Below are 51054 nucleotides of genomic sequence, written 5' to 3' on the forward strand. Positions count from 1 at the left end.
CCAACCCCGAAACCCTTCCCGACCGGGGGCGATAGCACGCGCCCAAACACTGAAACACCATCGAATTGACTTCGCCTTCATAGGCTGCTCAGAACAGGGTTATCACCAGCAACACCGCCACCACGATGAACAGAATCGCCAACGCCGCGGCCATGGCGATGAACCCGACTCCGGTAGGCGGGAAATGTCGGCTGGTGCGTGGTTCGGGCGCGGATAGACCGGAGGTCTGCGCCGTCTCGGGCGGGGTCGAGCCGGGCCGGACGCCGCCACCCGGCTCGAGATCGGGAGTGCGGTGGGGATCAGGATCCATCGACATGGCGATGCCCTTCGTTGCCGGTGATCATTTCCGGGTCCGTCGGCTTCCCGGCACGTTTACGTCGCAATACCACGATGGCGACGATCACCGGTATCACGACGAGTACCAATAGAAGTTCCATATCGGGCGCTTACCCGGACTCGCACCACTTAAAGGTCATCGTTCACTCGAAAATTGCCAAGGCTCCGGCCAGATTGCTGCGGGCGAGCGGCCGCATCCGCGCGATATCTCGAGCCGTCGCCATGGCATATGACGGCGGTACCGTGGAAGAAGACGCGGGGAGGCGACGATGGTGCAGATGGACCGGCCGCCCAGGGTGCAGACACCGGATGCGGATGCGCCGTGGAACGAGATCGTGCCAAAGCTGTGGATGGGTGGACATCATTACGGGAACACCGAGGGTGTGCGGGTGCCCGCGATCGTCGGGACCGAATTCGAGGTGGTGATCAGCCTGTACCAGGCCGAGGGGCACGGGCCGGGACCGGATGTCGAACACCATCACCTCGCGATTCCGGATGCGGCGCTGCACGCCGAGCAACTGGCGGCGGCGCGGGCCTTGGCCAGGATCGCCGCCGCTGCGGTTCGCGCCGACCGCAGCGTCATGGTGCGCTGCCAATACGGATACAACCGCTCGGGTTTGGTGGTCGCGCAGACGCTGCTCGATCTGGGGCATGCGGTCGATGACGCCATCGCACTGATCCGCCTGCGGCGCTCGCGTTATGCGCTGAACAACGAGTTCTTCGTGAAGTATCTGACGATTGGGCTCGACGGCGGCTGAAATGCTCTGTGCCCCAACCACACGGTTGGGGCACAGAGAGTTCGATATCAACGCGGCGCATTGGCCGGATCGGCGACCGTCGGATGCGTTCCTTCGCGATGCGCCCGGCGCACATCCTCGAAGAACTCCCGCGAGAACATGGCCGACAGCACGGCGGTACCCGCACGGTGCACCCGGAATTCGCTGCGGTTGCTGGTGCCGATGAGCCGGATGACGCGACCCGCGGCGTCCTGGGGCCGCGCGAAATCCTTCACCCGGCCGCGGCCGGTCCAGTGCAGTTCGGTCTGGTCGATGACGGCGTCGTCGGGGACGAGCAGTTTCACCATGGCGTGGTCGAGATCGGCGTGCACGACGATCTCGCCGTCGCCGGTGATCTGCGGCGAGCGCAGGTCGATCACCACGCTGCCGTAGCGGGCGGTGATGTCGAAGGTATCGGCATCGGTCCAGTTGCCGAGGCGCTTGGCGGTCTCGTGGTCGACGTGGATGCGGGTGGCGGTCTTGGCGGTCATTTTTCGATCCTTTCGGGTGGCTTCCGCTGGTGAACCAATAGTGGCATACAGACTAGTTTCTTCGCAACTAGTTTGTATGAACCTAGTTGTCGAAACACCATTAGAATGAGCGGTATGACGGCATCGACGCAGTTCAAGCGCTCGCCCCTGGCGATGGCGTTGCTCGGCATCCTGCATCTGGAACCAATGCACCCGTATGCGATCCAGCGGCGGATCAAGGAGTGGGGCAAGGACAAGGTCGTCAATGTCACCCAGCGCGCGGCGCTCTACAAGACGATCGGCAGGCTGCAGGAGGCCGGACTGGTCACGGTCCGCGAAACCGGCCGCGATCAGCAATATCCGGAGCGGACCATCTACGAAATCACCGATGCGGGTCGCACGGCCTGCGCGAATTGGCTCGCCGAGATGATCGGTGAATCGCGCAACGAGTATCCGGAATTCCCTGCGGCGCTGTCGTTCCTGATGTTGCTCGGGCCCGAAAGCGCCCGCACCGAACTAGAGCGGCGCGCAAAATCGGTGCGCGCCAAAGTCGCCGAGATGGACGCGGACGCGAAGCAGGCCGCCGCGATGCAGCTGCCCAGGGTGGTCATGCTGGAGGACGAGTACCAGCGCGCGGTCACCGAGGCCGAATTGCGTTGGCTCGACGCCGTTATCGCGGATTTGGCGGCGGGCACCCTCACCTGGTCCTGGGAATCCCTACTGCCGCATCAGCAGCCGTAGCTCACATCCCGCGCGGTGACACCGGAATACCGACTTGCGCCGCCGATGGATCCTGCCAGGATCTGGCGCGACCGTTACCGCGACAACGACGCCGCCCGGCGCAAGGTGAGTCTCGTCCGCCCCGGTGCGCGCACGCACTCGGCCGCGATCGATCTCGAATTTCCAGCACCGCACCGGATTAGGTAACCATCACACTGCCGTCGAATCCGGCACTCGCGCCGTCTGGCTGGTATCCGGTGAACGATCAGGGTGTGCCGTCGACCGGACAGTGGCTGCACCTGAGCTGATTGTGACCGATCACAGTCCCGGACCGCCACGGCGGTGGCGCCGACTGTCACCTGCTCCGTTGCCGCCATGGGCGCGAGCTCGGCCCGTAAGGTACCGATCATGGTTCCCACCGAGATATCCGAGCTGGTCGAGTCGGTCGTGGAGTCGTATCTGCTCGACGGGCCGCGCCGCTACAACCGCACCGAGGTCGCCGAAGAATCGGGGACCACCACCGATCTGACGAAGCGGCTGTGGATGGCACTCGGCTTCCCCGCCGGTATCGATGATGCCGCCGTCGACTACGCCGATGCCGATATCGCCGCGGTGCGCAATTTCCGCGCGCTCAATGTGCTCGCCTCGGCGGACTCCAAGCAGCAGGCCGCGACCGCGCGCACCCTCGGCCAGGGCATGGCGCGACTGGCCGAATGGCAGGTCGATGTGGTGCTCGCCGAAATCAGCGCTCGGATGGCCGCGACCGCGCCCGGCACCGACCCGGCCGAAACCGCGCGCGCAGCCACCGAGGCGGCCATCTCCACGCTCGAACAGCTCAATACCTACGCGTGGCGCCGCCACCTCGCCGCGGCCCTGGCCCGGTCCCTCGATCCTGGCACTACGGCGGGTGAGGCGGTGCGCGAGTTGGCGGTCGGCTTCGCCGATATGGTCGGCTACACCCGGCTCACCAGGCATCTGCACCCGGATGAACTCTCCATGCTGTTGGAGGCATTCGAATCCACCACCACCGCCGCGATCACCGAGAACGGCGGCTGGGTGATCAAAAATGTCGGCGACGAAGTCATGTTCGCGGCCGAGGATCCGGCCGATGCGGCCCGGATCGCGCTGGCCATCCAGGAGAGCACGATGATGGTCGGCGGCACGCCGGAGCTGCGGGTCGCGGTGGCATACGGGCCGGTGCTGCAGCGCTTCGGCGATCTGTACGGCTCGGTGGTGAATATCGCCTCCCGGCTCACCGGCGTCGCCCGACCCGGCACCGTTCTCGTCGATGACGACGCCGCCGCGGCCCTGGACGGCAATCCGGAGTTCGATATCCGCAATCTACGCAGCGTGCGCGTCCGCGGATTCAACCGCCTGCGTCCCCACACCCTGCGGCGCAACGGCAAGTACCGGTAACACACGAACCTGCCGCCCGGGCACCCCCAGCGCAGGGCCGCAACAGCAAACACCGGTAGGGCACACCCTAAGCTCGTCCGGTGGAGTTCGAGTGGGCCGAGTTGCGGGAGAGCTGCGTTATCGAGGAGGACGCGGCGGTGTTGGCGTTGAATAAGCCCGCTGGGATTTCGGTGACCGGGGAGCGACACGACAGCGATATCGTCGAGGCGGCGGCCGCTTCCGGGGAAACACTGTATCCGGTGCACCGGATCGACAAAGTGACCTCCGGGCTCGTGCTGCTAGCCAAGGAACTCGGCGCGCACGGGCAGCTGACCAGGCAGTTCAATAAGCAGACGGCCGAGAAGTCGTATCTGGCGATCGTCGAATCGACCGGCTTGCCAGATCGCGGCATCATCGAACTCCCGCTCAGTGTCGGCCGCAAGAACCGAGTGCGGATCGCCGCACCCCGCGAATCCATTCGCGAGCAGACGGGCCGCTGGTTCGTCGACGACGCGGATCTCTTGGCCACCAAGAACTACCCGTCGACCACCCAGTTCACAACCGTGCTGCGCACCGACGCCCATACCTTGCTGGCCGTGCGCCCGATCACCGGCCGCCGCCACCAGATCCGGGTACACCTGGCGTGGATCGGACACCCCATCGTCGGCGACCCGCTCTTCGACAAATCCGCCCGATACGACCGCACCTACCTCCACTCCTGGCAACTCGCCCTGACCGCCAGCTGGCGCACACCCCCAACCCTCACCCTCCAAGCAACCCCGACCCCCGACTTCTGGCGCCCCCTCCAACCCACCCCCGACGCCGAAGCCCTCCTCCAACACGCCGACAACCTGCTGCACACCACCGATTCCCCGCTCCCTCCACCCGAATAGCCCTACGCCCGCACGCAACAGACCAAGCCCTCGTGTCACATAGCCACCCCGTTACCTCTCAGCAGCCACCGAAGCCAACCTCCCCAGCCTGGTCCAACGGCTGCTCAGGTTCTCTCGTGCCGCGCGCTGAATAGCCGAAAATCCCTGCGCCGCACGCCCAAATCGCGCGCGGCGCGGCGAAGGTTGCGGTGTGCGACGAACGCTGGCATCGCGGAGTCCGGACGGTCGTCGCGGTTGCTGCGCGCACCGCGGAGCCGATGGGGCCGCGGCAGCTGCTCGAGCGATCTTTGCCAGCGCCGATCACCCGAGCGTCGTCTGAAAAGACACGCGCACGCCGTCTCATCGCCGCGCGCGCCTCAGCGCGAAACACGTAGCAATTGCCCCGGGCGTGGCACACGGTGATCGGGTTCGGGCGACGACTACTCGGGCCAACTCGGAGAACGTCCGAGGATGGCGACGATCTCGTCGAGCACGGAGTCACCGGACCAGTTGATGACCGGTCCGAAAGCCGCACCGGGTGCCAGGCGGGCCGAGCCGCCGGGGACGACTTCGGCCACCGAAAGTGCGACCGCGAGCAGGTCATTGTCGAAATGCACTGTGCGGCCGAGGGTTCGGGCGACGTCCCAGGAGTGCACGACGTAGTCGATGAAGTGGAAGCTGACCGCCTCGGCTCCGGAGAATTCGAAGGCGCGGGTGAACTCCGGCAGTGGAAAAGTTCGGTCGAGCACGCCGTCCTCGGCGAAGGATGCCAGGACATGTTCGGCGGCGGCACGGTAATCCGCGACCGGATCCGCACCCAGCGGACGCAGCCGCCACAGTGACAGGTCGCCCTCGCCGCGGGAGGCGGCCGCGAAACCGTAGTGCTGGGTGATCATGTGCGCCAGCAATCCGTGCAGCGTCCACCCGGCGCACGGCGTGGGTTTCGCCAGATCGGCGGCGGTCAGATGGGAGACGACTTCGATGCTGGTGCGCACGGCCTGTGCATTGAGGGCGATCAAATCGACCTGCGTACCCAGTGATTTGAGGGTCCGCAGTTCGGCGGAGGTATCGGAATCGGTGGTCATTGCGAGTCCTTTCGAAACACCCAATTAATACGCGCATGCTTATCGTAAGCTTATGCTTATCATAAGCCAAGCGGTATTTTCTACCCATGCCGGAAAAGCGCCCCGACCTCGCCGCGATGATCGCGCCGCTCGGCCGCGCCCTCGCCGCGGCGGAACTGCCCGTCCTGGAGCGGCACGGCCTGACCATGTGGGGCTATGTGGTCCTGCTCGGACTCGGTGACGAACCCGTCTACACCCAGGCCGCGCTGGCCAAGAAAATCCGCGCGGACAAGACACGCATCATCGGCACACTCGACGAACTCCAGCAGCGCGGCCTCATCCGCCGGGACCTCGATCCGACCGACCGGCGCGCACGCCTGATCTCGCTCACCCCGGCCGGTCGAACCACCCGCGACCAGGCACAACGCGATATCCAGGAGCAGGAGAACCAACTGCTGGCCCAGCTGCCCGCCGCCGATCGCAAGTCGTTCCTGCGGTCACTGCAGACGCTGTGGGCCTCGGTCGTCGACCCGTCGAGCTGACCCGGTGTGTGCGCGACCACTTCCGACCCTGCGGTCTGCTACCGGTGGTCAGCCTCATGACGACGCGGAACTCGCAGGTCATCTAGCCTGTAGACGTGCCAGCACACGATGCCGACACCCTCTGACGCAATGGAGCGATCCCCCAGAGAAAGCGAACGCCGATGATCCTGGTGGCTCAGGTCAGCGATACCCATTTCGATCTCGGCACCCGCAATGCCGAACGGGCCGAGCGGGTCATGGCCTATCTCGCCGAGCTGCGACGCAGGCCTGATGCCATTCTGGTGACCGGCGATATCACCGATTCGGGTAAACCCGAGCAGTACGCCGAAGCGCGCGTCGCACTCGACGCCGACATTCCGGTCTATGCCCTACCCGGCAATCACGACGACCGCGCCGCCTTCCGCACCGTTCTGCTCGGTGAACCCGCATCGACCGCGCCGATCAACCACGCGCACCGGGTCGGCGATCTGACCGTGGCCCTGCTGGATTCGAGCGTCCCCGGCGAATCCGGCGGCCGACTCAGCGAGGAAACCTACGACTGGTTGCGCGGCGTACTCGTCGCCGCACCTGCCGACGCGCCCATACTGCTCGCGCTGCACCATCCGCCCGCACATCTGTTCAGTCCGGTCATCGATGAGATCTCGCTGGCCGAACCCGAGAAATTCGCCGAGGTGGTCGCCGCTGACGAACGCATTGTCGGCGTGGTCACCGGACACGCACACTCCGCCGCCGCGACCACCTTCGCGGGCCGCCCACTGCTGATCGCCCCGAGCACCGCCTCCGTACTCGGCGGGGAGTGGGAACTCGAACTCCCGCACCGCGTCATGGATTATGCGCCGGATCCGGCCATCGCGATGCACGTCATCGACGAAAACAAGCGCATCACAACACATTTCCGCAATATCGCGATGGACGGCTGGATCAACGTGCCGCCGAATCAGCCCCGCACGGCGCGTTCACGGCGGTAGGCGGCCGGTGTCGCGCCGGTCCAGCGTTTGAAGGCGTAGATGAAGGTGGAGGATTCGGCATAGCCGAGTCGGATGGCCACATCGCTCACCGAAAGCGGCGTGGCGGTGAGCATTTCCTCGGCGAGCGCGCGGCGCACCTCGTCCAGCAGTGCGCGATAGCTGGTACCGGCGGCATCGAGATGGCGACGCAAGGTGCGGGTGCTCATATTGAGATCGCGTGCGATGGAGTCGATTCCACGCGGAGCGGCGAATCCGTCCGCACCGCCGGGCACCAGGAGTTCGCGCACCTCGGCCGCGATACCCGTGCGGGCGCGTCGTCGGTCCACCAGATCCCGGCATTGTGCCAGGCACATGGCCCAGGTGTGCTCATTCGCCTGTGGCAGTGGCTGTTCCAGCATTGCCGGATCGATGGTGAACAGATTGTGCGGCCGCCCGAAACGCGGTCGCACCTGGGTGACCTCCATGATCCGATCGATGTATCCGGGCTCAGGAAACCGGAATTCGGCCCTGGTGAGCGGCAGTTGTTTGCCGATCAGATCGCTCATGACCTGATGCATGGCGGTGACATCGCGTTCGACCAAGAACTGGCGCACATCGGCCGGAATCGATTCGTCGTGCACCCAGGCGATGAATTCGCCCTGCCCCCATTCCGCGACCGGTAGGCAGAAGGTGAAGCTCAGCTCCAGATAGCGCAGCGCGAACGAGATGGCCTCACCGAGCGTCGGACTGCTGACGCACGCGAAACCGAAAATGCCGAAGGTGGTGATCCGATACCGGCGGCCGATCTCGACACCGAGCGCGGGTGTCTCGGCGAGTTCCCGCACGAGATTGCGGATGACGGCGAGCTCGGTGCGCGCGTCGATCTGCGCATCCGGATCGTGCAGCACAGCCTCGGTCAGCCCGGTTCCGGTGAGCATGCGCGCGACAGGCACACCCTGCTCACCGCCATAGCCGACCATGAGTGCCACGCTGGCGATGCCGCGTGGAAAGTTCCAGTCGCGGATGCCCGGATCCTGTACCCGCTCCACAGCGGACATTATGGCCGAAAATCTCGATCTGCCGACCCGTACGACCGGCAGTCTTAGAGTGGAACTCATCTACAGCGCTGTGAGGAGTGCCACACATGACAGCTGGGAGGCGGCCCTCGGTCATCATCATCGGCGCCGGATTCGGCGGCATCGGGATGGCAATCGAATTGCGGCGCAATGGTTTCGACGATATCACCATCCTGGAGCGCGGCACCGACATCGGCGGGGTCTGGCGGGAGAACACCTATCCCGGCGCGGCCTGCGATGTGCCGTCGCCGCTGTACTCGTTCTCCTATGAGCCCAAGCCCGACTGGCCGCAGCGCTATTCCGGACAGGTGGCGATCCACGACTATCTGCGCGGGGTCGCCCAGCGGCACCAACTGCTGGAGACGATCCTTTTCGGCGCCGAGGTGACCGATGCCGAATTCGACTACGGCCGCTGGACCGTACGTACCAAGGACGGCGCGGCCCGCACCGCCGACGTGCTCATCTGCGCGGTCGGCCAATTGTCCCGGCCCGCCCTGCCGAACATTCCCGGCATCGATACCTTCACCGGCCAGGCCTTCCACTCCGCCGAATGGGATCACGGCGTCGAGTTGACCGGTAAGCGCGTCGCCTGCATCGGCACCGGCGCCAGCGCCATCCAGTACATCCCGCAGATCCAGCCGCAGGTCGAACACCTCACGCTGTTCCAGCGCACACCGGCCTGGGTGCTGCCCAAATTCGATACCGACTACACCCCCATCCAGCACAAACTCTTCGCCCGACTGCCCGGGGCCCTGCTCGTCGAGCGGTTCGGGTGGTGGGCCATCGCCGAATTCGTCGCGCTCGGTCTTGTCGAATTCCCCTGGATCGCACGGCTGGTCGGGCGGATCGCATCGAAGCATCTGGAAAAGCAGGTCCCGGATCCGCGGCTGCGCGCCGAACTCACCCCCAACTATCCGATCGGCTGTAAGCGCGGGCTGTTCTCCAACGACTACTACCCGGCGCTGCTCGAGCCGAATGTGCAGGTCGAGACCACCGCCATTACCGAAATCGTGCCGAATGGCGTGCGCACCGCCGATGGCACGGTGCACGAGGTCGAGGTGATCATCTACGGCACCGGGTTCAAGGGCACCGAATTCCTCTGGCCCATGAATATTTACGGCCGAGCGGGCCGCAAGCTCGCCGATGCGTGGCAGGGCGGCGCGCACGCCTACTACGGCATTACCGTGCCCGACTTCCCGAACCTGTTCCTGGTCTACGGACCGAATACCAACCTAGGTGTCGGCTCGATCATCTACATGATCGAATCGCAGGCCCGGTATATCCGCCAGGCCGTCCAACTGCTCGCCGAACGTCCCGGCCACGTGCTCGCGGTGCGTCCCGAGGCGGAGGCGCGATTCAATACCGCGGTCCAACAGCGTCTCGCGCGCACACCGTGGAACTTCTGCTCCAGCTGGTATCGCACCGCTTCGGGCCGGATCACCAATAACTGGCCGGGCCCGCAGCTCGCCTATCGCCGTCGCGTGCGCAAGCTGAAGGTCGCCGATTACGAGCTGACCCCGGTCGCCTGACACTCACAGTCTCCACAGAAACACCACACGAACTCTGCCACCGGATCCTGGCAGACTTGACCCGTGAGTGATCTGCCCGCCCGCCCCACCGAGCGCGGACCACTGCGCCCGATCGAATTGGCGGTGGGGGCGGTGCTCGGCGGTGCCACCGTCGGCCTTGTCACCGTCGGTGCGCTGATTCCGTTCGCCGCGGCGCTGCAGCTGGTCGCGGCGGTGCCGCTGGCCATGATCGCGCACCGCTATCGGCTGCGGGCCCTGATCACCGCGACCGGTTCGGCCGTGCTGGTCTGCTTCGTCGCGGCGGGCATCGTGCCGGCATTCGGCATTCTCAGTTCGGCCACCATCGCGGGCATTATCGGCACCGTCAAAAGACGACGCGGCGGCTTGCCCGCGGTGCTCGGATTATCGGTAATCGCCGGTCTCGGCTTCGCGGCCTTCGCCGTCGGAACGCTGTTCGTGCTGTCCCGGTCCCGGGATCTACTGTTCAACACCATTCGCAGCACCGCGGAAGGGCTGGAGCGGACGGCGGCGCGACAGCCCCACCTGGAACCGCTCGGGCGTGGCGTCGCCGATGCCGCGGATGCCGCGATCCGCTGGTGGTGGGTCCTGATCGGCGGTGGCGTGCTGGTGGGCATCCTCGCGACGGCGGTGTTCTCCTGGTTCGTACTCGGCTCGGTACTCGACCGGCTGGCCTGGCTACCGAGTCAGGACCGGCTCGACGCACCACCCGATGACCGGCCCATCGCGCCGCTGCCGGTGCGACTGCGCGAGGTCGGCTTCCGCTATCCGGGCGCGCCGGTGGATGCGCTGTCCGGTATCGACCTAACGGTCGCGATCGGCGAATTCGTGGCCATTGTCGGCCACAACGGATCCGGCAAATCGACATTGACCCGGGTGCTCGCAGGATATCCGCCGACCACCGGCAGCGTGGACCGCCCGGGCGCGGCAGGCCTCGGCCACCTGGGTGGCACCGCACTGGTACTGCAGCGGCCGGAGAGTCAAACGCTCGGTGTGCTGGTAGCCGATGATGTGGTGTGGGGTCTGTCCACCGAACTCGCCGCCGCGGTCGATATCGATGGCCTACTGCGCGAGGTAGGCCTGGACGGTATGGGTGATCGAGAGACCGCCACCCTGTCGGGCGGTCAGCAGCAGCGGCTGGCGGTTGCCGCGGCATTGGGCCGCCGCCCCGCGCTGCTCATCGCCGACGAGGCCACCTCGATGATCGATCCGGACGGCCGCCGCGATCTCGTCGCACTCCTGGCCGAACTGCCCAACCGCCATCCCATGGCGGTGGTACTGGTAACCCATCACGAAGCCGATGCCGCCGCCGCCGACCGGGTCGTGCACCTGGCAGATGGCCGGACCGTCGAGCGACTACCAGCCTGGCCGCAGCCGGTCGGCGAAATACGACGCCGCCCGATGGGGGAAACCGTCCTGCGGTTGAGCGACGTTCGCCACACCTATAACCACGGAACCCCCTGGGCCGCACCGGCTTTGCACGGCGTCGACCTGACCGTCCGGCGTGGCGAGGCGGTACTCGTAGTGGGCGGCAATGGATCCGGCAAGTCGACACTCGCCTGGATCATGGCCGGATTGATCGAACCCAGTTCCGGCCGTTGCGAATTGGTGGGTAAGCCGATCACGAAACAGATCGGCCGAGTCGAATTGGCGTTCCAGCACTCCCGGCTGCAACTGCAGAAACAGACGGTCGGCGACGAAATCGCGGACTGGGGTGGCCGAGCCGCCGGATCCGGCGCCGTCGGCCGCGCACTCGACGCGGTGGGCCTGGATCGCGCACTCGCCGCACGCTCCATCGAACAACTCAGCGGGGGCCAAGCCAAACGCGTGGTGCTCGCGGCCATTGTGGCAAGCCACGCGCCGGTAGTCGTGCTCGACGAGCCGCTGGCCGGGCTGGATCCGCAGGGCCGCGCCGAAATCGTGGAATTGCTTGCTCGCCTGCGTAACTCCGGGCTGACCCTGATCGTCATCTCCCATGACGTGCACGATATGGCCGCGGTCTGCGACCGGACCGTCCACCTCCAGGCCGGACGCATTCTGGAGACCGATCCGATCCGCGATACCGCGAATGCACCCGCGCACCAGCCCGATGCCCACACGATGCTGCCAGGAACCCACCCAGGGGATCCGGCATGGCGACTCGGGAACGGAGGTCGGTGATGAGTACGGTGCTGTTCCGCGAGGTGCCGGTTGCCAGTCCAGTGCACAGCCTCTGGGCCGGAACCAAGATCATCGGGGCGTTCCTGATCAGCCTGGTGCTGATGTTCCTACCGTCCTGGCCGGTACTGGGCTTGATGGTGGTTTTCGTAATCGTGATCGGGGTGGTGGCTCGACTGCCGCTGAGCACACTGCCGCGCCTCCCGTGGTGGTTCTGGGCCGCGATCGGCGTCGGTGCTCTGCTCAATGTGCCGGTAGGCAGTGCAGCCGTGCTGCGCTACACCAATGTCACCGTCTTCGGCCTGATCCTGCTGGCCTCCTCGTTCCTGATCGCCTGGACCACCCCGATGGCCGATATCGCCCCCGCATTGGCCAAACTCGGCTCCCCGCTGCGCAGATTCCGCGTGCCCGTGGACGAATGGGCTGTGGTCATCGCGCTGACACTGCGCGGGCTGCCACTACTGATGGACGAGATCCGGGTGCTGCGGGCGGCGCGCCGACTGCGCCCGAAGAACAATCTGCTCAATCGTGCCGCCGATAATCCGCTCGTCGATATCCTCACCGCCGCGATGGCGGTATCCAGCCGCCGGGCGACCGAACTGGGCGAGGCCATTACCGCGCGTGGCGGCACCGGCCAGCTCACTGCCCGACCGAGCGCCCCCGGCCGCAATGACGCGATCGCGCTGACCATTGTTGTCGCGGTCTGCCTCGGCGCGGTCGTCCTGGATCTGCTGACCTGATCGGCGATACTGGCCTCTGTGCGGGACCAAGACGAGGATGTACCTGCCTGGCAACGCAAGACGGAGGGTGAGTCGCGGTTGGCCGCGACACTCGCCGTGGTGGTGATCGTGGTGCTGCAGGTCGCGCCGAAGGAACTTCGCCAACAGCCCGCCTGGCTGGTGCTGCCCGTGCTCGAAGTCCTTTTGCTCGGTGTGTTGGTGGTGGCGAATCCGTTCCGGCTCAACCGGGAAGAGCGCTGGCTGCGCAGCGGCGGCCTGCTGCTGACCGGGTTGCTGAGTCTGGCCACAGCGGTCTCGGCGGGTCGACTGGTGTTCCAACTGCTCAATGGAACTCTCACCGATCCAGTGCAACTACTCGTCTCGGGCGGTGCGGTCTGGTTGACCAATGTGGTGGTGTTCGGACTCTGGTATTGGGAGTTCGATCGCGGCGGACCCGCGGCTCGTGCACATGCGCGAAAGCCGTTGCCGGACTTCCTGTTCGTGCAAATGCAGAGTCCGGACCTGGCCGGACCCGACTGGGAGCCACAGTTCCCCGACTATCTGTATCTGGCATTCACCAATGCGACGGCGTTCAGCCCGACCGATGTGATGCCGATGTCGCGATGGGCGAAGGCGACGATGATGCTGCAATCGGCGATCTCGCTGGTGCTGGTGATCTTGGTGATCGCCCGCGCGATCAACGTCTTGCAGCAGCCCGGATGACGACCGGATAGCGAAGAGCTATAACAAGACTCATCATGTGAGCATCATTGAATACCCCGAAAAGCATTCCTCTAAACCTTTTGTGCGCGGTACCGTGTCATCGGAGTGCGTTCTCTAGATCACATCGTGGCTCTGCACAGCGTCGGGGGAAGGATTTTTCGTGTGCGGAGCGTTGCTACGGCTTACCAGAACTGATGAAGATTGGACCACCGGAATGATTTTCCGCAAGATCACTGCGGCAGCCGTGCCGATCGTCGCCGCTGTCGCGGTCGGCGCGGGCACCTCGTACGCACAGCCGGATGCCGCGCCCGTACCGGACATCGGATACGAGGCGAAACTGGTGGGCGACAAGATCGTTACCACGCTGACCGACGGGTCCTTCCAGATGTCGGCGAACACCGTGGATATCAAGGACATCGCGGGCAATACCGTGGTCACGCTGCCGCTGTCGTTCCGGCAGGACGGCCTGGAGTTCACCATGCCGCACGAGATCCGCGACGCGGGCCGGGTGCTGGAGTTGACCGCGGTCAAGGACTTCACGACGGCGCGGCAGGCGGCTACGCCCGTCGCGTCGGCACGGGAGAATCTGCGCGCACAGGACAACTTCCTGTCCCAGTTCGGCATTGCCACCGCCATCGGCGGCTTTATCGGCACGGTGATCGGCGCGCTGGTCGGGCTCACCGGCATTGTCGGCGGACCGACCGTCATCGCCAGCGTCCTCGCGGGCGCGGGTATCGGCGGCATTATCGGCACACTCGTGGTCGGCGGTCCGGCACTGATCATCGCGGGCATCGATCTGCTCAACACCCTGTCCGCCCCGCCCGGCACCACCAAATGGCAGGACGGTCCGGTCAAGTAAGACCGCGCACTTCCATCGCCCGACGCGGCGCGCAACGAATCGTCTGAGCGCGCCGCATCTTTCGTTTATCGTCCGTGGCAACCAGGCGCTATCGGGACACCCGCGAAACGATCGGCGAGGAAGCCCATGGCACCGGCCGCCTCACCGATCGCGGTCGCATTGTGTCCGGGCAGCGCCGAATGCACCGAGGTGAGATCGGCACCCTGTGCGCAGTATCGCCCGACCAGATCGGTGAAACCGGCGACTGGGATCACATCGTCAGTTGCGCTGTGGTACAGGTACATCGGCATGATCGGTGCGTTGCCGCCGAGCTCCTGCCGGTCGGTCGCCGCCCGTAATACCGGATGAGACAACACATCCGGCACCGCCGCGAATTCATCCACATGCGCGTTGAAGTACTTCGAAAGGAGATCCGGACCACAGGCGGAGGCGTCCTCGATGAGGGCGGCCCGACCGCGCTCGTTGAGTAGTTCCGCCACACCGGAATTCGGCTCGTTCTTCACGATAGCGATCAATACCAGCATTGCCAGTCCCGCTTGCACGCCACCATCGACACCCTGCGCAATGGCTGTCCAATCTGCGGGCACCCCACCCGAGGTGATTCCGGCGAATTGGATATCGGGCGCGTACTCCGGTTGTATCTGCGCCGCCCACAGCGTCGCGAAGGCACCGCCCGAATAGCCCCACGCCCCAATGGGGCTCGCCGGGCCGACGCCGTCCGGTGCGAACTCCCGAGCGGCCCGGATGCCGTCGAGCACCGCGCGGCCAGCGTTGACGCCGTCCAGGAATCTGGAGTCCGGCCCCTCGTAATCGCTTGTCACCACCGCCCAGCCGCGGCGCAATGCCTCGGCGATGAACAGTGTGTCGATATAGGTGTTGGCGCCGCCGAGATCCCAGCCGCCTCGCAGCGCGTACGACGGCGCACACCGGGTATCGAGACTGTCCTCGGCAATCTGATACGACAGCAGCGGCCGCTGGCCGGGACCGAACCACGGCCAATTCGGCACCAGCATGGTGGCCATACCGGCGATCGGCGAGCCATTCGTATCGTTGGTCCGGTATTGCACCTGCCAGGCCGAAACCGGAAGCGGCAGACCGTATAAAGCGATCGAACGGGTTCGCAGCACAGCACCGTCGGGCTGCGAAGCCGGATCGACCGCTGCCACGTAGAAGAGGTCCTGATCCGGCGGCGGCACCGCCCTGGCAACGGGCACGCATGCGAACGCCGCGACCGCGAGAACGGTAAAGGTCGATATCGCACCGAATCTCCGGTTACCGCCGACGAATGGTGCAGACAAAATGTTCATCGCGGCCTCCAGTCTTTCGACGCGGCGCGACGCGGAGTGCGCCGGGAACGCGTCGGCGCCGACTTCGCCCGGCCTCTGATAAAACCACCGTACTGCCTGATCAGAGGGCCCGGCAACGGTCATCGGCGGGCATCGGCTACGCCGTAGGTGTCCGATTTCCGACATGGTTACAGTTGGGGCGGAGCACGCCTGGAGCGCGCTTCGAAAGTGGCTATCGCGCAATCGGATCACCGTCGGGGCGAACCCCGACCGTGACCGGTACCGAACAGGAGTGAGCTGACCATGCGGCATGGCAACGGACTGGACATTCCCGAAGAACTCGCCGATGTGTGTGCGCCGCACCGCATGGCGGTGATCGTCTACGACATGCAGGTCGGTGTGCTCTCGCAATTACCGGACGGTCCGGAGATCATCGAGCGGGTCGCGCGAGTGGTCGAAGCGGCACGGCGCGGCGGTTATCCGATCATCTTCCTGCGGCATTTCTTCCTGCCCCGCCGCCTGAGCGGCACCTTCGCGCTGCGCATGGCGATGAGCTGGCAGCAGGTCGACAGTGTCGATGACGTGAAATTCATTCTGCAGCGCGACACCCCGGCCTTCGAACTGGTTCCGGAGCTGCGGCCCACGGCCGATGAGGTGGTCTTCGACAAGACCTCCATGTCGGCCTTCGAGGGCACCCCATTGGCCGCGGTGCTGCGTGATCTCGGCATCGGCGCATATGCGATCACGGGTGTCGCGCTGGAGATCGGCATCGCGCCGACGGTCACCCATTCGACCGATCTGGGCTTCGTGCCGGTGATCATCAGCGATGCCGTCGGCGGCCGCGATAAGGAGGCGATGGCGCGCGCCTACGACGATTTCGAATTCCAGGGGCACGCGATGGTCACCGACAGCGCGACCATCATTGCGCTGCTCGCCCGCGAACCCAACTGACCGCGGGAATGGCGGATCGGTACTCCCGGTCCGCCATCGGCGGCTCAGTTGTCCTTGTGGATGGCCTTCTTGGCGGCATCCTGCGCGGCGTCGACCTGGCTGGCGAACTTGCCGTCGGTCTGCTTGTCGACGAGATCGCCCACCTTATCGATGGCGGTATCCACCTTGTCCGCATTCTGCTGGGCCAGGTCCAGCGCCTTATTCGCCAGGTTCTTGAAATCCACCGTGCACTCCTCGTTTTCGAGCCGACACAACCGCGAACAAACGATACCCAGCGAACTCACCGATGAACCGGCAAACCATCAGCGATCGCCATCACATCTCGCCGAGCCAGGCCGGATGCCAGAGACGGCCGGTCTCGGTCCAGTTCATGAAGCGCACGGTTCCACCCAGTTTCGGGGTGACCCACACCGCGTCCGCGCGCTCCTCGGCGGTGAGGTCATTGTCGAACGGCGTGGACTTGCGCTCCAATTTGACCAGCCTTTTGGCCAGATCCCGCATGACGGGCTCGCTGAACCCCGTGCCGACCCGTCCCACGTAATACAGCCTGCCCTCATGCGGAATGCCGACCAGCAGCGATTTGAAGTTGCGGGCATCGCTGCGCCGCCAGCCGCCGATCAGCACCCGCTGAGTGCGCCAGTTGCGCTGTTTGACCCACGAATGCCCGCGCTTACCTGGCAGATACACCGAATCCTTGCGCTTGGCGACCACACCCTCCAGCCCCTGCTCCTGGCTGTAGCGCAGCGCTTCGGCGCCGGTGCCATCCAGTCGCCGCGGCACCCGCAGTGACGGCGCGGTGGCTGCGATCGCTTCCAACACCCGACGCCGATCCGAATACCGTTTGCGGAGCAGTGAAGTGCCGTCCAGATACAACACATCGAAGGCGACGAAGACCGCGCGCGCCGCATCGGCCTGCAGCAGACCGACATTGGCGACGCCGTGATCGTCGAACACAACGGCCTCACCGTCGAGCACCACATTGTGACCGGACAGCTCCTCGGCCAGCACCGCCATGCCCGGATAGCGTGTGGTCACCACATTGCCCGCCCGGCTGCGCAGCGTCAGTGTTCCGGAATCTATTTCGGCGATGAGCCGGAAGCCGTCCCATTTGGTTTCGAAGCACCACTCGACGTCATCGAGATCGGCGACCTCACCGTGCGTGGCGAGCATCGGCCGCAGGCCGCGCGGAAAAGGGGCGGGCCCAGCTGGTCTCGGCACGATGAACGCGGACTCGGGGCCGACTGGACCACTGGAAAACCGGTCCGCGACCGCCTCGGCTGGATTCTGGTCGCGCATGAGATGCATCAGCCACTGGGTGCCATTGGTTCGGATCATCGCGTAGCGGCCGCGCAGTCGCTTACCGTGGAAGGTGACGATGACCTCGTCCTCGCGCCACTTCTCGGTCTCGTAGGTACCGGAATCCCAGATCGTCATCTCCCCCGCGCCGTACTGCCCCTTCGGAATGGCACCGTGGAAGGTCAAGTACTCCAATGGATGATCCTCGGTGTGCACGGCGAGCCGGTTCTGATCCGATGAGGTCGGCGGCCCCTTCGGCACGGCCCACGACACCAGCACACCGTCGCGTTCGAGCCGCACATCCCAATGCAACCGCCGCGCATGGTGTTCCTGGACGACGAACCGATTGTTCTCCCCCGGCACAGGTTCTTCGGAAGGCACCGGTTCCGGCGTCGCCGAGGCGTCGCGCATCGATCGGTATTTCGTCAGCGCATCGCTGTTCGAGCTCGGCGGATCCAATTCGGCGAGCAGATCCCCGTCATCGCGCCAGCGGGCGAGCACCTCATCGAACCGCAACTGCCGCAACTTCTTCCGGCTCTCCAACTCGGCCCAGGTGCGCGGTGCTGCCGCATTCGGTTCGGTGCGGCCGCGCAGTGAATACGGCGCGATGGTGGTCTTGGCGGGATTGTTCTGACTCCAGTCCAGGAAGACCTTCCCGCCGCGCGCCGATTTCGCCATCGTCGCGGTGACCAGATCCGGGTGCAGCTTCTCCAGATTCGTCGCCACCTGCTTGGCCACGGTGGACGCACCGCCCGGACTCAACTCCCGTTCCAGCGGCACATAGATGTGAATTCCCTTGCTACCGCTGGTAACCGGAAAGGCGTGCAGCCCGATGCCCTCGACCATCTCGCGCACTGCGAGCGCGACCCGCGCGCATTCGGCCAATCCCGCGCCAGGACCCGGATCCAAGTCGAAGACCAACCGGGTGGCGTAGCCGACCTTGTCACCGTCGAAACGCCATTGCGGCACATGGACTTCCAGCGCGGCCTGCTGTCCGATCCAGGCAAGTCCGGCCTCGGAATCGATGACGGGATAGACGACCGTGCGATCGGAATGTTCGATGGCGTGACGTTCCAGCCACGACGGCGCGTGTTCGGGGAGATTCTTTTCGAAGAAGGATGATTCGTCGACGCCGTTGGGCCAGCGCTTCCGGGTGACCGGTCGTCCGGCGATGTGTGGAAGCATCGCGGGCGCGATGGCCGAGTAGTAGGCGATGACCTCGCCTTTGGTGGTTCCTGTTGCCGGATACAGCACCTTGTCGAGGTTGCTCAACTCAACCTCGATGCCCGGCCGGCCCGGGCTGCCACCGAATTCCCGGCGGGTCACCATAAATGAAGTTTAGGGGTGGGGACCGACAGAAACCGGCCCCCACCGCATATCAGGCCTGCGGCTCTCCCGGCTCGGGGGCGGGCTTGGGAGCGGGCGGCACTGGCGGTTCCTCAGCCGCGGCCACCGGCGGCTCCGATGCGGACGGCTTCGGCGTGGGCGGCTCCGATGCGGACTGGTCTGTCGGGACCACCTTCTTGGCGGCCTCCTGCACCTTGCCGATCTTGTCGGAATATTTGTGGCCGGTCTTCTCGTCGATGAACCCGCCGGCCTTGTCGACCGCACCGTAAATTTTGTCGGCGTTCTCGGCCGCCGCTTCCTTCCCCTTGCCGACCAGGCCTTTCAGGGTGTCCACGAGACTCATGCCTGTATTCCTTCCTGTCGACGAACCTAGGTATTCACCCAATATCCTCCCACCAGGAATCCCGGCCCGGCAGGTCATTGGGGTCGATACGCTGGCCCGGCATCGGCACCGCCACGGCAGTACCGGCCGCACGCGCCGCCTCGACCATCCGACGCACCGGCTCCGACCACCCGTGGAAGGCCAGGTTGAAGGTCGCCCAGTGGATGGGCACCAGTAGTCCGTGTCCGGGATCGCCGACGCCGAGGTCGGCATGGGCCCGAACCGCCTCCTCCGGGTTCATATGCACGTCCGGCCAGGCCTCGTCGTAGGCCCCGATCGGCAACAGCGTCAGATCGAACGGTCCGAGTGCGGCACCGGCCTCCGCGAAAGCCTTGGTGTACCCGGTATCACCGCCGAAGTAGACCCGCCGGGTCGGGCCGATGATGGACCAGGACGCCCACAGTGTGGTGTTGCGCACCAGGCCGCGCCCGGAGAAGTGCCGCGCTTCGGTACAGGTGAGCACCAGATCGGTGCCATCGCGCTCGCGCCCCAGCGCGGCGAGGGAAACCGAACCGCCCCAATCCAATTCGATGATCCGATGTTCGGGCACACCCCAGTGTCGCAGATGTGCGCCGATGCCGATCGGCACCAGGAAGGGCGCGGCCTGTCCGACCACCAACTGACGGACCGTCGCCTTGTCCAGATGGTCGTAGTGATCGTGCGAGATCAGCACCGCGTCCACCGGCGGCAGCTCCGACAGCGGCGTCGGCACCGGATGCAGCCGCGCGGGACCGACCAACGCCGACGGCGAAACCCGTTCGCTCCACACCGGATCGGTGAGAATCCGATACCCGTCGACCTCGATGAGCGCCGATGCGTGCCCATACCAGGTGACCGCGAGGTCGGCGGCATCGGTCGGCACGTCGGGCGTCGCCAGCGGAACCGCGGTACGAGGACGACCGGCATTACGCCGGGTCAGCACCGAAAACAGCAGGGACGGAGTGGCACCGGAGACGAACTGTGTGCTCGGCTCGGAGTTGTGGAACTGCCGATTGCGATAGCTCACCGCACCGGTCGCGTATGGCTGAATGGCATTGATGGAGGCGCCGATCGCCGAGGGGATGTCCCACACCGCGCGCACCAGCCACGTGAGGCCGACTGCACCGGCGGCAATGCCGACTATCTTCTTCGGATTCATCTATCGCCCCACGAATTTCGCCGGGCGCTTCTCGGCCCTTGCCAGCCGCCCCTCCTGGGCGTCCTGACTGGTCCACGCCGCCTCCAGTGCCGCACGCTGCTGTGTGGTCTCCGGATCCCGGGTGCCGTCGTCGTTGAGCTCCAACTTCATATGCCGCAGCGACAGCGGAGCCAGTTGGGCGATCGATTTGGCCCAGGCCTGCGCATCGGCCAGGGTGCCGAGCCGGTTCGCGAAGCCGAAGGAGTAGGCGTCGGCGGCCGATACCGGTTCCGCGCCGAGCAGCATGGTCCGGGCGGGGCCGCCGCCGATCAGCGAGACCAACCGCCGCACGGTCCAGCGATCGACGCTGATGCCGAGCTTGGCAGCCGGAATGGCGATATATGAATCGGGTGCCATGACCCGCAGATCCGAGGCCAGCGCGATCTGCACGCCCGCGCCGAGTGCACCGCCGTTGATCGCCGCGATCACCGGGACCGGTACGGATTCGATGGTGTGCAGCATGTCGGGCAGGGCCGTCAAAAATTCCTCCGCGTGCACCCCGGACAGGTCCGCGCCCGCGCTGAACAGGGCGCCCCGACCGGTGAGCACTATCACCCTGGCATCCTCGGCCGCGGCCAACACCGCTTCACGGAGCCGAGTGATGAGTTCGATGTTCAGCGCATTACGCCGCTCCTCGCGCTGTAATTCGATGGTGACGACATCGCCATCGCGGCTAACGTCGAGCATGCATCCTCCGCAACTGACCGGTTCGACTGGTTACATCAACTGTGCCACAGGTGGCCGAACATACCGACCAAGCCGATACGATCTCGGTTTGTGCCGACAGACTTCCCCATCCTGGTGATCGGCGCTGGTCAGGCCGGGCTGTCGGCCGGTTATCACCTGCAGCGTCTCGGCCTGCGCCCGGAACGGGATTTCCGAATCCTCGATCACGCACCGGGACCCGGTGGTGCCTGGCAGTTCCGGTGGCCATCGCTCACACTGACCACCGTCAACCGGGTGCACGACCTTCCTGGCATGTCCTTCGCCGAGACACTGCCACCCGATTCCGACGCTGTGCCAGCGGCCACCGCGGTGCCGCGCTATTACGAGTTGTACGAGAAGCGATTCGATCTGCGGGTGCGCAGACCGGTCTCGGTGACCGTGGTCTGTGACCGCAACTCCGACGGAACCCCTTGTGCCGCAGGGCCGGATCTCGCGGCCGGACGAGGCACGACGCTGAATGTCGAGACCGATACCGCGGGCACGATCCGGGTGCGCGGCCTGATCAATGGCACCGGCACCTGGGAACATCCTTTCATTCCGCACTATCCGGGCGCGGAGACCTTCGCCGGACGCCAGTTGCACACACACGACTACCGCATAGCCGATGAGTTCGCGGGCAAACATGTCGTGGTGGTCGGCGGCGGAGTGTCCGCGGTTCAGTTGCTCGATGAGATCTCGCAGGTCACCACCACGACCTGGGTGACTCGACGCGAACCGGTATTCCGTGACGCACCGTTCGCCGAGGAGGACGGCCGGGCCGCCGTCACCATCGTGGAGGATCGTGTGCGCCGCGGACTTCCCCCGGGTTCTGTGGTTTCGGTCACCGGATTGCGGATCGACGATCGATTGCGCGCCGCGCAAGCTCGCGGCGCGCTACAGCGACATCCGATGTTCGCGAGCATCGAACCGGATGGGGTGCGCTGGGCCGACGGTTCGTTCCAGCACGCCGACGTGATCCTCTGGGCCACCGGATTCCGCAGTGCCCTGGATCATTTGGCCCCGCTACGCCTGCGCGGCCCAGGCGGCGGCATCACCATGACCGGTCGCCTCGCCACCCAGGTCGCTGTCGATCCGCGCATCCACCTGATCGGCTACGGCCCATCCGCGAGCACCATCGGCGCGAACCGAGCCGGGCGCGCCGCCGCTCGAGAACTGACGGCTTATCTCGGCCTCGGTTAGACGAGCCCTGCCGTGAAGGTCGCCGGATCGGGCCCGATGCGGGCGCCATTATCGAGTGCGTTGATAGCGTTCATCTGGTCGCGGGTGAGTTCGAAACCGAAGACGTCGAAATTGTCGGCGATGCGCGACGGGGTGACCGACTTCGGGATGACCACAATCCCCTGCTGAAGGTGCCAGCGGATGATCACCTGGGCCGGAGTGCGACCGACCTCGTCGGCAATGGAGACGATGGTGTGATCGCCGAGCAGCGTGCCCTGGCCCAGCGGACTCCATGCCTCGGTGGCAATGGCATTCGCATCGTGGAACGCACGGAGCTCGCGCTGCGCCAGCCGGGGATGCAGTTCTATCTGGTTGACAGCCGGGATCTCGCCGGTCTCACTGATGATCCGCTCCAGATCGGCGACGGTGAAATTCGATACCCCGATCGAACGCACCCGCCCCTGCGCCTTCAACGTCTGTAAGGCCTTGAAGGTCTCGACGAAGCGATCGGCCTGCGCCACCGGCCAGTGGATGAGATAGAGGTCGAGGTAGTCCAGGCCGAGCCGCGCCATACTGGCGTCGAATGCGCGCAGCGTGGCGTCGTAGCCCTGATCGGAATTCCACAGCTTGGTGGTGACATAGACCTCGTCACGCGGCAGCCCGGATTCCCGGATGGCACGGCCGGTGCCCTCCTCATTGCCGTAGATGGCGGCGGTATCGATGCTGCGATAGCCCACCTCCAGTGCGGCGGTGACGACCGGCTGGACGTCCTCCGGCGGTACTTGGAACACCCCGAAGCCGAGCTGCGGGATTACGTTCCCGTCGTTCAGCACGATCGAGGGAATGGCGCTGGTCTCGCTTCTGAAGGTCACATTCCGACCGTAGAAGTGCCGTGCCGAGTCGTCAACGAGAAGCCCTGGTGTGTTGACCACCGGTTTTCCGAATGGCATCGCGTTTGCGCTGGATACCAGGGCTCTTCAGGTTTGCCGAGGCGGCTCGACGCAGCCATCCGATCCGGGCACGACCCCGGGCCGGATCGTTCGACGCAGCGCCGCGAACCACCAGGACCCCCCGGTCGACCCGATCAGTGGCCGATGTAGACGGACTTGATGTTGAAGTAGGACTCGATACCCTTCTTGCCACGCTCGCCGCCCCACCCCGACTGCTTATGGCCGCAGATCGGCATCGAGGGGTCCGCGGCCAGCGCGGAGTTCACCCAGATCTGGCCGGCGCGGAGCTCGTTCACGACACGGTGGGCGCGGCCGAGGTTTTCGGTCCAGATGGAGCCGGCGAGGCCGTATTCCGTGTCGTTCGCGGCGGCGATCACCTCGTCCTCGTCGTCGAACGGGATCACCGAGCCCACCGGCCCGAAAATCTCCTCGCGGATGAGACGCATATCGGGCGTGGTGCCTGTGACGATCGTCGCTTCATAGAAGTAGCCGCGGCGGTCCATCACCTGGCCGCCGGTCACCACCTGCGCCCCGGCCGCCACGCCGTCGTTCACGATGCCTGCCACGCGCTGGCGCTGCTTCTCGCTGATCAGCGGGCCGAGGACCGAGTTGGGATCATCGCTTCCGCCCATCGGCAGCATCTTGGCGAAGGCGGCGAGACCGTCCACGACCTGTTCGTAGATGCCGCGCTGAACGTAGATGCGCGAGGTGCACGAGCAGTTCTGGCCCGAGCCGGCGAGCAGGCCCATACCGGCCCCCATGATCGCCTTGTCCAGATCGGCGTCGTCGAACATGATCAGCGGCGACTTGCCGCCGAGCTCGAGCGTCAGGCGCTTGAGGTTGCCGGCCGCTGCCTTGACGATCAGCCGTCCGACCTCCGTCGATCCGGTGAACGCGATCTTGTCGACATCCGGGTGCGCGGTGAGCGCCGCACCTGTGGTCTCACCGTAGCCGGTGATGACATTCAGGACACCGTCGGGCAGACCCGCCTCGCGGAAGATCTCCTCCAGTTTCAGCGCGGTGAGCGGCGTCTCCTCCGCGGGTTTGAGGACAGCGCTGCAGCCCGCCGCGAGCGCGGGCGCGACCTTGAGCATCGCGACGAAGAACGGCCCATTCCAGGGGATGATGAGGCCGACGACGCCTACCGGCTCGAGCTGGGTGAAGGTGTGGTAGTTCTCGAAGTGGCCGAGTAGTCCGTCGGACACGAGATTGCTCGACTCGCCGTGGATCTTGCCGACCCAGCCGGCGTAGTACACGAGCATGTCGAGCGACACCTTGATGATCTGACGCGCGGCCATCGCGTTCATGCCGTTGTCACGGGCCTCGATCGCGGCGAGTTCGTCGGTGCGGGCCCTGATGATGTCCGCGGCGCGGAATAGCACCTGCGCGCGGTGCGCGGCGGGCAGCTTGCGCCAGACACCCGACTCGAATGTTTCGCGTGCCCTGGCCACCGCCTCGTCGACGGCCGCCTGGTCGGAGTCGACGACCTCCGCGATCAGCTCCTCGGTGGAAGGATCGAAGACCGGAATGATCCCCGAGCTGGGACTTTCGACCGCAGCGTCGACCTCGATGGTGTTACTCAATATCCCTCATCCTTTCGCCGAGCTGCTCCGACGCGGGAGAAGCACGATGCCTGCTGTTGTCGAGAACCCATGCTGTGCAAGCACAGGAGGATCCGGCCGTCTGCCGACGCCCGCAGAACCAGGGCCGGCGCCGCAATTTGTCGGATGACCCGCGTCCCGAGGCGAAGATCTCTCGGTCATTGCGGGCAAGGTTACGCGCTTAACCAATGGGCGTCCAGTATGTCGTGAATCCATGCCTGACGCAAAGACTCCGTGCTGGAGTCCGCGCATCGACGATGAGAGCCGCGTCGTCACCGAGCAGCCGTGGTGTGTTGACCACGGTTTTCCGAATGGAATCTGTTTGTGCTGGTTACCGAGGGGCGTCGGTCATGGCTGGCCGAGGCGGCGATAGCGGGTGTGGCGGGAGGCCCGAATTTCCTCGTACGGCCGGGCGCGCAGCCCGGTGAGCTCTTCGGCGATAACGGCGACCATGCGGCGAGCGAAGTCGACCGGTTCGTCGGCGGCGTCCGGAAACTCCGGGACGATGCGGTCGACGACACCGTCGGCGAGCAGGTCGATGGCGCGGATGCCCTGTGCGTCAGCCAGTTCGGGGGCATGGTCGGTATCGCGGTAGACGATGGCGCTCGCCCCTTCGGGCGGCAGCGGCGCGAGCCAGCCGTGGCTGGCGGCCAAGACGCGGTCGGCGGGCAGCAGTGCCAATGCTCCGCCGCCGGTGCCCTGCCCGAGCAGAACCGATACGGTCGGGGTATCCAGGGTGACCAAATCGGCTATGCAGCGGGCGATTTCGGGAGCGAGCCCACGTTCCTCAGCCTCCTTCGACAGGGCCGCACCGACGGTATCGATCACCAGCACCAGCGGCAGCCGCAATTCCTGAGCCAGCGCCATACTGCGCCGAGCCTCGCGCAATGCGGCAGGGCCCATGGTGTATTCGCCCTGCTGACCCGAGCGATCGTGACCGAACACGATGCACGGCTGTCCGCGAAAGCGGGCCAGCGCATGCACCATGGTGCGATCGGATTCGCCCTGACCGGTGCCGCTCAGCGGAACCCGTTGCGTCACATGGCGCAACAGGTCACGAATGCCGGGTCGACCTGGGCGGCGCGAGATCTGGACCGATTCCCAAGCCGGAACATCCGGGATCGCCTTCGCGGCCCTGCACACCGGCGCGGCCCAACCCGATTCCGCCGCAACAGGATCCGGCACGCCACTGAGCACGCTCAACGCACGGTGCGCGATGCGGCGAAACACCGAAACGGGCAGCACACCGTCGATCACACCGTTGCGGTACAGATTCTCCGCGACCTGCACGCCCTCCGGAAAATCCCTGCCGTACAACGCTTTATAGACGCGCGGGCCGAGAAAACCGATGAGTGCACCGGGTTCGGCGAAGGTGATGTGCCCCAGCGAACCCCACGACGCGAAGACGCCGCCCATCGTGGGATTGCGCAGATAGACAAGATACGGATGCCCGGCCGCCTTGTGCGCCGCGACCGCACCCGCGATCTTCACCATCTGCACGAAAGCCACTGTGCCCTCCTGCATTCTGGTACCGCCGGAGGTCGGCGACGCGACAAGGGGCAGGCCGAGTTCGGTGGCGCGCTCGACCGCCGAGACGATGCGCTCGGCCGCGGCCACCCCGATCGAACCCGCCAGAAATCCGAACTCGCAGGCGATTACGGCCACGCGTCGACCACGCAGCAGACCTTCACCGGTCAGCACCGCTTCATCTGTACCGGCCGCCAGCTCGGCCTTGTACAGATCCTCGCGGTATCGCGGGGACGCGGCCACCGTCATCGGTGGCCGGTCCCAGCTGATGTACGAGTCCGAGTCGAGCAGTTGCCCGAGCAACTCCCGCGCCGAAATCCTCATCGAGCGAGCTTAGGGGATAGCAGCCGGCAGAGCCGGCGGGTGGGAAAACTCAGCCACTCGATTCGGGAACGACGCGGCAAGCGCGAACGCTCAGTAGCCCTGCATGACCTTGCGTAGGGCGTACTCGGTCAGCGAAACCAACGCCTGCTTGGCCGGCTCGCGACGGCGGGCATCGATGGACAGGATCGGCACATCCGCGGGCACCGCCAGTGCCTGACGGATGTCCTCGATCGGATACCGCGGCGCGTCGTCGAATTCGTTGAGCGCAACCAGGAACGGTAGGTTGCGCGCCTCGAAGTAGTCGACGGCCGCGAAGCTGTCCTCGAGCCTGCGGGTGTCGACCAACACCACGGCGCCGATGGCCCCGCGGATCAGGTCGTCCCACATGAACCAGAATCGGTACTGGCCGGGCGTCCCGAACAGGTACAGCACCAGGTCGTCGGCGAGGCTGATCCGGCCGAAGTCCATCGCCACGGTGGTGGTCGATTTCATCGGGATACCGGTCAGATTGTCGATTCCGGTACTGGCATTGGTCACCAATGCCTCGGTGCGCAGCGGAACAATCTCCGAGACGGCACCCACCAACGTGGTCTTACCGACACCGAAGCCGCCAGCGACCACGATCTTTGCCGAAGTTGGTTTGCTGGTGCGGGTATCGACCTGTGCCGTCGAATCAAATACGCCGGAGTCCACTGAGAACCCTTTCGATCAGCTCGCGACGTTCATCGTCGCTGGAATCGTCTTTCAAAGTCGCCGAAACTCGCACATGCCCGGCCTCGATGAGGTCGGCCACGAGCACGCGGGCCACCCCGATGGGGATACCCAAACGCGCTGCCACTTCAGCAACGGACGGCGATTCTCTGCACAACTCCACGATGGACGTCTCGATGTTGGTCAGTTCGAACTGCCGCTCCAGGGCGACCGGATGCGATGCGACAAGTGCCTCCAACGCCAACTCGACCGCGGGCCTGGTTCGGCCCGCAGTCAAGGAGTATGGGCGAACGAGACTCGGCTCGGCGCTCCCCATGCGGTGATCGTCTATGTCCATCCCACCATCAGGAACCCATCGTGACGCGTGGCGTGGCCTGCACCGTCTGGCCAACACGCTCGACCAACAGGGCCATTTCGTAGCCCACCTGGCCGATATCGCAGGAAGTATTCGTCAGCACCGCGAGGTACGAGCCGTCGCCGACTGCCATGAGTAGCAGGTAGCCATGCTCCATCTCGACTACCGACTGCAGCACGGTGCCGCCTTCGAATAGATTCGAGACGCCTACCGAGAGGCTGGCCAGTCCGGCGGTGACAGCCGAGAGCTGTTCGGCGCGGTCCACCGGCAGCTGCGCGCTCGCCGCCATGAGTAGGCCGTCAGCCGAGACCAGGACGGCATGAGCTACGCCAGGAACCTCGTTGGCGAAGTTCGAAACCAGCCAATCCAGCTGACGATTCGTACCACCTAGATCGGGGTTCATCGGTCTCCTTTATCTCCGGTTAGGTTCATTGCCTTCATTGCGCGGCCATCCCGGACGCCCTGCTGGTGACGACTCAAGCTGGACCTGATCGTTTCTGGATCGCGACGCGGTGCGCGATCGGCGTTGCCGGTGACACCGCCGGGGACCAGCCTCCCGCCCGGATTGCGTTGGGGCAACCCGGCGGCCGTCTTTGTTTCGGCCTGGGCCTCGCTGGCGCGGCGCGCCGCCTGCCAGCCTTCGTCACCCGGTGACTCGAAGGAGGCGGCCACCTGGGACCGATCCGAGTTCGGATCCGAGAGCCACGCCGACATCATTTCGGCGAAGATCGGTGTCCCACCCATGACCGAATCGGAGTCGACCGCGGGCTGCAACCTGGTCTGGAAGAACGACGCCGCCTTCTCCGGATCGGGTTTGAAGCTGTGCCGTCCCGGATCGCGCGGTGTGGTCGTCGCCCCGTTCTCCGAAACCGCGGGCGACTCACCACTGGCCGCGGGCTGGGCCGCACCGCGATCGCGTCGCGGCAGGCCGACACCCGGCGGAACTTCCTTGCGCGGCAGTACCGTCGCGCCCGGATCGCGCTGGGGCAGACCCGTCGGGCCCGCTTCCCGCTGCGGCAGACTATCGCGGGACGGTAGCAGACCGTCGCGCTGGGGCAGTCCGCTCGGCGCCTGCGCACCCGACTGACGCTGCGGTAGGCCATTCGGAGCCTCACGCTGCGGCAAACCGTTTGCGGGCGACTGACGCTGCGGCAGACCGGTCGCACCGGACTCCCGCTGCGGCAAACCATTCGAGGCCGAATCCCGCTGCGGCAGGCCGCCCGTGGTTTCCCGCTGCGGGAAACTGCTCAACGGATCACGCAAGGGATCACGCTTCGGCAGACCACCAGAGCTGTCACGCTGCGGCAAACCACCAGAGCTGTCACGCTGCGGCAAACCACCCAGCGCATCACGCTTCGGCAGACCGCCGGAAGCGGAATCTCGCTGCGGCAAGCCTGAACCGGTGTCCCGCGGCGGGATACCGGTCAGACCGGACTCCCGCTGTGGCAGGCCATTCGATGCCGACTCCCGTTGCGGCAGACCACCGGTGTTCTCACGCTGCGGCAAACCGCCCGTGCTCTCACGCTGCGGCAGACCGCCCGTGCTCTCACGCTGCGGCAGACCGCCCGTGCTCTCACGCTGCGGCAAACCGCCCGTGGTGTCGCGCTGCGGCAAACTGCTCAACGGATCACGCAAGGGATCCCGCTTCGGCAGACCACCAGAGCTGTCACGCTGCGGCAAACCGCCCGTGTTCTCACGCTGCGGCAAACCGCCCGTGCTCTCACGCTGCGGCAGACCACCGGTTGCTTCCCGCTGCGGCAGGCCACCCAAAGCATCACGCTGCGGCAGACCACTGGCGCTCTCACGCTGCGGCAAACCATTCGATGTTTCCCGCTGCGGCAGGCCGCTCGCAGGCGACTGACGCTGCGGCAGACCCGTCGCACCCGGCTCCCGCTGCGGCAGTCCGCCAGCAGCCGAATCCCGCTGCGGGAGTCCACCCGCAGCCGAATCCCGCTGCGGCAGGCCGCTCGAACCGGCCTCACGCTGCGGCAATCCACCCGACGCAGCACGCTGCGGCAGGCTCGAACCGGTATCGCGCGGCGGCACACCACCGGCACCCGGCTCGCGCTGCGGCAGACCGTTCAGCCCCGGCGCACGCTGCGGCAGACCACCCGCACCTTCGCGCGGCGGCGCACCATTGCTACCTGGCTGACGCTGCGGCAGGCCACCACTGGGCTGACCGCCCTCCGGCTGCGGCACGCCATTGCCGCCCGGCTGACGCTGGGGCAGACCGCCGGAGTTCAGATTCCGTGGCGGCAGACCACCGCCGGAAACCGTCGGTTCGGGGCCCGGCCGACTCGGCGGCGGACCGCCCGGCGTGACACTGCGCCTTGGCAGATTCGCGGCGGCGAGCTTGCCGCGCTGCGGAGCGCTCGGCGCCGGTCCGGCCGACGGGCGCAGGGTCGGATTCGGTTGCACCGGATCCTGACGCAGCCCCGAGGCCCCCGACGACATGGTGGAGCCGGGCGAACGCTGCGGCAGCCCGCCCGCCGTCGGAATCGGACCACTGCTCGCGGCCGGTGCGGGACTGCTGGTCGGGATCGGTCCACTCACACCGGGATCGACGGTGACCATGACATTGCCGCCCGGCGTCCGGGTGATCGCGCGCGTCTGCATCGACGCCGCCGCGGACGGCCGCTGCGGACTGGCCGCGACCTGCGGTGCCGCCTGCGGCATCGCGGTGGTCTGGCCCTGTCCGAGCACGATCAGATTCATCGGAACGTGCACGGTGACCGTGACGCCGGGATCCCGTGCGGTATCGAAGGTCGGCCGCAGACGCACAGTGAGTCCGTGTCGCTCGGCCAATCGGCCGACCACGAAAAGACCCATGTGTCGTGCGGTATCCGGACCCGGCTCGGCGGTCTGCTCGAGCCGCCGGTTGATATCGGCCATTTCACTGGGCGGCATACCGATGCCGCGGTCCGCGACCTCGATGAGCATGCCCTGGTCGTGTCCCTGCGCGAAGGTGAACTTCACATCGGTTTCCGGTGGCGACGCGCGTAGCGCGTTGTCCAATAGCTCGGCGAACAGGTGCGCCATATCCGAGGCGGCGGGCTCGACCAGCGAACCACGCGGTGTCGCACCCAGCTTCACGCGCTCGTAGTCCTCGACCTCGGAGATCGCCGCACGCAGCACGTCCGCGATCTCGACGGGCGCGGACTTACTGCGCCGCTGCCGGGTACCGGCGAGGATCAGCAGGTTGTCACCGTTACGGCGCATACGAGCCGCGAGATGGTCCAGCCGGAAGAGGTTCTCCAGCAGGCGTGGATCCTTTTCGTCGTACTCCATCGCCTCGATCAGGCTGAGCTGATGGTCGACGAGCGACTTGGAGCGCCGGGCCAGCGTTTCGAACATGTCGTTGACCTGGGCACGCATCTGCGCCTGGTCACTGGCCAGACGCAGGGCCTGGCCGTGGATATCGTCGACGGCGCGAGCCAGCTGACCGATTTCTTCATGACTGCGGATCGGCATCGGCTCCAGCGGCACATCCTCGGGGGACGCGCCGTTACGGAGCTGGGCGACCTCGTGCGGTAGATCGCTCTCGGCCACACGCAACGCGGCCAGGCGCAGCCGGTGCAGCGGCACGATCATCGAGCGCGCGACGAACACGGCAAGCATCAGCGCGGCGAGAATGGTCGCGATAACGACCGCGGTGTAGGTCCACGCGCCGGTATTGGCCTTGGACACCAGCGCGCTCATCGCCGAGTCGATGTCCTTGGTCGACTTGTTGACCACGCGCTCGTAGACATCGAGGCTGCCGGTGAGCGAGTTCTTCAGATCACCGACCGGGATCTTGCCGGACTGCGCCTCCGGGCTGGTCAGCAGCGAGATCCGATTATCGATACCGGCCCGCAGATCGGCGATCGAGGTGTCGCCGTCGGAAAAGCGGTGGGCAAGCACGTTGAGCATCGCCCGCTCGGTATTGGCCGCGGTGATCGCGTTCTGCACGCCAGCCGCCGAACCGCGCAGCACCTCGGGGAACGCGGCGACCTCACCGACCAGTGCGGCGCGGGTGTTCAGCGAGTCGACCAGCCGCAGCTTCGACTGTTCGATGGCCTGGTCGCTGACCTGGCCGACCGTCGTCTCGACGATGTGCACACTGTCGTTTCGGACCTGGTCGATCAGCCCGATGACTTCGGCCGGTGTCTGCGTCGTGACGTTCTTGCCCTGGGCACGAATGGCCTTGGCCTGGGTGATCATGCTGTCCAGCGACGCGCGCGCACCGGCGACACCGTCGAGCTTGCCGCCCGACTGTTCGGCATCGGCGATCACTTTGTCGAGGTCGGCCAGGTTCTTGTCCGACACGATCGACACGTTCGGCATGATCGAAATCATCTGCGAAGCAGCGGTCGTCGCCGTCTGCGCACTCAGCGCGGTGACGGCAGGGATCGTCTCGATGTTCTTCGCGGCAGCGTCCAGTCGGTTCGCGTCGGCGAACTCGGTGGTAATCCTGGACACGCCGAGGCCAACCGCGACTGCCAGCGGAACGGCCAGGACCGCCGTAACCTTCCAGCGCAGGTCCCAGTTGCCGAGCGCCCAGCGTTTGCTGCCGGACCTTGCGGCGTCACGCATCTCCCACTCACTTTCCAAACTGGCCCCAACCACGTGCCATCAGCGAACCTAGACAATCGCATGCTGGCTCGACAGGCAGAGCTGGCCGAGGAACTGCGGCTGGCCGAGAAATTGCGTCTACGACGGCCCAAATAAGTGACATCAGATTCTAACGGATCAATAACAGCTTGGGTGACGTTGAGTGTAGTTACGGGACTTGACCTGCCGAGAATCAGCAAAACCAAAGGTCGCGGCACCCACCCGGGCGTCGCGTGAAGTCTGCCACAATCGTGCTGATCTATCGAGGCGGGCATCGAGGCGAAGCTAGGGAGTCACAAGTTTGGGTACAGCATCGCGCAGCGATTCGATAGGGGGTGGCGGCCGGGACCCGGGTGGGCGTGAGAACCGCGCGTACCGGCCGGTCTATCAGACCAGCCTGGTCGATCCCGCCGAGTTCTGGGCCGAGGCGGCCGAGGCGATCGACTGGGTGACCCCGCCGACCCATATCGTCGACACCACCGCTCGCTCGATGACCAGATGGTTCCCGGACGCTCGCCTCAATACCTCCTTCAACGCCCTCGACCGGCATGTGCACGGCGGCGACGCTCCGGAGGAGGCGGATCGGGCCGATCAGCCGGCCCTGATATACGACTCCGCTATGACCGGCGTCAGAGGCGTTTTCACCTACGCCGAACTGCTCGCGAGGGTTGCCGAGTTCGCCGGTGCGATGGCGCGTTTGGGGGTCGGTAAGGGTGACCGAGTGGTCATCTACCTGCCGATGATCCCGGAGGCCGTGATCGCGATGCTTGCCTGCGCTCGCATCGGCGCGGTGCATTCGGTGGTCTTCGGCGGCTTCGCCGCACCCGAGCTCGCCGCCCGGATCGACGATGCCGAACCTGTGTTGATAATCACTGCCTCGGGCGGCTTGGAGCCGGGCCGGACGGTCGATTACCCGCCGATCGTGTTGCAGGCCCTCGACCTCGCCGAGACGAGCGCGCCGCGTCACGTGATCGTCAAGCAGCGGCCGCAATTTCCGACCATCCACTTCTCCACACCGCAGCCCGCCACCGAATCGCTGCCGAGTTCGACAGAGACCGTCGCGGTGCGATGGCTGGATTGGGAAGACGCCGTCCGCGATGCCCAGCCCGCCGATCCGGTTCCGGTCGCGGCAACCGATCCGCTGTATATCCTCTACACCTCCGGCACCACCGGAAAGCCCAAGGGCGTGGTCCGCGACAACGGCGGACATGCGGTCGCCCTGTCCTGGTCCATGCGCAATATCTACGATGTGGGGCCGGGCCAGGTGATGTGGGCCGCCTCGGATGTCGGCTGGGTCGTCGGGCATTCCTACATCGTCTACGCACCGCTATTGGTCGGCGCGACAACGCTGCTCTACGAAGGCAAACCGGTCGGTACGCCGGATGCGGGCGCGTTCTGGCGAGTGGTCGCCGAGCACAACGTACGCGTGCTGTTCACCGCGCCGACCGCGCTGCGCGCCATCCGCAAGGCCGATCCGGACGCCGAACTCGCCCACCGCCACGACCTGTCCTCGCTGCGCGCGTTGTTCTGCGCCGGTGAGCGCCTGGATCCGGCCACCTACGAATGGGCCAGCGAAACGCTGCTGGCCGGTCGATCCGACTGCCCCGTGGTCGACCACTGGTGGCAGACCGAGACCGGCTGGCCGATCTGCGCGAATCTGCTCGGCCTGCAAGAACTTCCGATCAAGGCGGGGTCGGCATCGGTGCCGGTGCCCGGCTACCGGCTGCGGGTGCTCGACGCCGAGGGCAATCCGGTCGCACCGGGTACCGAGGGCAATATCGTCATCGGACTGCCACTACCGCCGGGCACGCTAACCGGGCTATGGCGCGACGAAGGCCGCTTCCAACGCTCCTATATGTCGGCGTTTCCTGGCCACTACCTCACCGGCGACTCCGGATATTTCGACGACGACGGCTACCTCTACGTGCTCGGCCGCAGCGACGATGTGATCAATATGGCCGGGCACCGGCTGTCGGCGGGCAGCATCGAGACCGCCATCGCCGGACATGAAGCCGTCGCCGAATGCGCGGTGATCGGCCTTCCCGACGAACTCAAGGGCCAACGGCCGATCGCTTACGTTGTGCTCAAGTCCGGCATCGAGATCGATCCGGACCGCCTGCGCGACGAACTGATCGCCCGGGTCCGCGAGCAAATCGGCGCGATCGCCACACTGCACGACGCCGTCGTCGTCACCGCACTGCCCAAAACCAGATCGGGCAAGATCCTGCGCAAGACGATCCGGCAGATCACCGCGGGCGACACCTACGACGTGCCCTCCACCATCGAAGATCCCTCGGTGCTCGCCGCGCTGGAGGTACAGATCCGGGCCAGCCGCCCGCAGGGGCCCGGTCCGGAAGTCGTTGCGCCCAACGGCGATCCGATCGTGCCCTGATAACTTTGCGATCGCATTTCGTTTCACCCCTTAGGAAACCCTCAGGGATACTTCACACATGTGCCAGTGCGGGGCAATAGCGTCTAGGGCGCTGTATCCACAGCACCCTCGAAGCAGCACCCCCGAAATTCTGGAGGCACGCACCATGAAGCTCTACCGCAGTCGCCCTGCCGTCGCCGCTCTCGCCGCGGGTGGCATCGCCAGTGTGGCCGTGTTGCTGTCCCCGGCCATCGCGGCCGCGGATCCGATGACACTGGCTGGGCCGCTGCTGAACTCCGACTGCTCCTTCGCGCAGGTCGACGCGGCGCTGCACGCCAAGGCCCCACAGCTGGCGGCCATGCTCGATTCGAATCCGACCCAGAAGGCCGAACTGCAGCGCAAATTCGACCAGCCGGTCGAACAGCGTCGTGCGGAACTCCAGGCCGCCATCAACGAGAACCCGGGCGCCGCACAGGACGCCGAAAACGACCCGCGTGCATCCGGGCTGGCCGAGACCATCCGCACCGTGGCCGAAACCTGCCACAGCTACTGACGGCACACCCGGCTTGCTGACCGACTCGAGCGATACGTGCCTGCACAATGAGTGATGTGACCGAGCGGAGCGCGAACCCGACCGTCCTTGTCGTCGATGATGACGAGGATGTGCTCGCGTCGGTCGAGCGCGGGCTGCGCCTGTCCGGCTTCCAGGTACGTGTCGCTCGTGACGGCGCCGAGGCACTGCGCAGCGTGACCGAGCAGGCGCCCGATGCTGTGGTGCTCGATATGAATATGCCGGTGCTCGACGGTGCGGGCGTGGTGACGGCACTTCGAGCCTTGGGCAATGAAGTCCCGATCTGTGTGCTCAGCGCCCGCGCCTCCGTCGACGACCGGATCTCCGGACTGGAGTCCGGCGCCGACGACTATCTGACCAAGCCCTTCGTGCTCGCCGAATTGGTGGCGCGGATCAAGGCGCTGCTGCGCCGCCGCTCCGACGTCGCGGCACCCGCGACGCCGGGCGCGATCGCGGTCGGTCCGCTCGAGGTCGATATCGCCGGGTACCGCGCACTGCTCAACGGCCGCGAAATCGAGCTCACCAAGCGCGAATTCGAGCTGCTGTCCACACTGGCCCGCAATGCGGGCGTGGTGCTGAGCCGGGAGCGACTACTGGAATTGGTGTGGGGCTACGACTTCGCCGCCGACACCAATGTGGTCGATGTCTTCGTCGGATACCTGCGGCGCAAGCTGGAGGTCGAAGGCGCGCCACGGCTGCTGCACACGGTCCGCGGCGTCGGATTCGTGCTGCGAGCGCCCAAGTGAGTTGGCAATGACGTCGCAGCTATCCGATAAGCGGCGGCGGCGCACGTTCTCGCTGCGCACCCGGGTGGCCGGTGCGGCCGCGGTCGGCGCGATCATCATCGTCACGATCATCGGCGTGATCTCATCCCGGGCCATCGAGCGCAACAACCTCGCCCAGACCGATCAGCAGTTGGCCATCGCGTCGCGATTGGTGCTCATCGATTCGGTATTGGCCGTCGGTGTGCTCGGACTGGTCGGTCCGACCTACGACATGGCGGTGACGGTTCGCGACAACAACACGGTCGCGGCGAGCACACCCATTCGTCTGCCCGAACAGCCGATCGGATCGCATACCGTCACGGTGAACGGCACCCCGTTCCGAGTGCTCACCACGACTGAGAACCAACCTGCGGGACGCGTTGTCTCCCTTGGCATTCCGGCAACGACTGCGGCGCGTACCACCGCCGAGCAACAGCGCTGGGTGCTCGCCGGAGCCGGACTGGCAATCGCCACCGCCGCCGCACTCGGCTGGTTGCTCGCGGGCCGCGCCGTGCGCCCGATCGTCGATCTCACCCGACAGGTCGGTACACGCAGCGGCTACCGAGATCCGGACAATCCGCAGCCACCGGTCGACGGTTCCGGAGTTCGGGAGGCGGAAAAACTCGCCGAAGCGGTGAACACCCTGCTGCAACGGGTGGATCAGGCACAAACCGAGACCGCCGCCGCGCTCGAGACCGCACGCGACTTCGCGGCCGTCTCCGCGCACGAACTACGCACCCCCCTCACCGCCATGCGCACCGACCTCGAGGTGCTGCGCACCTTGGACCTGGACGAGGCCCAACGCGCCGAAATCCTCGCTGACCTGCAACGCAGCCAGGGCCGCGTCGAAACTACCTTGGCCGCACTGGAACGTCTCGCCTCGGGCGACCTCACACACGAGCGCGATCACGTCGACACCGACGTCGGCGACCTCTGCGATCAGGCCGCCCACGACGCCATGCGCCACTACCCCGGCGTAACCGTCCGCATCGATACCGATGCCGAACTCATCACTCGCGGCCTCCCCGCCGGACTGCGCCTGGCAGTCGACAACGCTTTGACCAACTCCGTCAAACACGGCCGCGCCACCGAGGCCGTCGTCTCCGCTCACCGAATCCCCAGTGGACACATACTGATAACCGTCGATGACAACGGCCGAGGCATCCCCGTCGAAGAACGCACCGCCGTCTTCGAACGCTTCTTCCGCGGCAGCCAAGCCAACAAAGGCGGTTCCGGACTCGGCCTCGCCCTGGTCGCCCAACAGGCCCAATTACACGGCGGCCGAGCCTATTTCGACGACAGTCCGCTCGGCGGTGTGCGCTTGGTATTGGACTTGCCCGAACGCCGAACTACCACTTGACCTGAAGAGCCGCCGCGGCCCGCGCTTCCGACACCGTTCCTTCGAGTATCAGTTGCGAACCACCTCGACCGGGTCGGTCAATGCAAGCGCAAGTGCGGACTGCTGGGCGCTGCTGCGCTGAGGCAGCGCTGAGACGGCCTTGTCGGTTTGGGTGCTGAGGTTTGTCACGATCTGTTGCAGTTGGGTGACGCCGCCGGTCAGCTGGCCTATGGCGCTTACCAATTGAGCACCGCCCTCGTCGGCGAGCTGCGGCAGGCCCTCGGCGAGTTTCGCGCCTTCGGCCAATTGCGCACTGGCACCGGTCAATCGGTCCACAACCGCGCGCAGGAGTGTGCCGAGATCGGTGCCCGGATCGACCGAAGCACCGACCAGACCGCCGAGATTGGTCAGCTGGGAACCGGCCTGACTCGAAACATTGTGCAATCCTTCGAGTTTCGCGATGACATCGGCAACCTGGGGATCGCCCGCGAAAGGAAGCGCGCGCATCAGCGGCAGGATCTGGTCCAGTCCGCCGCTTACCGTATTCGCGGTCTGCTGCACCTGTCCAATCGTGACGCCGGTCGAATCCAATGCCGAGGCAAGTTGATTTGCCTGTGCGGCGGCACCCGAGACGGTCGAGTTCAGCAATGCGATGGCCGAAGTCAGTTGTGCCGAACCTTCTTTGGCGTAGGCCAGGAAGCCGAGTAGCTGATCCGCACCCGAGCTGAACTGGTCGGCGCCCGCAGCCGCGGCACTCACCCCGGCGTTCAGCAGTTGGGTGGTCAGCTGCACCGAGGTCATCTGAGTGCGCGCCTGCGCGACCGCGGCCAAAGCGGCATCGACACCGGCAGCGCCGACTCGGTGCGTCACCGTGTTCACCGCGCCGTTCACCGCATCCGCGTCCGCGCCCTTATGCGTATCCACCGTGACCTTGGCCCGCTTCGGCTGCGCACTCGCCAGTGTGCCCATGGATTGGGTCAGATCGGCAGGCAGGGTGATCACCGCCGCGTAGTCATCCGCATCGAGCTCACCCGGCTTGCCGACGGTCCACTCGTAACCGCCGCCGTCCTGCTGCAGCCCCTGCGCGATGCGCGCACCAGTCGGCCCGGTATCGGCGTTCACCAGCGCGATACCGCTGGGTGAGCCGGATGATCTCGAGCAAGCGGTGACGGCGCCCCCGAGCGCCCCGACAACGGCAACGGCAACGGCAACGGCGAGCAACGCCCACCGGGTGCGTATTCCGGTCACAACTCCACCGCGCTAGCGCTCGGCTCCGCCGTGACCGGCAGCGCTGTGTCTTTGGTTCCTTCGCTACGCTTAGTCACACCTGCCGACCCTAGAGCTCAGAATTGGCGTCGTCGCTTACCGAAGTCTGAGAGTTCGGTAAGGACCGTAGAAGATCAGGCGAGCTCGGCGCCGGTGGGTTCCTCGGTCCGCTTCGCGGCGACCACCCTGCCGAAATCGAGCTTGACCAACTGGTCTGCGTGGTGGAAGTAGCGATCGTCGTGGGTGATCACGATGACGGTCTTCCCGCGCTGTTTGAGTTCGGTGAGGATTTCCTGATAGAAGACATCGCGGAACTTGGGCTCCTGATCGGCCGCCCATTCGTCGAAGACATAGATCTGCCGGTCCTCGAGCAGGGCGGTCAGCAGCGCGAGCCGCTTGCGCTGGCCCTGCGACAGATCGATGGTGGACAACCGCCCGTCCTGCACGGTCACCTTGTGCGCGATCTGCAACTCTTCGAGGTAACGGCGCACCTCACCGTCGAGTCCGGGCCGATCGAAGCCCAGGTATTCCTCGAAAAGATGGAAGTCGGTGAAGATCGCCGAGGAATTCTGCCGGAACCACTCGATATTCTCGTGGTCGATCGACTCGCCATTGAGCGACAGCGTGCCCGTCTGCGGCACATACAGTCCCGTGATCAGTTTGGCCAGCGTGGATTTGCCGCTGCCGTTACCACCGACGATGAAAGTGATCTGGCCGGGTTCGAAGACCAGATCGAGTGGGCCGAGCCGGAATCCGGACTCGCCATTGCTCGCCTCCGGTGGCGGGCCGAGCGGCATCGGCCGATTGTCGTGTCCGCTGTGGTCGACGAACCGATGGCCGTTGACGTCCGGCAGCGGCCCACCGGGACGTGGACCGCGACCGGGTGGATGCGCGCCACCTCGCGGATCGAGCCCGCCCGGCCCCGGCGGAAACGGCGGTGGCGGCTCCATCCGGTAGCTGTAGGTGACATTCGTCAGTTCCAGTCGCGCCGTGTCGACGGCAGGACGGTCCGTGAACGGCAACCTCTCCTCGTTGTGCATGGTCTCCATGGACAGATTCATCGCGCGAATCTTCGCCAGCGCCACATCACCGCGCAGCAGATCCGGGATGCGGTGCATGAAGTTCTGCATCGGCATCGCCAGAAACGTCGTCACCAGGACATACCCGACCATCACATCGCGCGATAGATCCAGCGGCGCGACCAGCACGAACAAGATCAGCGCCATGGTGGCGAGTTGCAGCGCCTGCCCGAAGCCCTGTGCCAGCGAGAATTTGGATCCGGCATCGACATTCTGCGCACGCAGCGTCGCGGCCGAACCGAGCAGATGCCGCTGCATGAAGTCCCGGCGCCGCCCCCGATGCAGCTTCAACTCTTTGATGCCGAGCGTCACAGCCTGGTACGACCGCAACAGCACGTCTTCGTTTTCCCGCGCTTCGCGGTAGATATTGCGCACCTGCTTGAGAATCAGCTCGACACAGGCGATCCCGAGCAGGGTGCCCGCCACGGTCACCGCGAACAGCGGACCCGACACCACCAGCAGGAAGACAAAGCAGCCGACGATGGTGGCCACGTCGATGCAGATGCTCGGAATGGCGGTCACCGCCTGCGAGAGCGAGCGCACATCCTCGGTCAGCGTAGCCATCAGACGGTGCATGCCGAGCCGTTCCAGATGCTCGAGCGGCGCCGAAACGATCCCGGAACTCAGATCCGCGCGCAGCCGATAGATCGCCTCCTGGGCAAGGCGAATCAACAGCACCTGCGACACCACGCCACTGATCAGAATGACCAGACCCGTGAGAGCGAAGCTTTGGATATTGACGTGCGGATGCGGTTCCGGTGACACCACACCCCTGATGAGGGTCACCAGAAAGGTATTTGCCGCACCGCAGACGAGGCCCGCGGCAATAACGGCCGCGATCCGCATCCAGGAGATCGACATGAGGAATCGGATGAGTTGCATGGTTGCTGCGCTCCCTGAGGCCGGTGCTTATTACCGGCGAATGATGTCGAAGATCATGCCTTCGAGGGTGACCCCCGGCGCGAAGGAGAACGCCACACCGGTCGAGATCGGCTTCGCCGTCTGCTGCTGAATCATTTGTTCCAGCACGAAAATCAGCGACACGCTCAGCATATTGCCGAACCTGGCCAGCACATCCCAGCTCAGCGCCGCCCGCTCCGGCGCGATACCGAGCGAATGCACGGACTCCTCGATGATCTTCGGCCCACCCGGGTGGATGGCCCACAGATCGACATCGGATTTCTGCAATCCATTGCGGCCCAAGACCTCGGTGACCACGGGATCGACCCCGGTGTAGATGTACTGGGGCAGATTTTCCGACAGCTCGCAGGTGATGCCGTTCTGATTGACACCGAGCACGATGCCGTCCTCGGCGCCGTCGAAGAGCTGGCTGAAGCTGTCCCGGATCACGACCTTGCCCGGCGCCAGCGGCTGCTGGACCTGACTTGCGCCGATAACCACCGCACCGCATCCGTCGCCGAACAGGCTGTGGATGATCACATCGTTGATGTTGTCGTCGAAGACGGCATTCACCGAGCTCAGCTCGATGCAGACCACCATGGCCTTCTTATCCGGATGCGCCCGAACATAATCCACAGCGGTCCGAATGCCGTTCATCGCGGCCGCGCAGCCCATGAAGTTCACCACGACCCGCCCGACCGATGGCGACAGCCCGAGCTGCTTCACCACCGCGACATCCACGCCAGGCGCGATGAAACCGGTGCTGGTCACGAAGACCAGTAAGCCGATCTCCGCCGCCGCATCCTCGATACCGGCGAGAGCGCGGCCCGCGACATCGACGGCCAGCGGCACCGCGTGGCGGTAGAACAGATTCATCCGGTCCCGGATCGTGCCGCGCTCCCGGCCGAACTGCAGGAATTCGGGATCGAGTGGATCGACCACCAGGCGACGGCTGTCGATCTTCGTCTTCTGGTAGATCCGCGAAATCCGCGCCCGCTGTCGCGGATCGGTGAACAGCTCGGCCACCCGATCGGCGGCGCCGGCCTGGTCGACCAGTTGGCTCGGCGCACCGGTCGCGATGCTCTCGATCACCCCGACCGTGGTCGGTGGCGCGGGCGGCAGCCCGTGCTGCACGAGGCCGTGGCCGTGCTCGTCCCCCTGACGAGCCGCCGACGTTTCCTCATCGATAGTGATTGACACGAAATTCTCCCCGTTCTTGTGAAAAATGGTGATCGGCGCCGCGCTTGTCCAGCGGTTCGATCGGTCGATCTCCGGAATCGATTCAGACCGTGCCGATTCCGGTGAATCCCTGCACCGTGTAGACGGCACAGGTTTTCAGCGCCCCGGGCGAGCAGTGCTCGCGAATGAAGCCCCAATTCCGTTCCTCGGCTTCGCGGGAGGGTGACAAAAGGTAGGTGCGGCAGAGTTTGGGGAACCGATCGGTGAAGAAACTCTTCGCCGGCAGCCACTCGACGTCGAATTTCGCTGACTCCTCGCGCAATACGTCCTCGGTGGCGATATTCGCGAAACCGCTGCGCTGGAACGGCAGGACGTGGTGAACGCGGTGCGAACTCAAGCCGGCCGCGAGAAAGCAGTCGATATAACGATTTCCGATAACCTTCAGGTCGTATGCCTGCTCCACCTGATTGACGGCCCAGTCCTCGGTATCGGCGGCGGGAAGTTCCTCGGCTTCCACTTCGAAATCATGGCTCGCGACAACCAGGAAGGTACTGATCCACAGCGTCACCACGAATTGCAGTGCCCAGGCCCAGAAGTCGCCCGCCAGGGCGAAGACCACCAACTCGCCGAGCAATAGCGCGCGCACGCCGAATGAACCGATGAAGTGTGGCAGCGCACCACCCCAGGTACCGTACATATCTTTGATGCCGACCTTGCGGGTGAGGCGGCAGACATCGAGGAGTCGAATTGTCATGCCGGTCACCGTGTGCCCGAATTTGTGCAGGGTGTGAATCGGCACCCGATACAACCGTGGCACCCGCATCATCATGGTGAAGACGTTCTTCTTGATATCGACTTCACTCTGGGTATGCGGGTGGTGCAAGAGCGCGTGTCCATCCGCGGTGACGAAAGCCAATGCGACATAATTGAAATCGAAGGTATTCGTATAGATCTTGTTGAGGCCCTTTTGCGCACGATGGATCGCGTAGTGGCCGAATCCGGCCAGCGAGCTGCGCAGCAGCACCATCAGGATCACGAAGACGGGCAGCGGCATCCAGCTGCGCTCGACCAGGCGCAAACCCTGCACCGCGAAGTAGGCGACGGCCAGTACGGCGACCACGATGTTGAAGATCGTATCCATGCGCTGCAATCGCGCGGCCAGTTCCGGCTCTTTCAGTCGTGCCTTGACCTTGTGCAGCAGATCGTCTTTATTGTCGAATCGGTACTTCGGAGTGTCCTGCCAGCTGTCGAAGCCCTCTTTGAACAGGAAGTCGGGGGCGTTGGCCTTCGGATGGATGTCCTCCGGTAATGCGTTGCGCCCCACCGCATATCTTTCGAGCATTCGCCCGATTCGCTCGGGATCGCGGTGATAGGACCCGATGATGGAGGTGATATCGCGATTTTTCGTTCGCCCGATGAAGAACTCGCCGCCGGGATGTTTGGAGATCCAATCGCTCAGATCGTAGGCTTTTCCGTTGTAAACCCACACATTCGACAGTTGCGGGCCACCGCCGGGCGGCGGGCCGGGCGGTCTACGGAAGTCCCGCTCCTCCGCTTCCGGCTGGCTGTTCGTCATCGCATTCCTCCGTGTCTGATCCGCGGTTCGGTGGCCGTCGTCGGCCCCGGGGTTATGGCGTGTATCGCGGACAGGCGCGGGGGCGCTTCATCCGGCGAACCGGATGTCCCCCCGAAGTCACACACACTGCCTGAGCCTTCGTGACAGCATCGTGCTTGCAGCGCCTTACATCTCACTAAACAATCCCTTAACCCGGTAACTTTCGCGTCGGATTCCCCCCGATCTCTGCGAGAAGACCGAACCAAGGGTAACGTCGGCACCCGCAGCATGCGCGGCTCACCTCGACTTCGCTTGCGAACGGGGTCGAGTTACTCTGCGCGACAGGCTAATCTGGCGGTCGAAATGCTGCACTACACCCGGGCGGCAGCACCAGCTGTCCCCGTCAATCCACCCGGTCGTACCCGACCTCGCACTCTTCTGGGGGCAGAACATTGAGTGATCTGACAGCGCGAGCACGCACCTCGCACCGAATTCGACTTCGCCGACCGGGACTCGTGCCCGCCGTGGTCGCGGCGTCGATGTTCGCTGCACTGGTGACAGGCTGCGACTCCAGCTCCGACTCGAAGACCACCTCGTCCGCGCCGCCCTCGGGTCAGCTGCCCGATGCCGCGCAGATCGTGCAGGAGTCCGCAAGGACCACCCAGACCCTGCAGGCCGTGCATCTGAATCTGAAGGTGGACAACCTCACCACCCTTCCGGTGGAGAGCGTCTCGGCCGATGTGACCAACCAGCCGCAGGGCGCCGGACAGGCTATCGGCGAGGCGAAGGTCAGGACCAAGCCCGAGGCCGACTTCATCCAGGCCAAGTTCCTGGTCGTCGACAAGGAAATGTACGCACAGACCGGTAGCTCCTCCGCCTACGCCAAAATCGGTCCGGCGGAACAGATCTACGACCCGGGCGTAATCCTGGACAAGGACAAGGGTCTGGCCAACCTGATCGCCCAGGTGAAGAACCCGAAAGTGGAGGGCAGGGAGAAGGTCGACGGCACCGACACCGTGAAGTTGACCGGAACCATCGACTCCACGGTCATCGATCCCATCGTCCCCAAGTCCGGTGACCCGGCGGGCACGTTCCCGATCACCCTGTGGATCGCGGATGTCGCCCCGCCGTCGGGTTCGGCTTCGGCCCTGCCGTCGAACGCCGCCTCACCCGGCAACGGCCCGAACCTGGTTCAGGCTGTCGTCAAGCGGGATCCGGGCACCATCAAGGTGACCCTGTCGGCGTGGGGTAAGCCGGTCAAGGTCACCGCACCGCCGAAGTAAGGCACACATACCGCAAACCGGTCCGGGATGCGTGACGGTGGCAGCAGCCGTCATCCGAATTCCCGGACCGGTTTTCGCGTCTCAGGCATCGCGCCGTGCACACGCCCCGCAAAGCGACACCAACACTGAATGCCCAGCTGCGCGCACGAATTGCTCCGCCGCGCACCGATTGTCCCCACGAAACTGTGCGTGGCGCGCTAAATCGTGCGCGGCGCCTACACGGCGTTAGGAAATGACCGCGGCCCGTGCTCTGTGAGAGCACGGGCCGCGGTTGGGTTGTCAGGTCAGTTGACGACGTCGAGCAGGTCGATCACGAAGACCAGGGTCTTGCCGGAGAGCTTGTGGCCGGAACCGGCGGGGCCGTAGGCGAGCTGCGGCGGAATGGTGAGTTGGCGGCGGCCGCCGACTTTCATGCCGGGGATGCCGTCCTGCCAGCCCTGGATCAGGCCGCGCAGCGGGAAGCTGATGGATTCGCCACGGTTCCAGGAGGAGTCGAATTCCTCGCCGGAGTCGAATTCCACGCCGACATAGTGCACCTCGACGGTGCCGCCGGGCACTGCCTCGGCGCCCTCGCCCTCGACGATGTCCTTGATAACCAGCTCGGTGGGAGCTGGGCCCGCCTGGAATTCGATCTCCGGCTTGGTCATTCGGCTATCCCCTCTGATAGGTGATGGTGGATTGGGTTGAAATTAGCGGCCGTCGATCTCGTGGTAATCACGGTGACCGTAACCGGTGTAGATCTGGCGCGGACGGCCGATCTTCAAAGGCTCGCTGTGCATTTCCCGCCAGTGCGCGATCCAGCCCGGCAGCCGGCCCATAGCGAACAGCACGGTGAACATGCGGGTCGGGAAGCCCATGGCCTTGTAGATGACACCGGTGTAGAAGTCGACGTTCGGGTACAGCTGACGCGAGATGAAGTATTCGTCGGTCAGCGCTGCCTCTTCGAGAGACTTTGCGATATCGAACAATTCGTCGTCGCCGCCGAGCTTGGACAGGATCGCGTCGGCATGCTTCTTGGCAATCGAGGCGCGCGGGTCGTAGTTGCGGTAGACGCGGTGCCCGAAGCCCATGAGCTTCACGCCGTCTTCCTTGTTCTTGACCTTGCGGATGAATTCCTTGACATTGCCGCCATCGGCCTTGATGCCGTCCAGCATCTCCAGCACAGCCTGGTTGGCGCCGCCGTGCAGCGGGCCCCACAGCGCGTTGATGCCGCCGGAGACCGAGGTGAACAGGTTGGCGTCGGAGGAGCCGACCAGGCGCACGGTCGAGGTGGAGCAGTTCTGCTCGTGATCGGCGTGCAGGATCAGCAGCATGTCGAGCGCGGCGGCGATCTCGGGGTCGACCTCGTAGGGCTCGGCCGGGAAGCCGAAGGTCATCCGCAGGAAGTTCTCCACCAGGCTCAGCGAGTTGTCCGGGTAGAGGAAGGGCTGGCCGACCGACTTCTTGTACGAGTAGGCCGCGATGGTGGGCAGCTTCGCCAGTAGTCGGATGGTCGATAGCTCGACCTGTTCGGGATCCTTCGGGTCCAGCGAGTCCTGGTAGTACGCCGAAAGCGCGTTCACTGCCGAGGACAGCACCGGCATCGGGTGCGCGTTGCGCGGGAAACCGTCGAAGAACCGCTTGAGGTCCTCGTGCAGCAGGGTGTGGCGGCGGATCCGGTCGGTGAACTCGTCCAGCTGCGCCTGGGTCGGCAGCTCGCCGTAGATCAGCAAGTAGCTGACCTCGATGAAGGTCGAGGATTCGGCGAGCTGGTCGATCGGGTAGCCGCGGTAACGCAGGATGCCCGCTTCGCCATCGATGTAGGTGATCGCCGACTTGGTCGGCGCGGTGTTCATGAATCCGGGGTCGTAGGTCACGTACCCGGTGCTGGCCAGCATTTTGCCGAGGTCGACGCCGTCATTGCCTTCTTTGGCTTCGGCGATCGTCATGGCATATTCGCCGCCGGGGTAGCTCAAAACCGGCTTGGCGTCGTTGATGTGGTCTTTTTCGGGCACGGAAGGATCCCTCTCAGGCTAGGACCGTCGGCATCGGGGTGCGGTCGGCACGGCGGTGCTCTCACGTAGACGCTAGTCGCTACTCGCGCGGCCCGAGAACGAGGGTGCCCACCGACCGACCTCACAAACAACTTCTGCTCAGGTGAGGTTTATGACTCATCCCGGCACGGTCACCGAGTGCGACCTGGCAACGCGATAGCGCACAAAGGCCGGGAACACGAGCGCAGCCAGCACCACCCCGATAACGACGAGCACACCGCCGCCCGCCGCGGCCACCGCGGTACCCAGGCTCGCCGCCGCAAAACCGTGGGCAACATCACCGATGCGCGGGCCACCCGCGACGATCACGATGAACACCCCTTGCAAGCGGCCGCGCATCTCGTCGGTGGTGACCGTCTGCAGCATGGCGATGCGCAGCGCGGCCGAAACCATATCGACCGCACCGCCGAAGGCCGAGCAGCCCAACGCGATCCACAGTCCGGGTCCGATCCCGAGGCCGTGCCCGGTCCAGCCGACCGCGACGCCGAAGCCGACCATCGCCAGTCCCCACAGCGCGATGCAAACCACCACCGCGAGCCCTTGGCGGCGCACATGCGAGATCCAACCGGAGAAGACTCCGCCCAGCACCGCGCCCACCGACATGGAGGCGAACAGCAGGCCGAGCGCCACGCCGCCGCTGGCCGGATCACCGAAGGTCTCGTGCGCGATTTGCGGGTAGAGCGCGCGCGGCATGCCGAAGACCATGGCGATCACATCGACCACGAAGGAGGCCAGCAGGATGCGCTGTGTCGCCAGATAGGCGAAACCGTCCAGGACGGTGCGGAATCCGGCCTTGCGCGCGGTGCCGGTCGGCGGGATGGCGGGCAGTCGCCACACCGCCCATACGCTGGCGAGCAGCGCGATCGCGTCGATCAGATACAGGGTGGACAGGCCGACCACGGGGATCAGCACACCTGCGAGCACCGGTCCGGCGATGGCGCCGGTCTGCTGCACGGTCATGCTGAGCGCACTGGCCGCCGCCAGATGTTCGGTGGGTAGCAATCGCGGTATCGCGGCGCTGCGGGTCGGCTGATTCACCGCGAACAGCGCCTGCTGCACGGCGAAAAGTGCGAGCACGATCCAGACGTTGTCGAGTCCGACCGCGGCCTGCGCCCAGAAGGCGACCGCGGTCACACCGGTGCCGCAGTTGGTGATGAGCATGAGTTTGCGCCGGTCCATCACATCGGCAAGCGCGCCGCCCCACAGACCGAACACGATCAGCGGGACCAGGCCGAACAGGCCGGCCAGACCGACATAGCCGGAGCTGCCGGTGATCTGGAAAATCTGCTGCGGCACGGCCACCACGGCCAACTGCGACCCGATGACGGTGACGATATTGCTGGTCCACAGCCGACGGAACTCGGGATAGCGCAGCGGGGTGGTGTCGGCGAGCAGTTTCACCGACCGCAGCGTAATGAGTCGGTCAATGGCGCAACAATGTTGGGTTCGACGATTCAGCGTCGCGGAGCGCTTCGACCAGGGGTTGCCGGGGGCTTTCTAGGGTTGTAGTCGGTCGACTGTCATGGTGTCGCCGCTGATCCGCACCCGGATCCGGTTGTGCAGCCGTCCCCGGCGACCCTGCCAGAACTCCACCTCGTCGGGGCGGATCAGGTAGCCGCCCCAGTGCGGCGGCACCGGGATTTCGTCCACATCGGCGAAGCGAGCGGTGGTCTCGGCCAGGGTGCGATCGAGTTCGGCGCGCGAGGCGATCGGCCGGGACTGGCGCGAGGCCCAGGCGCCCAGCTGCGAATCGCGTGGCCGGGAGCGCCAGTAGACGGCGGTCGTCTCGGCGGATACCAGCTCGACCGGCCCGCGCACATGCACCTGTCGACCGAGTGCGGGCCAAACAAAGGTCGCGGCGGCGAATGGCACGCCAGCCAACTGGTTGCCCTTTGCCGAGTCGTAATTCGTGTAAAAAGTCACACCTTCCGGCGAGAGGCCTTTACACAGCACCGTCCTGGCGACCGGACGCGGCCCGATATCGGTGAGTGCGACAGTCGCGACGACCATGGCATTGGGCTCGGCAATGCCGACCGCGGTGGCCTGTTCGATCCAGTGCCGAAGCAGCGGCTCCCACCCGCCTGCCAGCCAGTTTTCATCCAGATCGGTGTCCTCTCCGCTGCCGAATGGCATGCCGCCGTAGTCGACTCGCATTGCTGCCAAATCGCTCGCCGGGAAAAGCACCCGGTCGCTTGCGGCCATTTCCTGACCGAGAGATGAATTGTCCAGGTCACGCATGGGCCAGACGTTACTCCGCGGTAGCAGGGAGCTAAGGTTTTGTTGATCGGCATGTGCTCGGCGAGCCACACCCATATCGACGAGAACAGGCCTTTTCCAGCGACCCGCAAGTCGTCGCCAAGGAACGAACCGAAGTGCAAGGAGAGTCACAGAATGACTACCAGCCATGCGGTGCCCAGCGGGCAAACCGCCGTACCCCCTGATTTCGTCAGTGGACTGGAAGGCGTGGTGGCATTCACCACCGATATCGCCGAACCCGATAAGGACGGTGGCGCGCTGCGTTACCGCGGCGTCGATATCCAGGACCTGGTCGGCTCGCAGGTGACCTTCGGCGACGTATGGGCGCTGCTGGTAGACGGCGAATTCGGGCGTGGCCTACCGCCCGCGGAGCCGTTCCCGCTGCCGGTGCACACCGGTGACGTGCGCGTCGACGTGCAGGCCGGACTCGCCATGCTCGCCCCGATCTGGGGCTACCAGCCGCTGCTGGATATCGACGACGAAACCGCGCGGGAGAATCTGGCGCGCGCCTCGGTGATGGCGCTGTCCTATGTCGCGCAGTCCGCGCGCGGCATCTACCAGCCCGCGGTGCCGCAGAAGAAGATCGACGAGTGCACCACGGTGACCGAACGGTTCATGACCCGCTGGAAGGGCGATCCGGATCCGCGGCACACCGAGGCCATCGATGCCTACTGGGTTTCCGCGGCCGAGCACGGCATGAACGCTTCCACCTTCACCGCCCGGGTTATCGCATCGACCGGCGCCGACGTCGCCGCGGCACTGTCCGGTGCGATCGGCGCGATGTCGGGCCCGCTGCACGGCGGTGCGCCGGCGCGCGTGCTGCCGATGATCGAGGCCGTCGAAAAGTCCGGTGACGCACGTGCTTTGGTCAAGGGCATCCTGGACCGCAAGGAAAAGCTGATGGGCTTCGGCCACCGGGTCTACCGGGCCGAGGATCCGCGGGCGCGCGTGCTGCGTGCCACCGCGCAACGCCTGAACGCCCCCCGCTTCGAGGTCGCCGCCGCGCTCGAGCAGGCCGCGCTCGCCGAACTGCGCGAGCGTCGTCCGGACCGCGCCATCGAGACCAATGTCGAATTCTGGGCGGCGGTCATCCTCGACTTCGCCGAGGTCCCCGCGCACATGATGCCCGCGATGTTCACCTGCGGCCGCACCGCCGGTTGGTGTGCCCACATCCTGGAGCAGAAGCAGCTCGGCAAGCTGGTCCGCCCGGCCGCCATCTACACCGGCCCCGGCCCGCGCCAGCCCCAGGACGTCACCGGTTGGTCCGCCGTCGCACACGTCTAGCCCACGAGCTCCTCAGCCGGTCGCCGTGGTGGGACCCATTGCCCGCCACGGTCGCCGGCTATTTGCAGCGATATGCCCGACCAATCGACCGCCGCGGAGCTCGTCTTACGAACGAGGAGTTCGCGGCCGTCTCGCGGCCGAGCCATCCCACCGCATACCGCAGGCCCGGGACCGACCACCCAACACGCATGCACCAAGTGCCGAACACCCCAGCCATCACAACAACAACGGAGCGAGTCTTACCAGCGAGGATTTCGCGGCCCGTCTCGCGTCCGAGCTGTCGAAGCGCATGCGCCCGCACACGCGGGACTCGCCTTTCCGGCATGCGTGCATCAGGTGCCGAACACCCCGGCCATAACAACCACAACGGAGCGAGTCTTACCAGCGAGGATTTCGCGGCCCGTCTCGCGTCCGAGCCGTCGGAGCGCATGCGCCATAGTCGCGAGTCGGCCCCTTCCCGCATGCGCGCACCAAGTGCCGAACGCCCCGCCACCCCCAACCACCACGGAGCGAGTCTTACGAGCGAGGAGTTCGCGGCCCGTCTCGCGTCCGAGTCGTCGAAGCGCATGCGACGAAGTCGCGAGTCTCGA

The 51054-nt window shown here is 65.5% G+C and carries 47 protein-coding genes; 20 read left to right on the forward strand and 27 right to left on the reverse strand.

Features of this window, described 5'->3' with window-relative positions; translation table 11 throughout:
- Positions 1–88: 88 nt before the first annotated feature.
- Positions 89–316: a DUF6480 family protein gene (locus ACIBG0_RS39145; RefSeq protein WP_397040199.1), complete on the reverse strand. Its 228-nt coding sequence runs from the start codon at positions 314–316 to the stop codon at positions 89–91.
- Positions 300–437: a hypothetical protein gene (locus ACIBG0_RS39150; RefSeq protein ID WP_364347222.1), complete on the reverse strand. Its 138-nt coding sequence runs from the start codon at positions 435–437 to the stop codon at positions 300–302. Before ACIBG0_RS39150 ends, ACIBG0_RS39145 begins: the two co-directional genes overlap by 17 nt.
- 168 nt (positions 438–605) lie before the next feature.
- Here ACIBG0_RS39150 and ACIBG0_RS39155 point away from each other — a divergent pair, with 168 nt between their 5' ends.
- Positions 606–1094 (forward strand): hypothetical protein, encoded by a 489-nt coding sequence (locus tag ACIBG0_RS39155; protein ID WP_397040201.1) that lies wholly within the window; start codon positions 606–608, stop codon positions 1092–1094.
- 47 nt (positions 1095–1141) lie between these two features.
- On the opposite strand, the gene ACIBG0_RS39160 is transcribed toward ACIBG0_RS39155, so the two are convergent.
- A complete protein-coding gene (locus ACIBG0_RS39160; protein WP_397040203.1) occupies positions 1142–1603 on the reverse strand; it encodes a hypothetical protein in 462 nt (153 codons plus the stop codon).
- A 114-nt stretch (positions 1604–1717) separates the two neighbouring features.
- Here ACIBG0_RS39160 and ACIBG0_RS39165 point away from each other — a divergent pair, with 114 nt between their 5' ends.
- The 4 genes from ACIBG0_RS39165 to ACIBG0_RS39180 all read left to right on the forward strand — a co-directional run bounded on the left by ACIBG0_RS39165 (position 1718) and on the right by ACIBG0_RS39180 (position 4590).
- Positions 1718–2323 carry a PadR family transcriptional regulator gene (locus tag ACIBG0_RS39165; RefSeq protein WP_397040204.1) on the forward strand — a complete coding sequence of 202 codons (606 nt, stop codon included), beginning with the start codon at positions 1718–1720 and terminating at the stop codon, positions 2321–2323.
- 194 nt (positions 2324–2517) lie between these two features.
- Positions 2518–2610: a hypothetical protein gene (locus ACIBG0_RS39170; RefSeq protein ID WP_397040269.1), complete on the forward strand. Its 93-nt coding sequence runs from the start codon at positions 2518–2520 to the stop codon at positions 2608–2610.
- A 100-nt stretch (positions 2611–2710) separates the two neighbouring features.
- Positions 2711–3718: an adenylate/guanylate cyclase domain-containing protein gene (locus ACIBG0_RS39175; RefSeq protein WP_397040206.1), complete on the forward strand. Its 1008-nt coding sequence runs from the start codon at positions 2711–2713 to the stop codon at positions 3716–3718.
- Positions 3719–3798: 80 nt separating this feature from the next.
- On the forward strand, positions 3799–4590 hold the full coding sequence (locus tag ACIBG0_RS39180; protein ID WP_397040208.1) for an RluA family pseudouridine synthase: 792 nt from the start codon (positions 3799–3801) through the stop codon (positions 4588–4590).
- Positions 4591–5009: 419 nt separating this feature from the next.
- Here the strand turns inward: ACIBG0_RS39180 and ACIBG0_RS39185 are convergent, their stop codons facing one another.
- Entirely contained in the window at positions 5010–5654 is a 645-nt protein-coding gene (locus ACIBG0_RS39185) for a TIGR03086 family metal-binding protein (RefSeq protein WP_397040210.1), read from the reverse strand.
- A gap of 86 nt (positions 5655–5740) precedes the next feature.
- Between ACIBG0_RS39185 and ACIBG0_RS39190 the strand changes: the two genes are divergently transcribed.
- Positions 5741–6175, forward strand: coding sequence for a MarR family winged helix-turn-helix transcriptional regulator (locus ACIBG0_RS39190; RefSeq protein WP_397040211.1), 435 nt, complete (start codon positions 5741–5743; stop codon positions 6173–6175).
- 161 nt (positions 6176–6336) lie between these two features.
- Positions 6337–7143: a metallophosphoesterase gene (locus ACIBG0_RS39195; protein WP_397040212.1), complete on the forward strand. Its 807-nt coding sequence runs from the start codon at positions 6337–6339 to the stop codon at positions 7141–7143.
- Here ACIBG0_RS39195 and ACIBG0_RS39200 read toward each other — a convergent pair.
- Positions 7113–8171 (reverse strand): AraC family transcriptional regulator, encoded by a 1059-nt coding sequence (locus ACIBG0_RS39200; protein ID WP_397040213.1) that lies wholly within the window; start codon positions 8169–8171, stop codon positions 7113–7115. The genes ACIBG0_RS39195 and ACIBG0_RS39200 overlap by 31 nt on opposite strands.
- Positions 8172–8266: 95 nt before the next feature.
- Between ACIBG0_RS39200 and ACIBG0_RS39205 the strand changes: the two genes are divergently transcribed.
- The 5 genes from ACIBG0_RS39205 to ACIBG0_RS39225 all read left to right on the forward strand — a co-directional run bounded on the left by ACIBG0_RS39205 (position 8267) and on the right by ACIBG0_RS39225 (position 14203).
- A complete protein-coding gene (locus ACIBG0_RS39205; RefSeq protein ID WP_397040215.1) occupies positions 8267–9727 on the forward strand; it encodes a flavin-containing monooxygenase in 1461 nt (486 codons plus the stop codon).
- A 63-nt stretch (positions 9728–9790) separates the two neighbouring features.
- Positions 9791–11905 carry an ATP-binding cassette domain-containing protein gene (locus ACIBG0_RS39210; protein WP_397040218.1) on the forward strand — a complete coding sequence of 705 codons (2115 nt, stop codon included), beginning with the start codon at positions 9791–9793 and terminating at the stop codon, positions 11903–11905.
- On the forward strand, positions 11905–12642 hold the full coding sequence (locus ACIBG0_RS39215; RefSeq protein ID WP_397040220.1) for an energy-coupling factor transporter transmembrane component T family protein: 738 nt from the start codon (positions 11905–11907) through the stop codon (positions 12640–12642). The genes ACIBG0_RS39210 and ACIBG0_RS39215 overlap by 1 nt, the downstream gene beginning before the upstream one ends.
- Positions 12643–12660: 18 nt before the next feature.
- Positions 12661–13344 (forward strand): hypothetical protein, encoded by a 684-nt coding sequence (locus ACIBG0_RS39220; RefSeq protein ID WP_397040221.1) that lies wholly within the window; start codon positions 12661–12663, stop codon positions 13342–13344.
- Positions 13345–13504: 160 nt separating this feature from the next.
- Positions 13505–14203 carry an ammonium transporter gene (locus ACIBG0_RS39225; protein ID WP_397040222.1) on the forward strand — a complete coding sequence of 233 codons (699 nt, stop codon included), beginning with the start codon at positions 13505–13507 and terminating at the stop codon, positions 14201–14203.
- 65 nt (positions 14204–14268) lie between these two features.
- On the opposite strand, the gene ACIBG0_RS39230 is transcribed toward ACIBG0_RS39225, so the two are convergent.
- Complete coding sequence (locus ACIBG0_RS39230) at positions 14269–15510, reverse strand: lipase family protein (RefSeq protein ID WP_397040225.1); 1242 nt, start codon at positions 15508–15510, stop codon at positions 14269–14271.
- Positions 15511–15792: 282 nt separating this feature from the next.
- Between ACIBG0_RS39230 and ACIBG0_RS39235 the strand changes: the two genes are divergently transcribed.
- The gene (locus ACIBG0_RS39235; RefSeq protein WP_397040226.1) at positions 15793–16440 is read left to right on the forward strand and encodes a cysteine hydrolase family protein; all 648 of its coding nucleotides are present in this window, start codon (positions 15793–15795) and stop codon (positions 16438–16440) included.
- A 44-nt stretch (positions 16441–16484) separates the two neighbouring features.
- Here ACIBG0_RS39235 and ACIBG0_RS39240 read toward each other — a convergent pair whose 3' ends face one another.
- The 5 genes from ACIBG0_RS39240 to ACIBG0_RS39260 all read right to left on the reverse strand — a co-directional run bounded on the left by ACIBG0_RS39240 (position 16485) and on the right by ACIBG0_RS39260 (position 21329).
- On the reverse strand, positions 16485–16664 hold the full coding sequence (locus tag ACIBG0_RS39240) for an antitoxin (protein ID WP_397040228.1): 180 nt from the start codon (positions 16662–16664) through the stop codon (positions 16485–16487).
- A gap of 91 nt (positions 16665–16755) precedes the next feature.
- A complete protein-coding gene (locus ACIBG0_RS39245; RefSeq protein ID WP_397040229.1) occupies positions 16756–19065 on the reverse strand; it encodes an ATP-dependent DNA ligase in 2310 nt (769 codons plus the stop codon).
- A 49-nt stretch (positions 19066–19114) separates the two neighbouring features.
- A complete protein-coding gene (locus ACIBG0_RS39250) occupies positions 19115–19426 on the reverse strand; it encodes an antitoxin (protein WP_397040231.1) in 312 nt (103 codons plus the stop codon).
- 34 nt (positions 19427–19460) lie between these two features.
- Positions 19461–20603 carry an MBL fold metallo-hydrolase gene (locus tag ACIBG0_RS39255; RefSeq protein WP_397040233.1) on the reverse strand — a complete coding sequence of 381 codons (1143 nt, stop codon included), beginning with the start codon at positions 20601–20603 and terminating at the stop codon, positions 19461–19463.
- On the reverse strand, positions 20604–21329 hold the full coding sequence (locus ACIBG0_RS39260) for an enoyl-CoA hydratase (RefSeq protein WP_397040235.1): 726 nt from the start codon (positions 21327–21329) through the stop codon (positions 20604–20606). It lies immediately after the preceding gene.
- 90 nt (positions 21330–21419) lie between these two features.
- Here ACIBG0_RS39260 and ACIBG0_RS39265 point away from each other — a divergent pair, with 90 nt between their 5' ends.
- On the forward strand, positions 21420–22547 hold the full coding sequence (locus tag ACIBG0_RS39265; RefSeq protein ID WP_397040237.1) for an NAD(P)-binding domain-containing protein: 1128 nt from the start codon (positions 21420–21422) through the stop codon (positions 22545–22547).
- Here the strand turns inward: ACIBG0_RS39265 and ACIBG0_RS39270 are convergent.
- From ACIBG0_RS39270 to ACIBG0_RS39300, 7 genes are all read right to left on the reverse strand, one after another.
- The gene (locus tag ACIBG0_RS39270) at positions 22544–23398 is read right to left on the reverse strand and encodes an aldo/keto reductase (RefSeq protein ID WP_397040238.1); all 855 of its coding nucleotides are present in this window, start codon (positions 23396–23398) and stop codon (positions 22544–22546) included. The two genes, ACIBG0_RS39265 and ACIBG0_RS39270, sit on opposite strands and share 4 nt — an antisense overlap.
- 212 nt (positions 23399–23610) lie before the next feature.
- Positions 23611–25059, reverse strand: a complete 1449-nt coding sequence (locus ACIBG0_RS39275; protein ID WP_397040239.1) for an aldehyde dehydrogenase family protein — start codon at positions 25057–25059, stop codon at positions 23611–23613.
- A 366-nt stretch (positions 25060–25425) separates the two neighbouring features.
- Entirely contained in the window at positions 25426–26928 is a 1503-nt protein-coding gene (locus ACIBG0_RS39280; protein ID WP_397040241.1) for a carboxyl transferase domain-containing protein, read from the reverse strand.
- Positions 26929–27018: 90 nt separating this feature from the next.
- Positions 27019–27621: an ATP/GTP-binding protein gene (locus tag ACIBG0_RS39285; protein ID WP_174414979.1), complete on the reverse strand. Its 603-nt coding sequence runs from the start codon at positions 27619–27621 to the stop codon at positions 27019–27021.
- Positions 27602–27976, reverse strand: coding sequence for a DUF742 domain-containing protein (locus ACIBG0_RS39290; protein WP_040686485.1), 375 nt, complete (start codon positions 27974–27976; stop codon positions 27602–27604). Before ACIBG0_RS39290 ends, ACIBG0_RS39285 begins: the two co-directional genes overlap by 20 nt.
- Positions 27977–27983: 7 nt before the next feature.
- A complete protein-coding gene (locus tag ACIBG0_RS39295; protein WP_011207200.1) occupies positions 27984–28397 on the reverse strand; it encodes a roadblock/LC7 domain-containing protein in 414 nt (137 codons plus the stop codon).
- On the reverse strand, positions 28394–32566 hold the full coding sequence (locus tag ACIBG0_RS39300) for an ATP-binding protein (protein WP_397040243.1): 4173 nt from the start codon (positions 32564–32566) through the stop codon (positions 28394–28396). Before ACIBG0_RS39300 ends, ACIBG0_RS39295 begins: the two co-directional genes overlap by 4 nt.
- A gap of 415 nt (positions 32567–32981) precedes the next feature.
- Between ACIBG0_RS39300 and ACIBG0_RS39305 the strand changes: the two genes are divergently transcribed.
- The 4 genes from ACIBG0_RS39305 (at position 32982) to ACIBG0_RS39320 (ending at position 37650) form a co-directional block, all read left to right on the forward strand.
- Complete coding sequence (locus tag ACIBG0_RS39305) at positions 32982–34976, forward strand: AMP-binding protein (protein ID WP_397040271.1); 1995 nt, start codon at positions 32982–32984, stop codon at positions 34974–34976.
- Between the two features lie 145 nt (positions 34977–35121).
- Positions 35122–35508 carry a hemophore-related protein gene (locus tag ACIBG0_RS39310; RefSeq protein ID WP_397040246.1) on the forward strand — a complete coding sequence of 129 codons (387 nt, stop codon included), beginning with the start codon at positions 35122–35124 and terminating at the stop codon, positions 35506–35508.
- A gap of 47 nt (positions 35509–35555) precedes the next feature.
- Positions 35556–36272 carry a response regulator transcription factor gene (locus tag ACIBG0_RS39315; protein WP_397040248.1) on the forward strand — a complete coding sequence of 239 codons (717 nt, stop codon included), beginning with the start codon at positions 35556–35558 and terminating at the stop codon, positions 36270–36272.
- Positions 36273–36279: 7 nt separating this feature from the next.
- Entirely contained in the window at positions 36280–37650 is a 1371-nt protein-coding gene (locus ACIBG0_RS39320) for a sensor histidine kinase (protein WP_397040250.1), read from the forward strand.
- 48 nt (positions 37651–37698) lie between these two features.
- On the opposite strand, the gene ACIBG0_RS39325 is transcribed toward ACIBG0_RS39320, so the two are convergent.
- The 4 genes from ACIBG0_RS39325 to ACIBG0_RS39340 all read right to left on the reverse strand — a co-directional run bounded on the left by ACIBG0_RS39325 (position 37699) and on the right by ACIBG0_RS39340 (position 43629).
- On the reverse strand, positions 37699–38877 hold the full coding sequence (locus ACIBG0_RS39325) for a hypothetical protein (RefSeq protein ID WP_397040252.1): 1179 nt from the start codon (positions 38875–38877) through the stop codon (positions 37699–37701).
- A 152-nt stretch (positions 38878–39029) separates the two neighbouring features.
- Positions 39030–40856, reverse strand: coding sequence for an ATP-binding cassette domain-containing protein (locus ACIBG0_RS39330; protein WP_397040254.1), 1827 nt, complete (start codon positions 40854–40856; stop codon positions 39030–39032).
- 30 nt (positions 40857–40886) lie between these two features.
- Positions 40887–42068: a type III polyketide synthase gene (locus tag ACIBG0_RS39335; protein WP_397040273.1), complete on the reverse strand. Its 1182-nt coding sequence runs from the start codon at positions 42066–42068 to the stop codon at positions 40887–40889.
- A gap of 88 nt (positions 42069–42156) precedes the next feature.
- A complete protein-coding gene (locus tag ACIBG0_RS39340) occupies positions 42157–43629 on the reverse strand; it encodes a cytochrome b5 domain-containing protein (protein WP_397040256.1) in 1473 nt (490 codons plus the stop codon).
- 431 nt (positions 43630–44060) lie between these two features.
- On the opposite strand from ACIBG0_RS39340, the gene ACIBG0_RS39345 reads away from it, so the two are divergent.
- Positions 44061–44891, forward strand: a complete 831-nt coding sequence (locus ACIBG0_RS39345) for an LppX_LprAFG lipoprotein (protein ID WP_397040257.1) — start codon at positions 44061–44063, stop codon at positions 44889–44891.
- Between the two features lie 284 nt (positions 44892–45175).
- Here ACIBG0_RS39345 and ACIBG0_RS39350 read toward each other — a convergent pair whose 3' ends face one another.
- From ACIBG0_RS39350 to pdxH, 4 genes are all read right to left on the reverse strand, one after another.
- A complete protein-coding gene (locus ACIBG0_RS39350) occupies positions 45176–45538 on the reverse strand; it encodes an FKBP-type peptidyl-prolyl cis-trans isomerase (protein ID WP_397040259.1) in 363 nt (120 codons plus the stop codon).
- Positions 45539–45580: 42 nt separating this feature from the next.
- On the reverse strand, positions 45581–46885 hold the full coding sequence (locus ACIBG0_RS39355) for a citrate synthase (protein ID WP_397040261.1): 1305 nt from the start codon (positions 46883–46885) through the stop codon (positions 45581–45583).
- Positions 46886–47041: 156 nt separating this feature from the next.
- Positions 47042–48325, reverse strand: a complete 1284-nt coding sequence (locus ACIBG0_RS39360; RefSeq protein ID WP_397040262.1) for an MFS transporter — start codon at positions 48323–48325, stop codon at positions 47042–47044.
- A 96-nt stretch (positions 48326–48421) separates the two neighbouring features.
- Positions 48422–49162 (reverse strand): pyridoxamine 5'-phosphate oxidase, encoded by a 741-nt coding sequence (gene pdxH / locus ACIBG0_RS39365; protein WP_397040264.1) that lies wholly within the window; start codon positions 49160–49162, stop codon positions 48422–48424.
- A gap of 153 nt (positions 49163–49315) precedes the next feature.
- Here pdxH and ACIBG0_RS39370 point away from each other — a divergent pair, with 153 nt between their 5' ends.
- A complete protein-coding gene (locus ACIBG0_RS39370; protein WP_397040266.1) occupies positions 49316–50464 on the forward strand; it encodes a citrate synthase 2 in 1149 nt (382 codons plus the stop codon).
- 332 nt (positions 50465–50796) lie between these two features.
- Here ACIBG0_RS39370 and ACIBG0_RS39375 read toward each other — a convergent pair.
- A partial coding sequence (locus tag ACIBG0_RS39375) for a hypothetical protein (RefSeq protein ID WP_397040268.1) occupies positions 50797–51054 on the reverse strand: 258 nt, incomplete at its 5' end.

This window comes from Nocardia sp. NPDC050630 (assembly GCF_044457245.1).
Lineage (GTDB): Bacteria > Actinomycetota > Actinomycetes > Mycobacteriales > Mycobacteriaceae > Nocardia.

Coding starts and splice junctions, on each gene's coding strand:
- ACIBG0_RS39145 (WP_397040199.1), bottom strand. CDS start 316: ATGTCGATGGATCCTGATCCCCACCGCACTCCCGATCTCGAGCCGGGT.
- ACIBG0_RS39150 (WP_364347222.1), bottom strand. CDS start 437: ATGGAACTTCTATTGGTACTCGTCGTGATACCGGTGATCGTCGCCATC.
- ACIBG0_RS39155 (WP_397040201.1), top strand. CDS start 606: ATGGTGCAGATGGACCGGCCGCCCAGGGTGCAGACACCGGATGCGGAT.
- ACIBG0_RS39160 (WP_397040203.1), bottom strand. CDS start 1,603: ATGACCGCCAAGACCGCCACCCGCATCCACGTCGACCACGAGACCGCC.
- ACIBG0_RS39165 (WP_397040204.1), top strand. CDS start 1,718: ATGACGGCATCGACGCAGTTCAAGCGCTCGCCCCTGGCGATGGCGTTG.
- ACIBG0_RS39175 (WP_397040206.1), top strand. CDS start 2,711: ATGGTTCCCACCGAGATATCCGAGCTGGTCGAGTCGGTCGTGGAGTCG.
- ACIBG0_RS39185 (WP_397040210.1), bottom strand. CDS start 5,654: ATGACCACCGATTCCGATACCTCCGCCGAACTGCGGACCCTCAAATCA.
- ACIBG0_RS39190 (WP_397040211.1), top strand. CDS start 5,741: ATGCCGGAAAAGCGCCCCGACCTCGCCGCGATGATCGCGCCGCTCGGC.
- ACIBG0_RS39195 (WP_397040212.1), top strand. CDS start 6,337: ATGATCCTGGTGGCTCAGGTCAGCGATACCCATTTCGATCTCGGCACC.
- ACIBG0_RS39205 (WP_397040215.1), top strand. CDS start 8,267: ATGACAGCTGGGAGGCGGCCCTCGGTCATCATCATCGGCGCCGGATTC.
- ACIBG0_RS39215 (WP_397040220.1), top strand. CDS start 11,905: ATGAGTACGGTGCTGTTCCGCGAGGTGCCGGTTGCCAGTCCAGTGCAC.
- ACIBG0_RS39230 (WP_397040225.1), bottom strand. CDS start 15,510: ATGAACATTTTGTCTGCACCATTCGTCGGCGGTAACCGGAGATTCGGT.
- ACIBG0_RS39235 (WP_397040226.1), top strand. CDS start 15,793: ATGCGGCATGGCAACGGACTGGACATTCCCGAAGAACTCGCCGATGTG.
- ACIBG0_RS39245 (WP_397040229.1), bottom strand. CDS start 19,065: ATGGTGACCCGCCGGGAATTCGGTGGCAGCCCGGGCCGGCCGGGCATC.
- ACIBG0_RS39250 (WP_397040231.1), bottom strand. CDS start 19,426: ATGAGTCTCGTGGACACCCTGAAAGGCCTGGTCGGCAAGGGGAAGGAA.
- ACIBG0_RS39255 (WP_397040233.1), bottom strand. CDS start 20,603: ATGAATCCGAAGAAGATAGTCGGCATTGCCGCCGGTGCAGTCGGCCTC.
- ACIBG0_RS39260 (WP_397040235.1), bottom strand. CDS start 21,329: ATGCTCGACGTTAGCCGCGATGGCGATGTCGTCACCATCGAATTACAG.
- ACIBG0_RS39280 (WP_397040241.1), bottom strand. CDS start 26,928: ATGAGGATTTCGGCGCGGGAGTTGCTCGGGCAACTGCTCGACTCGGAC.
- ACIBG0_RS39290 (WP_040686485.1), bottom strand. CDS start 27,976: ATGGACATAGACGATCACCGCATGGGGAGCGCCGAGCCGAGTCTCGTT.
- ACIBG0_RS39295 (WP_011207200.1), bottom strand. CDS start 28,397: ATGAACCCCGATCTAGGTGGTACGAATCGTCAGCTGGATTGGCTGGTT.
- ACIBG0_RS39300 (WP_397040243.1), bottom strand. CDS start 32,566: ATGCGTGACGCCGCAAGGTCCGGCAGCAAACGCTGGGCGCTCGGCAAC.
- ACIBG0_RS39310 (WP_397040246.1), top strand. CDS start 35,122: ATGAAGCTCTACCGCAGTCGCCCTGCCGTCGCCGCTCTCGCCGCGGGT.
- ACIBG0_RS39315 (WP_397040248.1), top strand. CDS start 35,556: ATGAGTGATGTGACCGAGCGGAGCGCGAACCCGACCGTCCTTGTCGTC.
- ACIBG0_RS39320 (WP_397040250.1), top strand. CDS start 36,280: ATGACGTCGCAGCTATCCGATAAGCGGCGGCGGCGCACGTTCTCGCTG.
- ACIBG0_RS39330 (WP_397040254.1), bottom strand. CDS start 40,856: ATGCAACTCATCCGATTCCTCATGTCGATCTCCTGGATGCGGATCGCG.
- ACIBG0_RS39340 (WP_397040256.1), bottom strand. CDS start 43,629: ATGACGAACAGCCAGCCGGAAGCGGAGGAGCGGGACTTCCGTAGACCG.
- ACIBG0_RS39350 (WP_397040259.1), bottom strand. CDS start 45,538: ATGACCAAGCCGGAGATCGAATTCCAGGCGGGCCCAGCTCCCACCGAG.
- pdxH (WP_397040264.1), bottom strand. CDS start 49,162: ATGCGTGACCTGGACAATTCATCTCTCGGTCAGGAAATGGCCGCAAGC.
- ACIBG0_RS39370 (WP_397040266.1), top strand. CDS start 49,316: ATGACTACCAGCCATGCGGTGCCCAGCGGGCAAACCGCCGTACCCCCT.